Raw genomic sequence first — 57,671 nt, 5'->3', positions numbered from 1 at the left:
GCGCGGCGGCTGGCGGGATCGAGCTGATACTGATCCAGGCATCGGCGCCAGGATCGCGTGATGGCCAGGTCAGCAACGGGACTGTGGCTGGCGACAGTGCCCTGCACAGCTTGCAGCACTTGTTGTGCATGGGCGTTGATCAAAGCCGGCTTCATTGTTCTTGTACTCCGCTACGGTCAGGACACGGGTCTATTCGCAGCTTATATGAAAAGACTGCAACGAGCGTTTTTTGCGCCGCGTGACACTCTGTCATCCGCCATTCCCGAATTCGTGACATGAAACCTGATCAAGACCCGGGAAATACCGCACCAGCCGCTCTGCAACAAGGGTTTCGTGAACATGGCCCCGTCCTTGCTCCAGGTCAACTCGTTACCAAAACAACAAGATCGGGAGAGGCTCCATGAACATCGCTGTCGAAACACCCCTGCAAACGCCAACTGCCCAGCTCGCGGCTTGGGTCGAAAACCTCGGCGAGTGTCTCGCCCAACGTGATGTGGATGGCGCGTTGCAATTGTTTGCCGAGGAGTGTCACTGGCGGGACCTGCTACTTTTCAGCTGGAACCTGGTGACCTTGGAAGGCAAGCCTGCCATCCGGGATATGCTCGAAACGCGCCTCGAGCAGACTCGTCCCGGGCGATGGAAGCTGGAAGGTGAGGCAACGCTGAGCAACGGTGTGCTCGAAGGCTGGATCAGCCTGGAAACCGACGCGGCGCGAGGTAAAGGCTACGTGCGCCTGAAGGACGGCTTGTGCTGGACGCTGCTGACGACCATGCGTGAGCTCAAGGGTTATGAAGAACCCAGCGGCCGCCGTCGCCCAATGGGGGCCAGTCATGGTCACGCCCATGCCGACAAACGCAACTGGCTGGAGCGCCGTCGTGATGAAGAAGCCGCGCTCGGCATCACCACCCAACCGTACTGCCTGATCGTGGGCGGCGGCCAGGGCGGGTTGGGGCTCGCAGCACGGCTCAAGCGAATGGGCGTGCCAACCCTGATCGTCGACAAGGCCGAACGGCCTGGCGATCAGTGGCGCGGTCGCTACAAGTCGCTGTGTTTGCACGACCCTGTCTGGTACGACCACATGCCCTACCTGCCCTTCCCCGATCACTGGCCGGTCTTCACCCCGAAAGACCAGATTGGCGGCTGGCTGGAAATGTACACCAAAGTCATGGAGCTCAATTATTGGCCGCGCACAGAATGCGTGAGCGCCAGCTTTGACGAACAAAGTGGCACCTGGAAGGTTGAAGTGCGGCGCGATGGCGAGCGTCTGACTTTGCAGCCGACCCAGTTGATCCTCGCCACCGGCATGTCTGGGGTACCCAATGTGCCCAGTTATCCAGGTGCCGAGGCTTTCAATGGCCAGCAGCATCATTCCAGCCGCCATCCCGGCGGAGACGCCTGGCGCGGCAAGCGCGCGGTGGTCATCGGTGCGAACAATTCGGCTCACGACATCTGCGCCGACCTGGTGGAGAACGGCGCCGAGGTGACCATGGTGCAGCGCTCCAGCACCCACATCGTGCGTTCCGACAGTTTGATGGACCTCGTCTTCGGCGGGCTCTACTCCGAAGACGCCGTGGAATCGGGTTTGACCACGGACAAGGCTGACATGCTGTTCGCCTCGATCCCCTACAAGGTCATGCCAAGCTTTCATCAACCCATCTTTGATGCGATCAAGGAGCGTGACAAGGACTTCTACGAGCGCTTGGCCAAGGCCGGCTTCATGCTCGATTTCGGCGACGACGAGTCCGGTCTTTTCATGAAGTACGTACGCCGTGGTTCTGGTTACTACATCGACGTCGGCGCCTCTGAACTGATCGCCAACGGCACGATCAAGCTCAAGAGCGCGCCTGGCCTGGGTGTCGAACGCATCGAAGCGGATGCCGTCGTGCTCAACGATGGCAGCCGGCTACCGGCCGATCTGATCGTCTACGCCACGGGCTATGGTTCAATGAATGGTTGGGCGGCGAAGCTGATTTCCCAGGAAGTCGCTGACAAGGTCGGTCGTTGCTGGGGCTTGGGTTCCGGAACCACGAATGATCCTGGCCCCTACGAGGGCGAACTGCGGAACATGTGGAAGCCAACCCAGCAGGAAAACCTCTGGTTCCACGGCGGCAACCTGCATCAATCACGGCACTATTCGCTGTATCTGGCGCTGCAGCTGAAGGCGCGCTTCGAAGGGATCAACACATCCGTGTACCGCCTTGCCAAGAGTCACCATACCGGCTGAGTCAAATGGCGCCCAGCCTTGGCTGGGCGCCTCTGCCTTCCCCTCAGTGGGGTCTTCTCCTTCTCCATCCCTCGCCATCGAGTCGTGCGTATAATGCGTTTCCTTTCAATCGCTTAAGCTGTCCAATGAAAAAACTGCTTGCCATCGTAGCGCTGTCGCTCTCGATCATTACCCCCGCCTTTTCCAGTCCTCCATCGACCTTCTCCGAAGCCAAGGTCATCGCAAAGCAGAAGATCTACCTCGACCAGGCGAACAGCGCCATGGGCGAGCTGTATTGCGGTTGCAAATGGACGTGGGTGGGTAAGTCGGGTGGTCGTATCGACGCCGAGTCATGCGGCCTGAAGGCCAGGAAACAAGAGAATCGTGCGCAACGGACTGAGTGGGAACACATCGTTCCCGCCTGGACGTTCGGTAACCAACGCCAATGCTGGAAGAACGGCGGGCGCGAGCACTGTGTGGACGATGATCCTGTGTTTCGGGCAATGGAAGCAGACCTGTTCAACCTGTACCCATCGGTTGGAGAGGTGAACGGCGACCGGAGTAATTTCAACTACGGCATGGCCGCCGGGATAGCGCCGCAGTACGGCCAATGCAAGACGCGGGTGGATTTCGACCAACAGGCTGCGGAACCGCGTGACGAGGTTAAAGGGCTGGTTGCCCGAACAACCTTTTACATGTTCGACAGATACAAACTGAGCATGTCACGTCAGCAGCAACAGCTACTGATGGCTTGGGACAAGCAGTACCCGGTATCGTCCTGGGAAATAGAGCGGGATCGACGCATTGCAGCGATCATGGGGCACTCCAATCCATTCGTAACGGGCGAGCGTCGATGGTCGCAAGGATACAAGGCAGTGGGTGATGGGGTGGTTAGCGCCATTCCTGCTAATCCTCCGCGAACAGCAGCCCAGCCAACCTTGGCCAGCGCGACCGGCGCAGGCTTGATCATTGGCAACCGAAATAGCCAGGTCTACCACCTCTCCATCGGATGCCCTGGCTATGCTCAGGTGTCCGCGAAAAATCAGGTCTCCTTCACGTCAGAATCTGAAGCTCAGGCGGCGGGATATCGAAAGGCAGGCAACTGCAAATAGGGGGTTTGCCGCCCCCCGGCAACGTCAAGAGAACGGCCTTTCCAGCAAAGGCCGTTCCGACCACTGATCATTTATATTCGTGCTTTTCCCGTACTTCCGATATGCGGTCATAACTTTCGCGTTCCTCCGAGTCCTAACAAGCTGATCGTCGATGGAATATTGGCGTGCGCTGCGGTTTAGCCTGTTACGGAGATAAGTTAATGATATTCAACGTACAAAATTTTGGCGCGAAAGGCGATGGAAGTACCAACGACACAGCGGCGATACAGAGTGCCATTGATGCGGCAGCTGCTGCAGGTGGCGGTCAGGTGTATATGCCAGCCGGAACCTACATCGTTTCCGCAGGCACGGAACCCTCAGACGGTTGCCTGATGCTCAAGAGCAACGTCTACCTGTACGGCGACGGCATGGGCGTCACCAACGTCAAGGTGGCCGACGGCTCCGACACCAAGATCACGGGTGTTATCCGCTCCGCCTATGGTGAGGAAACCCACGATTTCGGGGTCAGTAATCTCACCATCGACGGCAACCGCGACAACACCACGGGCAAGGTCGACGGTTGGTTCAACGGCTACATTCCCGGCGAAGAAGGCTACGATTCCAACGTCACCCTCGACAGCGTCGAGATCAAGGATTGCTCCGGGTACGGTTTCGACCCCCACGAGCAGACCGTCAACATGGTCATCAAGAACAGCGTGTCCCATGGCAACGGCCTGGACGGCTTCGTCGCTGACTTCCTGAGCGACAGCACCTTTGAAAACAACATCGCCTACGACAACGACCGCCACGGTTTCAACGTCGTTACCAGCACCCACGACTTCACCCTGACCAATAACATTGCCTACGACAACGGCGGCAATGGCATCGTGGTGCAGCGCGGCAGCGAGGACATCCCCTCCCCGAGCAATATCACCATTACCGGTGGCGAGGTGTACGGCAACGGCGCCGAAGGGGTGCTGATCAAGCTGTCCAGCGAGGTGACGGTCACTGGCGTCGATATCCACGACAACGCCAGCGCCGGGGTGCGCATCTACGGCAGCAACCACGTCGAGATCATCGACAACACGCTCAACAACAACTCCCTGGGCAACCCCGTTCCGGAAATCATCATCCAGTCCTACGACGACACCCTGGGCGTGTCCGGCAAGTACTTCAACGGCAGTGACAATACGATCCAGGGCAACATCATCAGCGGCAGCGACCTGTCGACCTACGGCGTCGCAGAGCGCAATGAAAACGGCACCGATCGCAACGCCATCGTCGGCAACACCATCAGCCACACCAGCAAAGGCGCGACGCTTGTCTATGGCGACGGCAGCTACGCCAGTGCCACGGTGCCGATGACCACTGTGCAAGGCACGGCTGGCAACGACACCCTGCTGGGCAGCGCCGCCAGCGAGATCTTCTTCGGCGCAGCCGGTAACGACACCATCAACGGTGGCGCCGGTAGCGACATTCTGGTGGGCGGTGCGGGCATCGACAAACTCACGGGCGGTACCGGCGCCGATACCTTCCGTTTCGCCGCGCAGTCCGACAGTTACCGCAACGCCACCGCAAGCTTCGATGACACGATCACCGACTTCGACGTTACCCAGGACAAGATCGACCTCGCCGGCCTCGGTTTCACCGGCCTGGGCAATGGCCGTGGCGGCACCTTGCAGGTCAGCTACAACGCCAGCAATGACCGTACCTACATCAAGGACTACGACGCCGACGCCAGCGGCAATCGCTTCGAGCTGATTCTCTCGGGCAACCTCGCCAGCACCCTGACCGCCAGCAATTTCATCTTCAATCGCGTGGTCACCGGCACCAGCGCCAGTGACGCGTTGTCGGGCAGCGATTCGGCCGACACCTTGCTTGGCCTGGCAGGCAACGACAGCCTGGCTGGTGGCGCGGGCGATGACAAGCTTGACGGCGGCGCCGGCATGGACAGCCTTTCCGGTGGTGCCGGGGCGGACACTTTTGTGTTCTCCAGCCGCATGGACAGTTATCGCAACTACAACACCGGCGGCGCCAACCTCAGCGACGTGATCACCGATTTCGATATCAGCGCCGACAAGATCGACCTCTCGGCCATTGGTTTTACCGGCCTGGGCGATGGCAAGAACAACACCGTGTACCTGGCGCTCAACAGTACCGGCACCAAGACCTACATCAAGTCGCTGGCCGCCGACGCCGATGGTAACCGTTTCGAAGTGACGCTCACTGGCAACTACCTGGACAAGCTGACCAGCGCCAACTTTGTCTTCGCCACGGCGTCTACGACCAACCAGGCGCCGGTGCTGGCTACCCCCCTGCTCGATCAGAACGCCACGGAAAGCACCCCGTTCAGCTACGTGGTGCCGGCCACCAGCTTCACCGATCCGGATAACGACAGCCTCAGCTACATCGCCAAACTGGCCGATGGCAGCGCCCTGCCCGCCTGGCTGACGTTCGATGCAGCGACGCGTACGTTCAGCGGAACACCGAGCGATACCGCATCGGGCACTTACTCTATCCAGGTCACCGCGACGGATGGCAGCAACGCCACGGTCAGCGACAGCTTTACCCTTGCGGTGCAGGATGTGCCGGCCTCTTCCACGCAGATCAACGGCACGCCGAACAATGACACCCTGACCGGCACCGCTGCCAATGAACAACTGTTCGGTGGCGCCGGCAACGACACGCTCAATGGCGGCGCGGGCAACGATATCCTGGTGGGTGGCGCGGGGGCGGACAAGCTCACCGGCGGCGCGGGTGCCGATGTGTTCCGCTACACCTCGTCACTCGACAGCTACCGCACCAGTTCCGCCAGCGTCAGCGACCAGATCCTCGATTTCGACGTGACCGCCGACAAGATCGATGTGGCGGCGCTTGGCTACACGGCCCTGGGCAACGGTCTGAATGGCACCCTGCAACTGACCTACAGCGCGTCGACCAACCGCACTTACCTCAAGGACCTCACCGTCGACGCCAACGGCAACCGCTTCGAAGTGTCGATGGCGGGCAACCTGGTGAGCAGTCTGACGGCGAGTCATTTTGTCTTCGCCGGCCAGAACACCTCGAGCAATGTCGCGCCGGTGGTGGCCATTCCCCTGCTCGACCAGAACGCCACCGAAAGCACACCATTCAGTTACACGGTGGCCCGTGACAGCTTCACCGACGCCAACCAGGATGCATTGGTCTATACCGCGACCCTGGCCGACGGCAGCGCCCTGCCTGCCTGGCTGAGTTTCAACGCCACCAGCCTTTCGTTCAGCGGCACGCCGCTGAGCACGGCGTCCGGCAATTACAACGTCCTGGTCAAGGCCACCGATCCATCGGGCGCCTCGGTCAGCGACAGCTTCGCCCTGGCGGTGGCCGATGCGCCGGCTACTACCATCGCCGGCACCAACAATGCCGAAACCCTCAACGGCACGGCGGGCGCGGACCTGATCCTTGGCCTGGGAGGCAATGACACCATCAAGGCCGGCACCGGCGCGGACATCCTTGACGGTGGCGCTGGGCGCGACTCGCTGTACGGAGGCGATGGCGCCGACACCTTCCGCTACACCAACGTGCTCGACAGCTACCGTGACTACGACACCGGCGGCATCACCGCCACCGACACCCTGTATGACTTCACCGTGGGCGTCGACAAGATCGATGTGTCGGGCCTTGGCTTTCTCGGTCTCGGCGACGGCAGCAATGGCACGCTGTACATGACCCTTAACGCCGCTGGCGACAAGACCTACGTCAAGTCCGCCGCAGCGGATGCCGACGGCAACCGCTTCGAGATTGCCCTCAATGGCAATTGCCTCAACACCCTGACCGCCAGCGACTTCGTGTTCGGCGAGCGCGCGCAACAGGACATCCTCTACCTGCCCACCCTCGGTCAATCCAATGCGCGCCTGTTGCGCATGACCGAGGACGACGATCAGTCCGGCACCTCGATGCTGGTCAAGGACCTGGACCGCTACACGCCTTATGACGTGCGCAGCCAGTTTACCGATGCCGATGGCAACGGCATCGACATCGCGGTAGGTGGCAGCACGGTCAACGGCCTGTCGACCTTGGGCGTAGAGGAGCTCAAGTTGTGCTGGTGGTTGACCGACACCGACCAACCCGGACCCGCGCTGTTGCGTGCCGTCGCGTTGCTGGGGGACCAACTTAGCGAACTGCAATCGATCGATAACGTCAGCATGGGCATCATTTGGGGACAGGGCGAAGAAGCCGCCCAGGAGATCGGCCGCGCCACCGACAAAACCGCGGCAGCCGCGGCCTACAAGGCCGCAACCCTGAAGGTGTTTGACTACCTGCATACCCAGTTCGGCAGTTTCAGCGTGTACATGATGGAAACCGGCCACTACCAGGAGGATGCGGCGCGCGCCCGTGGTTATGCGCCAGAGAAGATTGCCGCCATCGTCGAGGGCGTCGGCTACGTTCGCGCAGTCCAGGAACAAATCGCCGCCGAGCGTGCCGACGTCAAGCTGGCGGTGGACTACACCGACCTGCCTTTGCGTTATGAAGTCGATCCGCTGGTGTATCCCGACGACGTCTGGCACCTGCATGAGGAATCGGCGGAAATCGTCGGCCAGCGCCTGGCCGACTACATCGCCGGTGACCTTGGCTTCCAGGGCAACCCCAGCGACAACAATAGTGTTCAGGCGATTTTCGACAACGCTCAAAACCAGGGCGGGATGATCTCCGGTACTGACCAGGCCGATACCCTGGTGGGCAGCTCAGGCAACGACACCCTGGATGGCGACCTGGGTGCCGACACCATGACCGGTGGCGACGGCAATGACATCTATGTGGTCGATAACGCATCCGACAGCGTGGTTGAGACCAACACCTCACCCGCGCAGATCGATACGGTACAGGCCTCGGTCAGTTGGACCTTGGGCGCCAATCTGGAAAATCTGGTGCTTACCGGTGTGTCGGAGATCGACGGTAACGGTAATGAGCTGCGTAACTTCATCACCGGCAATGCCGCCGCCAACATGCTCAATGGTGGCGCAGGGGCCGACAGCATGAGTGGCGGCGACGGCAACGACACCTACTATGTCGACAACGTCGACGACAGCGTGATCGAGACCCAAGGCAATCCGGTGCCAGGAGGGATCGACAGCGTGCACAGCAGTTTGGCGGCCTACACCCTCAGTGCCAATGTCGAAAACCTGTATATCGATAGCACCGGCGCCGCCAACGGTACGGGCAATGCGTTGGACAACACACTGTTCGCCGCAGCGGGCAACAATGTGCTGGACGGGCGCGAGGGTAATGACACCGTGTCTTTCGAACGCGCCCTGTCCGGTGTCACCGTCACGCTCTCGACGTCAGCGCAGCAAAACACCGTGGGTTCCGGGCTCGACACCCTGAAGTTCTTCGAAAACCTGACGGGCAGTGCCTATGCCGACAGTCTGTCGGGCAACAGCGCGGCGAACGTACTCAACGGCGGTGCGGGCAACGATACGTTGGTGGGCGGTTCCGGCGATGATCGCTTGATCGGCGGAGCAGGCACCGACACGCTCACCGGTGGCACGGGTGCGGACACCTACGCATTTGGTTCGCTGTCGGACATGGGTATTGGGGATTTGCGCGATGTGATCAATGGCTTCAAGACCACTGAGGGCGATCACCTGGATTTCACCGGCCTGGACGCCAACCCGTTGACCGCCACTGTCGATGCCTTCACCTTCATCGGCAGCAACGCGTTCGACCCTGCCAACGCCACCGGCCAGCTGCGCTTTGCCGATGGCATTCTCTACGGCAGCGTCAACGCCGACGCCACTCCGGAGTTCGAGTTCGCACTGGTGGGGGTCAAGGAGCTGCACGCCAGCGACTTCACCGCTTGAGTCAACACCTGTAGGCGCGAGCCCGCTCGCGAAGCGGTGGTACATTCAGCAGGGATGCTGACCGACCCGCCGCCATCGCGGGCAAGCCCGCTCCCACAGGTGGTTTGCCAGGCCCACAAATCCAAGGACAACCACAAATCAGAATGTGGGAGCGGGCTTGCCCGCGATGACGGCGGCACATCCAACAGGGATGCAAGCTGACCCACCGCCATCGCGGGCAAGCCCGCTCCCACAGGTGGTTTGTCGTGCCCACAAATCCAAGTTCGGCCACCAATCAAAATGTAGGAGCGGGCTTGCCCGCGATGACGGCGGTACATCCCACAGGGATGCAAGCTGACCCACCGCTTTCGCGAGCAGGCTCGCTCCCACAGGTGATCTGCCGTGCCCAAAATCCGAGGACGGCCACAGATCAAAATGTGGGAGCGAGCCTGCTCGCGAAAGCGATGGCACATCCAGCATGGATGCGAGCTGAACCACCGCCTTCGCGGGCAAGCCCGCTCCCACAGAGATTTGCAGCGTTCAAACATATCGAGGACAGGCACAGAACATTGCTCAGAACAGGTTTTGCACCTGCTCCAGGACTGCCCGGTTCATCTGGCCGGTGTGGGTGTGCAGGCTTACATAGCTTTGCAGCATGTCTAGCTTGGTATTGAGCAAATCCCGTCGTGCCTGGAACACCCGCTGCTGGGCATCGAGAATATCCACCGTGGACCGCACGCCACCCTGGAAACCTTTTTGAGTGGAGATCAGCGCCCGCTGATTGGACTCCACCGCCCGCTGCATGGCCTTGCTCTTGGCAAATCCGGCCACCACCCCCAGGTAGTCGGCCTCGATATCCTCGGCCAATTGTTGGCGCTGTACATCATAATCGGACTGGGCGCCGGCCACCTGGGCCTCGGCCTTGGCCACCGACGCACGCACCGCACCGCCGCTATACAACGGGATATCCAGTTGAACCCCCACGTAATAGGCATCCTGTCGCGGGTCTTGCTCCTGATACTGACGGTTTTCCCGGCGACTGAGCTGGCTGGTCAGCGACAAGGTCGGATAATGCCCGGCGCGTTGGCTGTCGGCCTGTGCCTCGGCGACGTTCACCGCCGCCAGCCGCGCTGCCAGCTCGGGGTTGGCTTCACGGGCAATGTCCGTCCAGTACGACAGATCCCGTTCCGGCGGAATCGGCGTGCCAGCGGGCAGCGCTTCGTCCATCGCCTGGATGTCATCGATGGCGACACTGGCGCGACCGGACAATGCCCGCAACGCCGCCACCCGACGAGCCTGGGCCTCGGCCTCCTGGGCGTCGACCAGGTCGAGCCGGGCCTGGGCTTCATCAGCATCGGTGATCGCGCCCTGCCCGCCCTGGTAGAGTTTTTTGCTCTGCGTCACCAACCCGTTGATGGCGGCCTTTTGCTGGGCGATCAACTTGATCTCGTTCTCGGCCCGGGCAACGTCGAAGTATCCTTTGGCAACCCGGTCGTACAGTGTCTGGCCGGCAACGTCGAACAATTGGGTACCCAATTGCCCACGCGCCTTGCCCTCCTGATACGCCGCCCAGCGCCCCTTGTCGTACAGCGGTTGCTGCGCCGCCAGGGTGACATTGTTCGACTGGTAATCGTTACTGTTGACGTAACTGCTGTCATCGCCGCCATCGGTACGACCGCCGTAGCCGTAGCGCGAGGTCAGCGACACTTGCGGATAGAGGCCACCGCGGCCAATCGCCTCTTCATGGGTCGACGCCTCAAAGGCATGGGCGGCCGATTGCACAGTCGGGTCGTTGACGCGCGAGGCATCGTACGCGGCGGTCAGGCTCAGTGCCTCCTGGGACGCCCAGACGGGACTGAGCGCTCCCCAACCGGTACACAGACTCAACAACAGGCGGGCGCTATAACGGAACCGTACGGTCATGCTCATTCCTCTTTGAAGGCTGCGAGCAAGCGTTCGCGCAAGGGCTTCATCAGGTAGTTCATCAAGGTGCGCTCACCCGTGACCACCGTGACGTCGGCCAGCATGCCCGGGCGCACCAGCAGGCCGGCGGTTTGTAGCGACACTACGGTGTCTGAGGGAATTTCCACCTTGGCGGAAAAGTACGGCTGGTGGGTTTGTTCATCGATCAACTGATCGGCCGACACCGTCGTCACCGTGCCGGTGATCGTCGGAGTGTCCACCCGTTGCAGCGCCGTGAAATGCACGTGCACCGGCAGCCCCGGACGCAATTTATTGGCCATCAACGGCTCGAAACGCGCGGTGATCGCCATCGGCGCATCCAGCGGCACCACCTGCATCAGGGTTTGACCGGCCTGCGCAACGCCGCCGACCGTATGAATGCTCACGTCCATCACCTGCCCGGACACCGGTGCCCGGATCGCACCGTTGTCGACTTCGAACTCAAAGGCCTGGATCTGATCGGCATAGCCTGACGCCTCGGCCGAGACTTCACTGAGCTGGATTTCGGCATCGCGACGAAATTCCTGCTGCGCCTGCAAGGCCTTGAGCCGACTTTCATTGATCGCCTGGCGTGTCCGGCCGATATCGCCCACCCCGGAAGCAATCTGCCCGGCCATCTGTGCTGCATTGCGCTCGGCCTCGAACAGCTTGTTGCGTGCCACATAGCCCTCGCGAGCCAGCTCACGCAGGCCTTCGAGCTCCTGCTGCTGGAAGCGCATCTGCGTATCGTAGTTGCGCTTGACGCCTTCGTAGCCGAGCAATTGCTGCTGCAAGGCCGCGGCTTCGTGTTCGATGATTTGCAGGCGACTGCCCAGTTCTGCGCGACGGGTCTCAAACAGCTGGCTCTGCAAGGCCATGGCGGCCTTGACCCGGGGCTCTTCAGCGTGGTCCAGCAGTTCGGCGGGCCATTGGATGCCGGTAGTGCCCAGGCGCTCGGCAATCAACCGCGCCTCGACGCTGCGAGCGTTGAGCAACTTGCCCCGGGTCACGTCCAGTTGTGACCGCGCTTGCACCGTGTTCAGCTGCACCAGCAACTGTCCCTGGCTGACGCGGTCACCATCGCTGACCAGCAGTTTTTCCACAACGCCACCCACCAACGACTGGACCGCTTTGCGTTCGCCTGCCACGACCACCGTGCCGCTGCCCACGACTCCCTGGTCGAGCGGCGCCAGGCAGGCCCATAGCAGGAAACCGCCAAGCGCCAGGACCAGGAAACCCACGCCATAGCGCGCCACGCTTCCCGCGTCGGTATTGGCACCCGCCGGCGCCGGGTTCGCGCGCAGGATCGGTCGCTGCTCGCTGTACACCTGTGTGCCCGGAGTCAGATCATGCATCTTCGCCAGCCTCCTTTACCGCTGCCGGCCTTGGCGCCGCTATCAATGCCTTGAGCACCCGATCCCGTGGACCGAAGGCTTGCTGGGTGCCGTCCTTGAGCACCAGGATGTGATCGACCACCGCCAGTACATTGGGTCGATGGGTTATCAGTACCACGGTGCTCCCGGCCGCCTTGAGCGCACGAATGGCCTGGACCAGCGCCAGCTCTCCGGCTTCATCGAGATTGGAGTTCGGCTCATCGAGCACTATCAGCGACGGCAGCCCATACAGTGCGCGGGCCAGCCCTAGGCGCTGCTTTTGTCCGCCGGACAAGCCAAGCCCGCCGGGGCCCAGCGGCGTGTCGTAACCTTTGGGGAATTTCAGGATCATCTCGTGAATGCCGGCATGACGTCCGGCCGCGATGATCTTGTCGGCGTCCTGCTCACCGAAGCGGGCAATGTTATCGGCCACGCTGCCGTCGAACAATTCAATGTCCTGTGGCAGGTATCCGAGGTAGGGGCCCAAGGCGTCGTGAGACCATTGACTGATCTCGGCGTCGTCCAGGCGCACCGATCCGCCCATCGCCGGCCAGATCCCGACCAGCGCCCTGGCCAGCGTTGATTTGCCACTGGCGCTGGGGCCGACGACAGCGAGCACTTCGCCGCTGGCCAGGCTGAAATTGATCCCGCGCAGGATCGGTTGCGAGGCACCGGGCGGGCCAACGTACACCTGCTCCAGACGTACTGCGCCGGTGGGTGGCGGCAAAGGCATGCGCAGGCGCTCGCGCGGGTGTTGGGCGAGCAGCAGGCTCAGGCGCTGGTAACTCTGACGGCCAGCGGTGAATTGCTTCCACGAGCCGATGGCGATTTCCACTGGGGCCAAGGCGCGCCCCAACAGCAGCGACATGGCGATCATCATGCCCGCCGACAACTGGCCTTCGAGCACCAGCAATGCGCCCAGGCCCAGGGCCAGCGACTGTCCGGAGATGCGCACGAAACGTGTCAGCGAAGTGATCCGCGCGCTTCGGTCGCTGGCATGGGCCTGGGCGGCAACGATGCGCTGCTGCAGCAGGCTCCAGCGCTGGCGCAATGGCCCGAGCATGCCCAGGGCCTGGATGACTTCGGCATTCTGGAAGGAGCTGTTCAGGTAAATCGAGGACTGCACGCCGAGCCGATTGGCTTCGCCCAGAGGCGTTCGAGTCGCCAATTCGCCCCACAGGGCCAGACCGATCAGCACCAGGGCCAGCACCACCGTCAGCACGCCGAACCAGGGGTGGATAATGAACGCTACCAGCACAAAAATCGGCAACCAGGGCGCATCGAGCAACGCAATCAGGCCCTGGCCGGTGATCAATTGCCGTAGCGTCGCCAAATCGATGAGCACCTGCGCCGGGTTGGCGTTGTGTTCGCGAAGACTGCGGGCGAAGGCCGCGTCGAAAATCCGCTCACCCAAGGCATCGTCAAGCCCCGCGCCCATGCGAATCATCACCACACCGCGAACCCACTCGATCAGGGCGCTGAACATCAACAGGCCCAGGGCGATGAAGGTGAGCATGAACAACGTGGTTTCGTTGCGACTGGTGAGTACCCGGTCGTACACCTGCATCATGTAGAGCGACGGCACCAGCACCAGCAGGTTGATCACACCACTGAACAGCGCCAACGACCAGAACACCCGGCGGTAGCTTAATAAAGCGGCATCGATGTCGTGCCGTGGATCGAGAAGAGAACCCAATAGAATGTCGCTCGTAAAAGAATGAGTCGGTCCGGGACGCAATCCATCGCGAGCGTGAGCCCAAGGGGCGAAACACTAAATGCAGCCTGACGTGCCGCCATCAGAGACGAATCTCGTCGCTGTAGGCGCCAACAACTGACAACGTGGCTTCGGGATAGTGCCGGTCATGCACTTCGGGCTTTCAACTGGGTGACGGGCGGGTATGTTGCACATCGGCACGGGCGCTTGTTGTTGGCGTACAGGTCCATTGCTGCGGTAGCGGCGGCTTAGGGTTTCGCTTCACCCCACTACCAGAACGAAGGCATTGCTCCGTGGGTCGCCTGCGATCAAAAGCAAAGCGAGGCGGCCTTAAAGCCGACCTGACTTTGACGGGTGCACCTGGATCCCCTGTAGGAGCCAGCCTGCTGGCGATTGATCGTTCCCACGCGCAGCAAAGGAATGCCGCCAGGGACGCTCCGCGTTCCGCTGACGACGCCTTAATTGAGCCTTGCGCAACGGTGATGCGAAGCGTCACAGGAAGCCCTGTGTGAAATTGGTTGCCTGCGTACATATCCATTGCTGCGGTTACGGCCACTTATGGTTTCGCTTTTACAGCGACTCCCTTTTTCAAACGCCAAAAAGGAAGCAAAAGGCTTTGCCCCACCACTTGGTGCCTCGCTGGGGCTCGGCATGCCCTCTCTCCGGCATTGCTCCGTGGGTCGCCGCGATGGGCCATCCATGGCCCAGCGCGGCTAAACCGGCGTCCTGCCGGTTTCCCCACTGCGCAATGCCTGCGTTCGTGGAGTGGGTCCCGGACGGATCACTGGCCAACACATTCCACATCCTCGCCGAAGCTGTGCCCCTGTCATCAATAGCCAAGTAGCTGTCGTCAAATGCGAAGCACCCCTCAATCGCAGGTCTTCTAATGGAGGTACAAACTCTGGCAATTGCGCCGACGGATGTGACCGTGGCCTCTGAGTCATGAGTTGCCTGGTCCGCCTGGCAGGAGAATAACAAGATGAAATTGGTGAAAAGTCTTCTGGCCGCCATCCCCCTCATGGGGCTGGTCATCGATGCCCACGCCTATGTATCGAGCCAGGAAGCCGCCCGGCTGGGCACCAGCCTGACGGGAGTGGGTGCCGAGCAAGCCGGCAATGCCGACGGTTCCATTCCACCCTACAGCGGTGGCCTGACCACGGCCCCCTCCAGTTTCAAGGCCGGCGACAGCATGCGCCCGGACCCCTTTGCCCACGAAAAACCGCTGCTGGTAATCAACGGCAAGAACGTCGATGCGTACACAAGCATGCTGACCGCCACCACTGTCGCGTTGGCCAAGCGCTACCCTGGCTTTCGAGTCGATGTGTATCCGACCCACCGCACTGCATCGTTGCCACAGGCGGTGCTCGACAACAGTCGCAAGAATGCCACCAACGCCAGGTCCCTCGAGGGCGGAACCGCCATCGACAATGTGATGCCCGGCGTGCCGTTCCCGATCCCGCAGTCCGGCGCCGAAGCGATGTGGAATTTCCTGTTGCGCTACCAGGGCGTCAACATCCATTCCAAGTACGACTCCTGGACCGTCGACACGGCGGGCGTGCCGAGCCTGGCGGTCACCGGCGAGGCGTACGTGTCCTTCCCGATCTACGAGAACATGTCGAAGCCGTTCAGCAGCTCGGACATTTATTATCAGTTGAAACTGTCCTACACAGGGCCTGCGCGCCGAGCCGGCGAGTCGATCATGCTCAAGAACGCCACCAATGCCACGGAGTTTCCTGGCCGCGCCTGGCAGTACATGCCGGCCCAGCGCCGGGTCAAGCAGATTTCGATCCTGGCCTACGACACGCCCAATCCCGGCACCGCCCGTGCGTTGGAGCTCTATGACTGGACGCTGGTCGGCAAACGGGAAATGATCGTGCCGTACAACACTTACAAACTCACCTACGCCCGCGAAGCCAAATCGCTGACCACCCCCAACTTCATTGCCCCGGATTACGTGCGCTGGGAAAAACACCGGGTCTACGTCGTCGAGGGCAATCTCAAGCCCGGTGCCAAGCACATCTACCAGAAGCGCCGCTTTTACCTGGATGAAGATACCTGGGCCGCGGTGGCCTCCGATCAGTACGACACCGATGGCCAGCTGTATCGGGGCTCCTTCGCCTTCTTCAGCCAGAGCTATGACCAGCAGGTCCCCGATGCCACCCCGTTCATGACGTACGACCTGTCGCGTGGCACCTACAACATCAATGGCGTGGTCGGCCCCCATGGCGGCATCCGCTACATTGAGCCGCTATCGACGGCGCAGTGGGCGCCAGAGTCCATGGCGGTGAGCGGTATTCGCTAGGAGCCGCGATGGACACCGATCAAAAGGGGACGGTCAATTTCATCCAGTAGGCATTACCTTCCGCGCGGTTGCGAACCTGGGTTTCCTGCTCCCACTTGGCGGTCAGAAACCAGCCTTTATCGCTCGTATATTTCACCGACGGGCCAATCGCTATCGCCCTGCCTTTGTTGTCCTTGACCCGTTCACCGTCTTGTCGGTCATCGGTGGTCTGTTGAACGATGTAACCGCCCACGCCCACCACCCAGCCATTCCCCAGGCCCCAACCCACTGCGTAATCGGCATGCAGTTCCGAGCCGGAACGGTAGTCGGTCGCGGGGTTGCGGCGGTTGAAGTCATACATGATTTTCGCGTCGACGTTCAGGCCATTGGGGTCGACGTAAGACACCGCCACCACGGGTTCGACCACCCAGTAATTGCGCCCGAGGTTGGCCAGGTCGCCGCGGTCGTATTCACCGGACGGCGCGATGAAATCCACGGCGACAATACTGTGTAGCTTCTCACTGTGATGAAAGCCGAGCGCCGGCCCGAAGATGATGTCGCCCAATCCCTGTTTGCTTTGGGACTGGCCATTGAGCTCAACCTTGAGGTCTACCAACGGCACGATGGCGTGGAAAGCCAGGTTGCCACCGAGCACCTGCTGCTCGGTGACCCAGATCAGTCGTGGCGCAATGGAGTTGGCCCGCACGCGGAAGTCCACAGGCACTTTGTCACCCCGATTGTCGCGTAGCGAGTCGGCTTCGTAGTGGCCGACATAGAACTGCGAATACAAGCCCGGCGGTGGCATGGCACCGGACATGTAGTTTTCCGCCCCCATCGGGTAGGAAGATCCACCGTTTTCGGTGGCCAGCGCCCCGCCACTGACCACCGCCAGCAGGCTCACTGCGGCACGGCACAGGCAATTGCCACGCTTGTTACGCGGTACGGCTTTCATAGGTTGATGACCCTTTTGTTGTTTTTATAGTCAGCCGAAACCCTGCCGACCTTCGGGAGGTCAGCAGCGTCCGGCGTTGTGTGTTGCGGGTAAACTCAGATGCGTTTGAACAACGCTGAGCGAGTGCTTTCGCTGGCGCCATCGGCGGCGCTGTAGAAGCGCTCCATGAAGATGTCGCGCTCGAACAGCCGCCCTTGCATCAGGCAAGTAATGGCCGAATCGATCATCACCAGTGGCCCGCACAGGTAGGCTTTACGCGTACTGAAGCGGCCCTCGAAATGCTCCTTCGCGGCGTCATGCACGTAGCCTTTGAACCCCGTCCAATCGACATCGTCCTCTGCCTGGCTGAGCGCGGGTACGTAGGTGAAATTGGCGTAGTCGCGCTGCAATGCCTCGAACAGTTCCTGGTTGTAGAGCTCCGCGCGATTGCGCGCCCCCTGGAACAGCACGATCTGGCGCGTATCCCCTGCCTCCAGCAGATCGAGAATCATCGATTGAGGGCTGGATAATCCCGAGCCGCCCGCGATGAATATCAAGTCTCCGCTTTGCGAGGTGCGCACGAAAAACTGCCCGTACGGCCCGGACAATTCCACCCTGTCTCCGACCTTCAGTTCATCGTGAATCCTGCCGGTGACCCGCCCGCCCTCGACCCGGCGCACGTGCAGTTCCACTTCATCGGCGCGACTTGGCGGGTTGGCCAGCGAAAACGCACGAGTGCCTTCGATGCCGGGCAATTGCAGGTTGATGTACTGCCCGGCCTGGAAGGCCATGGGTCGATCGAGCTTGAGGTGCACGCCCTTGATGGTCGGCGACAAGTCCACCAGCGCACTGACCACTGCGCGGAAGTCCTCGACCGGGTGCCCGAGAAAATCCGGGTCGGCGTCGATATCCGCTTCGATCACCATGTCGCTTTGCGGAATGGCGCAACACGCCAGGACCTTGCCTTCGTCACGCTCGATATCCATCAGTGCAAAGGAAGACGCCGCTCCCAGATCCGCTTCGCCTTCAAGGACCTGGATTTTGCAGGTGGCGCAGGTGCCATGTCCGCAGGCGAAGGGCAGCCAGACGCCCTGGCGCAACGCTGCCTGGAGGATGGTCTGGCCCTCCTCCACTTCGATTGTTTCGCCCGTAGGCTCGATGGTTACTTGGTAGCTCATCACCGTGTCCTCAGTTGAAGGTGCCGGCAATGCCGTTCAAGCCCGGAGTAGCGAGGTGCAGCAGGCTTTTATGGTCGATGCCGTTATCGATCAGGCTTGCCGCATTGTCGGGTTTGAACGGTTGATCGTTCAGGCGCCATAGCGCCTGGCTGAAATCCACGCGACTGGCATCCGGGTGCTGGGAAATCGAGGGCTTGACCACTTGCTCGATGAAGTCCGCGAATGGCATTGCCGGTGGCAGCGGGAAAGTGAACGGGGCGCAAAACATCAGGTGTTTCTCCCAGCACAGGTACACCAGTTGCAGGCCGTGGAAGTTTTCCTGGCGATCCAGGGGTTGGGCCTCATAGGCTCCGATGGAGGTCACGGGCATGATTTTGTCCTTCCTGTCAGGTGGGTTTGAAGCGGACCAGCAGGCCCGCTTCGGCGCAGGGCGTCAGCCGGTCTTGAGCAGATCCGGGTCGACGGGATTGGCCGGCGCGCTGTGACGATCATTGGGGTGCCAGTCCTGCCAGCGCCGATGCTCGGTGGAGCCCAGGTATTCCAAGTTGTCCTGGCCGGGGTTGATGTTGTAGTAGTCGCGCACCACCGACTCGACATCCGCGCCACCGCAGTTGCCTTGCAGAATCTGATGCACCGGTAGCCAGGCCTGGATGTACTTGGTCGGCTCGTACTGGAAAATGTCGCAGCAGCCCTGGGAACAGAAGTGATAACGCTCGCCTTCGTGCTCGGCGCTGCGATGACTGAGTGTGGTCTGGTCATCCGGCTCGCCAAACGACAGCGGGATCTGGCAGATCTGGCACAACATCGGCAGGGTCGGGTTGTAGAAACGCTCGCCCTTCTCCTGGAGCGCGCGCCAGTGCTCAAACCGTGGGCGGTAGATCTTGTCGAAGGTGTCCGGGTACTTGGACGAGAGCCAGTCCAGTTCTTCGTCGGTCGGCATCCAGGTATGGAAGTTGGTCGCCTGGCTGTACTGGTAGAAGATCGACCAGGCCTGGTGGCTGACGTGATCCTTGGCGATATTGGCTTCTTCGACATGCTTGGGCGGGCGAATGCCGTAGCGCTCCAGGTCCTTGAACAATGCCCCGCCCGCCTCTTCGAAATACACACCCCAGGCTTCGGACCAGGACATCACCTTGTTGGGCAGCATGTAGTCCATCATCATCCCGACCAGGGTCAGCAAGCGGTAACCACGCCAGAACCACTTGTCGATCCAGCGCTGAATGATCGGCACATTGTCTTCGTGTTGCTCGAGCAAAAACTTGATGACCTCAAGGCCCAGGGTCATGTGGCGGGCCTCATCCGATTGTGCGGAGAAGCCGAAGGTCACGGTGGCCATGTCGCCGTTGAACGCGGCGCCGGACATGAAAGGAACGAACAGCAGATTGGTCAGCACGTACTCGAACGAAAACGAGATGGCCGTGAGGAACTCGAACGGCCCCGCGGTCCGCGCGTCCTCGAAGAACGACTTGGGCACCGAGAGGAACCACACGCGGTCATGCATATGGGCGAAATCATGCAAACCGTTGAAGTGCTTGTTGTAGTGACTCATTGCGTGAATCTGGGTCTGCACATGGCGCAGTTCGTCGATGGCCTGCATCTGGCAGGCAATTCGTGCACCGGCACCGCTGAACTGTCGGCCAACCCGGGCGAATCCTTGATAGGCCTGATATTCCAGCGGTGTCACAGCGGACAGGAACAACTTCAGCGCGTTGACATAGCGGGCGTCCGACAGGGTGGTATGCCCATTGTTTTGCGAGAAGGCGTCGAAGATCGCGTAGAGTTTTTTCTCTTTCTCGGCCTGGTATTTCCAGTAGGTATCCATGGTCAGGCGGAACGGATCTTCCCACTTGTCCCAATCGGTGATCTTGATGCCTTCGAAACGTTCGTGCGGGTAGATGTCCTCGTGGGTCTGGTAGCTGGGTTCCCAGTCGAGGTCACGGGTCATGCAGCGGTATTTTTCTTTGGCATTAAGGCGTTTTTTCACGGCCATGATGGCGCTCCCGTATTCTTGTAATGGATCAACCCCCGGCTTGAAACCGGCGGTCAGTTGTTCCAGTGGAGGGAGAAGCTGTCGTCCTCTTCCACGACGTTGCCGCCGAGGGTGATGACGTACATGAGCATTTCCTGGATGTCCCAGGGGCTGCCGGTCAGTTGCTCGACTGTCTCGCGATGGATATCCAGGCGGCCCCTGGCCTCGATGCGGATCATCGACGGCTGGTGCTGAATCTCGGCATGGGGGTTGTCCTGGACGATCGCGTCGACAATCGAGCGCGCGTAGTCGGTGTCCTGCAGGTTGATGTAGACGAGGGAAGTCATGGACGCGCTCCTGTCAGGCCGATTTTCTTCAGGCGTGCGCTGAACTCGGTGCACACGGTATCCAGCGCGGACGTATCGAGAGTCAGGGCCGCCAAGGGCTCGAGTGCCTCCACGCAACGGGCACTCCAATGATCGACCCAGCTTTGCACCAGATCCTTGTTGGCAGCGCTTTCGTTGATCACGGTCTTGAGCAGCCCGTCGACCCAACGTTGGCTTTCGGCGAACCACAGGCGCATGAACTCGGTGAGCATGCCGACCTGGCCGGCACCATTGGCCGAGAGTTGCTCGTCGAGCTTGTGGAACAGCAGCGGGTACACCAGGCCATCGCTGACCAGGTTTTGCGCCAGGGTCAATTCGAACCAGTCGCGAACCACCAGGGTGTCTTCGACGTAGCGGCGAAGCCCTTGCCATGCCGGGTCGCCGAGCCACTGTTGCTTGGCCTCGGCCAGCAGCAACACGTCGCCGTCATCGAGCATCAGGCCGATCCGCGAGAGGTACTGGGCGATGCCCAGGCGATCCATGGCCTGGAACATGTGCATTTGCGTGACGCTCGTGCCGAACCCGTCGGCGGCGATGCTGCTGTTGTTCATGTTGGCGCCCATCTCGGCGTGCCGAAGCGGCAACAACAGCCTGCTGATCAACTGCACATTGGGCGCGGACAGCCCGGCAAGCATGTCGCGCTTTTCGCAGAACGCGTAATCATGCTCGGCATTTTCCTGCATCTTGGCACGGGCCTGGACGTAGGCGCCGTAGTAGTACTGGCGAGGATCGCTGACGGCATACCAGTCAGCCATCACCACCGCAGTGCGGGTGGCATCATTGAGCAGTTTGTCCGGTTGCCACAACGGCCGGTAATGAAAATTGGTCGCCGACTCCAGGTCGAAACTCGCTTCCTGATATCGGCTCGCTACCTTGTCGCCAAAGCGGCGACGGGTGTGGCTGAAGGTGTTGCGGATCGTCTCGACGGTCGTCGTCTTGATCTCGACACTCATGGTGTGGACTCCTGTAATTATTGTTGGGGGGCCTGGTCACCTGCGGCGCCACGGGTTTCGCCGTAGCGCCACTTGTGCGCATCGGCGTCGAGGGCCTGGGACATCTGCGCGTCCATGTGCTGGACGTGGTGGGTTTCACAAAATTGCCTGAATGCCTGATGCGGCATGACAAGCTCGACATACAGGTCGGGAAAGCCGATGGCGAAATCGAACTCGACAAAGGCAGCGTCTGGCTCACTGCGTACACGGACGTAGCGCGGCATTTGATCGAAGGTGCTGCCAGGTGGGTTCATGCTCGGGATCTCCCTTGTTGTCATGCAGGGATACAGAGCAACATGAGTGCCAGCGCTGCAGCTGGCATCTGGAATAACTTTTAACCCCAATAAAAACAGTTGGTTACGTTAGAGCCTGAAGCGTTTATCGTTGCGGGCGTGGCACTCACCGGGCTGTACCGGCCTTGACGTATTGATGATTTGATCAATCCCGGGCAGAGGGTTCGAGCAAATGAGGAATCAGCGATGCGAAGACTGGAGTCACCCGGATGGCTTGTGAGGTAGAACCTCAAACCCCATGCTCAGCTGCTTAATATCCATTTGACTTTCAAGTGAAATTCGGGACGTTCTATATAGGAAATTTCAACACAGTACCTGACACGGTCCCTCGGTCACGCCCCAGCCTGGGTGCAGGGAGCCCTGTTATCCCCACAAACAAAAAGACATAGGGGTGTTGTTTTCATGAGTATGAAATACCGGGCCTCCGAGCATTCCGCACAGCTCAAGGACCTGACCGACCGCGTGCATTTCCTCGGCAGCGAAGGAAAAATCTGGCTCGATGAGCAACGCATGATGCTGATGCAGGTTTCGGCGATGGCGTCGTTTCGTCGGGAGCTGATCGAGATGATCGGCGCAGAACGTGCAAAGGGCTTTTTCCTTCGCCTGGGCTACCAGTCCGGGCTCAAGGATGCGCAGCTGGCCCGAAAGCTGCGACCCAATGCCAGTGACATCGATATGTTCCTGATCGGACCGCAACTGCACTCGCTCAAGGGCATGGTCAAGGTGCATCCGTTGAAGATGGACATCGATATCGAGGCCGGAACCTTTTATGCCGACATCGAGTGGATAGACTCTTTCGAGGTGGAAAACCATCAGAGTGAACAACTGCATTCCGATCAGCCGATTTGCTGGATGCTCCTGGGCTATGCAATCAGCTATTCGTCGTTCTTCATCGGCCGGCAGATCATTTACAAGGAGGTCAGCTGCCGGGGATGCGGGGACACGATGTGTCGGATTATCGGCAAGCCCGCCGAGGAATGGGAGGATGCCGACACGTTCATGCGCTACTTCCAGAGTGATTCAATCATCGATGAATTGCACACCCTGCAGATACAAGTCGAGAACATGAACCAGCGCCTGCAACTGGGTGCAGGCCAGTTTTACGGCATCGGCCGGTCTGCGATCTACCGCAAGACCTGCGACCTGATCGACAAAGTCGCCCCAGGCAAGGCTTCGGTCTTGCTGTTGGGTGAAACCGGTGTCGGCAAGGAAGTCATCGCTCGCAGTCTGCATCTGCGCAGCGAGCGCGCTGGAGGCCCTTTCATAGCCCTCAATTGCGCGGCCATTTCGCCAGACCTGATTGAAGCGGAGCTGTTTGGCGTCGAAAAAGGCGCTTACACCGGCGCTCAACAAGCGCGTATGGGTCGCTTCGAGCGCGCCCATGGCGGCACCTTGTTTCTTGATGAAATCATCGAACTGACGCCTCGTGCCCAAGCCAGCCTGCTACGGGTTTTGCAAGAGGGCGAGCTGGAACGGGTGGGCGATAACCAGACGCGCACTGTCGATGTGCGCGTCATCGGCGCAACGCATGAGGATCTCGCGCAGGCGGTGAAGGAAGGACGTTTTCGTGCCGACCTTTACTACCGATTGAACGTCTACCCGGTGCGGGTGCCCGCGTTGCGCGAGCGTCGCGAAGACATCCCGCTGTTGATTGAGCACTTCCTTGAGAAACTGCATCAGAGCTACCAGAAAAAAACCCTCGGCCTGTCCGATCGCGCCAGCGAGGCCTGCTTGCGTTATGACTGGCCAGGCAATATCCGCGAACTGCAAAATCTCATCGAGCGCGGTGTGATCATCACGGACAGCAATCAGAGCATTTCCGTTGAGGCACTATTCCCGCACCAGTCCGACGAGGCCTATAGTATTGGCCTGTCGAGCGAAGGTGCTTTGATCAGCCAGAAGCTGGCGCCCCCCGATGAGTGGGTGGGCCGCCTGCTCGATCTTGGCGTGAGCCTTGAAGCCATGGAAGAGCAACTCCTGCAAGGAGCCATGGAGCGCGCCGGGCAGAACGTTTCGGAAGCGGCGCGCCTGCTCGGAATGACGCGACCGGCACTGGCTTACCGGCTGAAAAAGAAACCGGATTGAGGCCTGGTAATGCCGCTGATTTCATTGGGGAGATGGAACACCATGGCACTGATCGATATTTTTGACGTGAATATCCCAGACAGCCAATTGGCACGCGAGGTGACTCAACTCATTCGTGACACTGAAAGCCAATTGCTGTTTTCCCATTCCACACGTGTGTACTTCTGGGGAGCCCTGACAGGCAAACGCAAGGGTCTGGTCTATGACCCGGAACTGCTCTACGCAGCATCGATGTTCCATGATATTGGCCTGACTTCAAAGTACCGGGAAAGCCAGCTTCGCTTCGAAGTGGATGGTGCCAATGCCGCGCGAGACTTCCTGCGCGGCCATGGCATCGCCGAGACAGATTTGGAAAAGGTCTGGAATGCCATCGCGCTCCATACGACACCGGGCATTCCAGAACACATGCATGCTGAGATTGCCCTGCTGCAGGCTGGTGCGGGGATGGATGTGGCAGGACGCGGCTTTGAACAGTTCACCCAGGAACAACGTGACGTCGTGACCGCCGCCTATCCTCGGGATCCCGACTTCGCTCACAAGATGATCGACGAATTTTATCAGGGCCTGAAACATCGCCCCGCCACTACGTTCGGCACCTTCAACGATGATTTCCTTGCCTTCAAGGATCCGGGCTTCAAGCGCACGGATCTGTGCAGCATCATCTTGTGTTCCCATTGGGAGCATGGTTAATCAGGCGAGACCCGAACCCTGTTCGACAGGGTCTCGCCAAAAACAACAAAAGGATGCGAACGGCAGCGAGTGGCTACTCAGAAGCGATGATGCAGATTAGGCATTTGGACTTCTCGTTCAATGACCTCTCCAGCGGCCAACAAGCGTTGTTCGCGGTAGCTGTCGGCGACCAACTGAACTCCTGTCGGGAGACCATCGACCACGCCTGTTGGTACATTCAGACCAGGTAGACAGAGTGCCGCCACGGTGATCAGCGGACTCTGGTCCACCAACACGCGCTTCATGTCTTCTGTCGTACCAAGGTCTTCCCCCCACATCATGGGTAAGCGAGCGGAAGTCGGCATGAGAATGAGGGGGTAGCGGATCATGAATTCATTCCACTGGCGACGCAGTTGATCTCGACGTGCGATGGCGAGCGCATAGCCTTCAAGATCCATCTCAGGGGCGCCCGCCAGCATGTTTGCAACTGAGTGCTCAATGACGCCATCACCGATCGCCTTCACACCGGCAAACATCCCCATTCGCGCTTCCGTCATGACAATCGATTGCCAGATTTCAACGCCTTCGGCCAAGCCTGGTGGCGTGGCGGGCTCAAGTATATATCCAGCGGCTTCGAGTAACCGGGCGGCCTTGCTCAATGCCATTTTGATCGCAGGCGCCAAAGAGCTTCCTGGAATTTCATCGACCAGGGCGACACGCACCGGCGCGCCATCGTCGGGGTAGTCCATTTGCGCAGGCACCCACATGGGGTCACGACGATCAGCCCTCGACATGGCGGCGAGCCCGAGGCGCACGTCGCGTATCCGTCGGGCGAGCGGACCTTGGGCTGACATGGTTTGCAGTCCCAGCAGGCGCAGGCCGGTCGAGGGATGAAATGCCGGTATCCGCCCCGGCGTGGCGCGCAACCCGACAAGGCCGTTAACATATGCCGGGTAGCGAATGGAACCGGCAATGTCAGTGCCGTGTGCCAACGGGCACATGCCTGCGGCCACCGACACCCCCGCTCCACCACTGGACCCTCCAGAGGTCACCCTGTCATCCCAAGGGTTGAGTGTGCGCCCGTGCAACGGATTTTCAGTGAACCAGCGAAAGGAGAACGGCGGTGTATTGGTGCGGCCGACGTTGATCGCCCCGGCCTTTCGCAAATTGCTGACAACGGTACTGTCAGCCGGCGCGATGCGTTCAGCGAAGGCAGGCACGCCATTGGTTGTGGCTTCACCTTCAACGTCGACATTCAACTTGATGGTCACGGGAACCCCGTGTAGCGGCCCCAGATGTTCGTCTCGGCGCACTTGTCCGTCAGCGTCAGCAGCGGCCTGCATCGCCCGTTGTCGATCGGCAAAGACGATGGCATTAAGGCGGGGATTAACGGCATCAATGCGTTCATGGCAGCTTTTGACAGCTTCCCGGCTCGAAATTGTACCCAGGCGGATGTGTGCCGCCATGTCAGCTGCATCCCATTGCCAGATCTGAGCCGGCAGTCCGGCAGCAGGCGTTACATCTTCATCTTGCGTCGGGTTGGTCATCAACGGGCGCTCCTTTGAGGTTGTCTGATTGAAATGTTGGCTCAGTCATCTGCTCACTCACCGGCAACACTCCTCCCGACATGGCATGAATGTCAGAAAAAGGGTTGGGGAAGTGGCAGGTGACGGCGAGGTAATCAACGTGCGACGCGTAGCCGGATTCAAACCGGTTGAGTGGAACCCTGCGCCTTGAGTTTTACGTTTCGGTGACGCACAAAACACATGGCCAGTGCAGCCAGGCAGCCCGGTATGGCGAATACGATGAAGTTCAATTGCAGTGGCAACTGGATGTTCACCAGGACACCCCCAAGGATGGGACCACTGATGGCCCCGCTGCGACCGATACCGGATATCCAGCCCAATGCTGTGGTGCGAATACCCATCGGAAAGAATTGCGCCACGCAGGAGTAGGCGAGGATTTGAGTGCCAATCGTGGTGGCACCGGCAATGAAAATCAGTGCATACAAAATCGCAGTCGGGCTGTTGAAGCCCAAAAGGCTGATCGATGCGGCTGCCAGCAGGAAAAATACGATCAAGACCCGGCGCAGCCCCAGGCGGTCGCCAATCCAGCCGCCACCAACGGCACCGAATATTGCACCGACGTTCATCAGTAACAAAAAGCTCAGGCTCGAACCCAATCCATAACCGGCACTGATCATCAGTTTCGGTAACCAGGAGTTTAGTGCATAGATCATCAGCAAACAGCAGAAGAACACCAGGCACAACAGCACGGTGCTGATGCCCCGACCTTCACGAAACAGCTGAACGAGCGGCGCGCCCTGGGCCTTGAGAGCTGGCACGACAAACGCATCACCGGGCAAGGACACAAAGGCTGGCTGGATACGATGCAAGACCTCCCTGGCCTTCGCTTCATGGCCCTGGCGAATCATGAATCCGACCGACTCCGGCAGATAGCGCAGGATGAATGGCAACACAACCAATGGAACAGCGGCAACATAGAACACTGACTGCCAGCCTAAACCAGGCAATAAAACGATGCCCAGGCCAGAGGAAAGGATGCCCCCAACGGAATAGCCACTGAACATGATTGCGACCAGCGTCCCGCGGATCTTCTTGGGCGCATACTCACTCATCAACGCGACCACGTTTGGCATGACGCCTCCGATGCCCAGCCCGGCCAGAAACCGGCACAGACCAAACTCGGTGAGATCGCGTGCAAAGCCATTGAGCAAGGTGAAGCCGCTGAACAGGGTCACGCAGATGGCAATGATCAGCTTTCGCCCAACCCGATCGGAAAGCGAGCCAAAGATGATAGCCCCTAGCATGGCTCCGAACAGTGCATAGCTACCCAGCGCTCCTGCTTGCAACGGGGTCAGCCCCCAGTCGCTCATCAACGCCGGAAGGACGACACCGTATATCACCAGATCGTAGCCGTCGAAGATAATGATCAACGCACACCAGAACAGCACGCGCCAATGAAAGGTATTGAATTGCGCTTGGTCGATGACCTCATTGATGTCAATTTTCCGCATGGCACTCAACTCTTTTTGTTGTAGTAAGGGATTGAACAGTCACCCTGTTTTTTTCCCTGGCAATACAATCCTAGGGCTGGGCGCATGCAGTCCCTATCCACTGCTCGCAGTCCGTTATCCGTTTTTTACAGACGTCTTTCGAGATGAATACAACGCGTAACCGATGCAGCGATACAGCGGTGGCGCCAGTGAGCCTGGCTACTGGCGACGCTTGAGGGTGTCAGTCGGCAACTCGCCAAACTGTTTGCGATAAATCTCGGAAAACCGGCCCAAGTGCAGGAAGCCGTAATCCATCGCAAGTTCGGTGACGTTGCGATAGCCACACGTCGCGTCGCTGAGGCACGCATGGATTCGCTCCAGCCTCTTCTGTCGGATGTAACGATTAGGTGTAAGCCCCACTGTGCGCTCAAACAGGCCATACAGTGATCGGGGACTCATGTGCGCCTTGCGGGCCAGTTCTTCACTGCTGAAGTCTTCCTTTAGATTTTGCTTAATGTAGTCGGCAATCTGTTCAAACGTGGTTATGGATGAATTCCACTCCGGGCGAGTCAGATTCGTGCGCAAATGCACCAGCAGCTTTGTCGCGACAATCTGCATGTAGTTGTCCTGGATCCGGGGCATCTGCTCGGACGCTTCCGCCTCCGTGCAAATCATGCGCAACAGATCGAAGAAGCCGTTGAGCTCGTTCATTCGATAGCAGGATTCGACAAACCGCAGCCCCTCACCCGGCGTCAGCCAGCGCTGATCGCGGCAAATCGACTCCATTACCGTCAAAGGAATCTTGAGGATGAATTTTTCGCAATCAGCCGAACCGGTCAGATCGACGCGATCATCAGGGTTGATGATCAACATTTCTCCGGCGCTCAAGTAGTGCTCCTGCTTGTGGTTGCGCCACAGACAATGCCCGCGTAACAGGATCTGCAAATGGTAAAAGCTTTCCAGCGCAGGCGACGTTACCCGAACATCGGAGCCATAGCTGATGCGACACAAATCAAGGTTGGCGAACTTACGGTGCAGCAGGCTCGATACGAGCGCCTGTGATCGAGAGAGATGAATGCGGTGGGCGCCCAAATGTTCATTCACATAACCTGAAACCTCATAAGGGTCAGCCAGGTTGAACACTGCACTTTGTTGGTTTGACAGTAACTGTTCCATCACTCAGTACTCTAATCGTCGGCCAGATACACCGATGTTGCGACTACACGGCGTCACTCAAGACACCGTATCGATGAAGTTCCACCACCCTCCCGATGGCGTCAAGGATCATTGCGATCCCCAAGCGCACCATCCGCCCAACGGCGGCATGCACCGGACGACGCCCTCCGGGCAGCGAGATGCCTTATACACGCTTTGCTGCTTGCCCCGATCGAATGCAGCGCAAATTCGTAGAAACAGGATAACCCTCTGCAGAAACTGGATACTGCCCTCAACGTGCCGGGCTTAATTTCAACTTACCCATAACATGAGCATTGGAGATAACGAAAAGACTTCGCGTAGCAACCGACTGCATTCAGCTGTTATTACAAAAAAAGCATCGATATGTTCTGCCGCCTTCAACAAGAACAGCACTCCGTGTTTTGCCTGCAACTCAACCATACGTCTCAATAAAAACAACGATATGGCGCCAAGAAGATGAATACCAAACATACTCCCGCACGTCCCACGAATAGACACCCAATTGGTTTTATGGGTCTTTTCTTATTGTCTTGCTTATTTCCGCTGGCTGCGTCCGCAGGATTTGTTGAAGACTCCAAAGCTACACTTGAATTGCGCAACTACTACTTCAATCAGGATTATCGCAGCGGTACGGCTGCGCCCTCGAAACAAGAAGAGTGGGGCCAGGGTTTTATTCTGAACTATGCGTCCGGCTTCACCGAGGGGCCGATTGGATTTGGTCTGGATGCCCTGGGCATGCTCGGCATACGCCTGGATTCCGGCAAAGGCACACACTACAACCCCAATAGTACGAACCAGGCCGGGTTCGTATTCCCCACCGACAGTGATGGCCGTGCCGTAGATGACTTCAGCAGCCTCGGTCTGACAGCCAAAATACGCGTCGCCAGGACGGAGGCTAAGCTCGGCACACTGCGCCCAAGAATGCCAGTGCTGGTTTTCAACGACGGTCGTCTGTTACCCGAAACCTTTGAAGGCATACAGGTCACGTCACAAGACTTTGAGAACATTACCCTCACCGCTGGCAAAGTGGAAAAGGTAAAAAGCCGCACCTCGTCCAACAACGAAAACCTGGCCATTTCCGGTGCAGGTGGCGCCTCCGGAAAGCGCAGTAACAAGTTCTACTTCACAGGTATCGACTACACGTTCAGTCCAGATTTATTACTCCAGTACTATTACGGTGGCCTCGAAGATTTTTACCAACAGCATTTCCTGGGGATGGTGCATAACCTCGCTTTACCCGTCGGAACTCTCAAGAGCGATCTTCGTTTCTTCGACAGCAGCCCGGATGGCCGCAATGGCAGCCAGGCAGGACGGCAGGAGGGATACCGTAGTACCGGCTACAACAATAACGGCAAAGTCGACAATCGCGCGCTCGCAGGCATGTTCACCTACTCAGCGGGGCCTCACTCCCTGGGCCTCGGCTACCAGACGCTCAGTGGCTCCAGTGACTTTCCTTTCGTCAACCAGGGTGATGGTTCAGCGACGTATCTGATCACGGACAGACAAACCGGTGCCCGTTTCCAGCGTGCCGGTGAAGATACCTGGGTCGCGCAGTACGGATTCAATTTCGCAAGTGTCGCCATCCCCGGCCTTACCACCCTGATAACCTATCAACGAGGGGATAACGTCAAGACTGCTACAGGCGATCAACACGAGTGGGAGCGGGATATTCATTTCAACTACGCCTTCCAGGCGCCGGCGCTTAAAGGCTTGAGCCTGTCACTGCGTAACGCAACACTGCGCAGCACCGTCCCTAATCAACGGGATATCGATGAGAACCGGGTGTACATCACCTACACCCGGGAATTGTTCTGATCAGACCTTCTCCTTCAACGAGCCGTCGCCGGGAGCACTTTGCGCTCACTGCCGTTTTACCTCTTCAAAAGATCCCGTGCGCACCTCGCCGCTGCGCACGTAGCGGCTGATCAACACGCCGCGAGGTGTACTTTTCGAGTGTTCAAGCGTGAAGGCCGCGGATTGTGCATTGTCATCGAACAGGCGCTTGCCTGACCCGAGGACAACCGGAAAAGTCATCAGCCGAAGCTCGTCCACCAACCCTGCTGTCAGCAGTTGGCGCACCAGGTCGGCGCTGCCCTGCGTCAACAGCTGGGCACCGTCCTGTTGCTTGAGCGCGCAAACTGCGTCGGCAAGGTTGCCCTGCAACGCATGACTGTTGTGCCAATCGAGCGTATCGGGATGATGGGTGGCCACATGCTTGGGCACGGCGTTGAACAGGTCGGCGATGTAGTTGTGCGCCTCGGCGTTTATCCGCGGCCAGTACGCCGCAAATATGTCGTAGGTACGACGCCCCAGCAGCAACTCGAATGGTTGTGAGAACAGATCCCGTACAGCCTGGCCAGAAGCCTCGTCCGAATAAGGCACTATCCAGCCACCGAAGCGAAATTCGCCGCTGGTGTCTTCATCAGGCCCGCCGGGTGCTTGAATGACGCCATCGAGGCTGATGAAAGCGGCAACGATAAGCTTGCGCATGCTCTTCTCCTGATTCGCCTTCGTGAAAGTTCCTGCCAGGGAACATCGAACCAGATGCATTCCCTGAATCCTGGTCGAATGGACCTCTGCGAAATCGACAGCAGTTGCTCGACGCGCTCCGGCGACATACTGTTTTACCCCAGGTCAAAGTCATCACAACGAACGATGGGGTCCATCACGTGAGCAAAACGTCTTATGTTCCGCCCAAGGTCTGGAAAAACAATGCGCCCTCTGGCGGCGAGTTTGCCAATATCAACCGCCCTGTTGCAGGCGCCACCCATGACAAGACACTGCCGACAGGCAAGCATCCGTTGCAACTGTATTCGCTGGCGACGCCCAATGGCGTAAAAGTGACGATCATGCTCGAAGAGCTATTGGCGCTTGGGCATACCGGCGCCGAATACGACGCCTGGCTGATCCGCATCAGCGAGGGCGAACAGTTTTCCAGTGGCTTTGTCGAGATCAACCCGAACTCGAAGATCCCGGCGCTGCTGGATCGCAGCGTCGAGCCGCCGCTGCGCGTGTTCGAATCCGGTTCGATCCTGCTCTACCTGGCGGAAAAGTTCGGCGCCTTCCTGCCCACCGATCTCGCGGGACGCACCGAAACCCTGAACTGGCTGTTCTGGCAAATGGGTTCGGCACCCTATCTGGGCGGCGGCTTCGGGCACTTCTACGCCTACGCGCCGGAGAAGCTCGAATACCCGATCAACCGCTTCACGATGGAGACCAAGCGGCAGCTGGATGTCCTCGACCGTCGACTTGCGCAAAGCCCCTACCTGGCCGGTGACCGCTACACCATCGCCGACATCGCGGTCTGGCCCTGGTACGGCCAGTTGGTGCGCAACAACGTGTATTCGGCTGCCGAATTTCTATCGGCCCACCAATACACCCACGTGCAAAGATGGGCGCAAGAAATCGCCAATCGACCGGCGGTCATCCGCGGCCAGCGCGTCAACCGGACGTGGGGGGATGAGGCGAGCCAGGTGCCTGAACGGCATCAGGCTGCTGATCTGGGCTGATCTGGGCTGAAGGTCGACATACGTCCGGCGTTTACAGCGCCGGGCGACAAGCACGGCGCCCGTCACCTGCCTTTCCAGCCCGCCAGCTATTGCTCGGGGTGCATCATGAGATAGTTGTCGACTGCATCCCCTACCGTGGGGAAAAACGCCGATTCGCCAAACCTTGCGAAAAGCCCGAAGCGCTTGAGTTTGTCCTTGACCGGGTCCTTCATCTCTGCCACGCACAACTTGATGCCCGCCGCGTGCAGGGTGTCGTCGAGCTCTGCCAACATGTCGGCCGAGGTCACGTCGACACTGGTGACCGGCTCCGCCGCCACGACCAACCAGCGCACCGGCGTGGGCGAGGCCGCCACGGCGTTCAGCACGCGTTCGTTGAACAGTTCGGCGTTGGCGAAAAACAATGGCGCATCCCATCGAAACAGGACCAGGCCGGGGATCAGGTGCGCGTTCGGATAACGCTGGATGTCGTGGTAGCCCTTGACCCCCTCGGCTTGCCCCAGCACTGCGGAGTACGGCCGCCAGCCATCCCACAGGAACTCGATAACGGCGATCACGATAGCCAGGGCGATACCCTCGATCGCCCCGAACACGGCGACGCCAATGGTGCAGGCGATCGACAGCCAGAACTCCCAGCGCTGGATACGATAAATGCGTCGCAGGTCGGCGACTTCGATCAAGCCGATGGCCGAGGCGATCACCACGGCTGCCAGTGCGCTGTTGGGCAGGTTTTCCAGCAGGTTCGGCGCCACCATCAACAGCACGGCCACCGCCAGTGCGCCGACCACGCCGGTCAACTGGGTCTTGGCGCCGGCGGCTTCGGCCACGGGCGTGCGTGAAGAACTGCTGCTGATGGGAAAACCCTGGAAAAACCCTGCTGCCAGATTGGCAAAACCGAGTCCCGCCATCTCCTGGTTCGGGTTCACATAGGTACGGGTTCGCGCCGCGTAGACCCGCGAGAGCACACTGGTGTCGGCAAACGAGACGAGGGCGACGGCGCAACCGCCGATAATCACCGGGACCAGGTCGTCGCGGGTGATCCAGGGGATCGCGAACGCTGGTAAACCTTGGGGAAGCGCACCGAGGACCGCCACACCTGCGCCCTTGGCCAGGCCCAGCACACCCACGGCGATGGTCGCGCCTGCCACGGCGATGAGGATGCCCGGGATCCGCTTGTGTCCTTTGAGCAGCAGGATTACCGCCAGGGTGGCGGCTCCTACCATGAAGGTGGTCCAGTTGGTCTTGCCATCCATTATCCCGCTGGCGATGGCCCACAGGTTTCGGAACGGACCGTCTGACTCGATCGAAAAGCCGAAAAGTTTCGGCAATTGACTGATCAATACCGTCACGGCGATCCCGTTCATATAGCCGTAGCGGATCGGCTTGGACAACAGCTCGGTAATGAACCCCAGGCGCGCGATGCCGGCCAGGATGCACACGGCGCCCGACACGATCGCCATCATGCTCGCCAGGGCAACGGCGCGATGAGGGTCGCCGCCCGACAGTGGCACGACGACCGCAAGGATCACGGCCGCCAGCGAGGAATCCGGCCCCAGCACCAGGATCCGGCTGGGGCCGAACAGTGCATAAGCGATGAGCGGAACGATGGTCGCGTACAGGCCATAGATGCCGGGCACGCCTGACGCCACGGCGTAGGCGATGCCGACGGGCACCAGCATGGTGGTGAGCACCAGGCCGGCCATGATGTCGTGGCGCAACCAGGCCATCTGGTACTTGCGCAGCGTAACAAGCCCGGGGAGCCAACGGCTCCAGCCGTTGCCGTCGCCGCTATCGCGAGGTGCAATCCGACCGGGTTCCGGGGTGGGCGGCGAAGTATCCGATTGGCTCATGGGTCTAAGGCCTTTAGTGTCCGGCATAGCGCCGCGGCAGGTGCCCCTCAGAATTTTTCAGGAATTCGCCGCAGCGGATAATCCGGTTCGCGATAGCCGCCAGGCTTCTGCCGCTTGGGTAACACCACCTTCTCGCGTGCGACGTCCTCATAGGGAACACGGCTGAGCAAATCAGAAATGATGTTCAGGCGCGCGCGGCGCTTGTCGTTGGAGTTGGCGACCAACCAGGGGGCGTGCTCGGTATCGGTCGCCTGGAACATGTCGTCACGCGCCCGCGAGTAGTCATACCAGCGGCTGTAGGATTTGAGATCCATGGGGGTGAGCTTCCAGATTTTGCGCCCATCCTTGATACGCTCTTCCAGCCGACGGGTCTGTTCCTCAGGACTGACTTCCAGCCAATACTTAAGCAAAATAATGCCTGAATCGACAATCGCCCGCTCCACGTTGGGCACCGTTTTCAGAAACCCGTCAACCTGCTCCTTAGTGCAGAACCCCATCACCCGCTCCACGCCCGCACGGTTGTACCAACTGCGATCGAAGATCACCACCTCGCCGGCCGCAGGCAGGTGCGGCAGGTAGCGCTGGACATACATCTGGCTTTTTTCCCGATCAGTCGGTGCTGGCAGCGCCACCACGCGAAACACCCGCGGGCTCACACGCTCGGTCAGTGCCTTGATGGTCCCGCCCTTGCCCGCGCCGTCGCGCCCCTCGAAGACAATGCAGATCTTGATGCCCTTGGCCTTTACCCATTCCTGCAATTTGACCAACTCGACATGCAGCAGGCGCAGTTGCTCAAGGTAATCGCTGTTCTTCAGCTTCAGGCTTTTTGCGGGATAACCCTTAGCGGCTTTCTTTTTGTCCTTTGCCATGACCAAGACCTCAGGAAAACAGGTTGTCGACAGGTAAGCAGTGTGATTGCTGGCTGCTCAGCCACCGAGTGCAATGATCGCGACGATCAGCACGGCACCGGTGACCGCCATCGCAACGCCGCCAACCCAAGGTTTTGCGCCGGCATAGCGCGCCAGTATCCAACCGGCGAGGAACAGCACCACCAGCCCGACCAGGTTGGACAGGCGAACGGCAAGCGCTGTCTGGTCGAGCAACAGAAACGGCACCACGAGGGGAAATGTCGATGCCACCACCAACAGGAACACCCCGATCGCGCCCCAGATGTCGTCCCAGGTAAGGCGTGGCTGCACCGACGTGTTGGCAAATTTGACCAGGCGCAGACGCAGCGACTCCAGCTCTTCGGGACCGGCCGCCGCGACCAGGCGCGGTGGCAGTGCATCGGCAATCAGCGCTTGCCCGGTCGCCGCATCCGCACCACCGCTCAAGGTGGCAAACAGCGTACGTTTACGCGTGCGCTCGATCAGGCTGCGCAGTAAATACATTACTGCGTCGGCGAGGCCCCAGGCCAGGTTGCACCCCAGCGCTGCGAACATCATCGTGCGTTCCGCTTCCTGGCCAGATGTTGCCACGCTGATGGTTCCGGTAAAGGTCATTGCCATGAGCAGGCCAAAGATCACTTCCGTCACGCGATCGACCGGATCAAGTACCCGTGCCCGCTTTTGCTCTGCTGTGCCTTGCATGCAGTCATCCTCGCACGGCCGCGTCTACGTGGGGCCCTTTGAGGCAGACCGAGGCAGCGGTCTTTTATCACTGGGCGGTTTCAACAAATTTTCAGTGTAGTTTGAAAAGCGTGTTTCGCTGGCGATTCAGACTGCACCGTCGCACCGCGACGCCTCGGCACCGACTAAGCTTTACCATTGAACCTGATTGCCCATGGAGATGTGCGTGAGCAGCGCTCCCCTGTCCGAACTCGATGCCGCCCTGCCCGGTCTGGTGCGCAAGATCCGCGTGCTGGATGCCCTGGCCTGGCCGGAGGGGGTCGAGGAAGATTTCCTGGCCCGTTGGCGCGCGGGACAAGCGCAACTGCCCAGGGTCGAGTTGCGCCCGCGTGATCACGGCGCCGACATTCGTGCGCTCGAAGCCTTTATCGGCCGCTGCGATGAGGGGCATCCCGCTGGGCGCCACCTGGCCATGACCGCGCGCAGCTATGCCACGGCCGGGCACATGCTCGGTGCCATAGGCACGCCCGCCTTTACCCAGTATTCGTCAGCCTTGTATCGACGTCCGGACTTCTACTATCCGAGCCTGAACCTGAGCATGCTGGACGCGGCCCACTTCTTCCTCAAGACCACCGACGCCCTTCTGGGCGGAGCGCGGATTCCTCCGAGCCCCGCTGAGATCCCGGCCGAGGCCTTCGCCGCCTGGATGCAACCGGAACTGGATCGTTTCTTCGGCCCGGGCCGGATCACGGTGGTGCTCGACCCGACCCTGGCCGCCAAGGCCATCGCCGGGGCGAGCCGTATTCGCCTGCGGGCCAGTGCGCTGTTTTCGCAACTGGACAAGAACCAGCTATTGCAGCACGAGGCTTTCGTGCATGTCGCGACGGCACAGAACGGAGCGCTGCAACCGAACCTCAAGAGTCTTGGCCTGGGAGCACCGCGTACCACCCAGACCCAGGAAGGTATCGCCACCCTCGCCGAGCTGTTCACCGGCAGCATGGACATCAACCGCCTGCGTCGCCTCGCCTTGCGTGTGCTCGCGGTGCAACAGGCGCTCGATGGCGCCGATTTCATCCAGGTGTTCGAAGGTTTTCTCGCTGCCGGCCAGACCCAGGAGGAATCCTTCCGCTCGACCCAGCGGGTGTTTCGCGGCGCAAGTCTGCACGGCGGTTCGGCGTTCACCAAGGATGCGGCGTACCTGACCGGTTTGCTTGGCGTGCACACCCTGCTGCGCATCGCAATCCGCGACAACCGACCGGAACTGGTCGGCTATCTGTTCGCCGGGCGCCTGAGCCTGGGGGACACCGTGCGCCTGGCCCCGCTCTTCGAGTCCGGCTGGCTCCAGGGGCCAGTCCATCTGCCGGCCTGGGCCTCCGATCTACGGTTGCTCGCCGCCAACCTCGCCTTCTCTGCTTTCATCTCGCGGATAAAGCTGGATGTGCTGGACCTGGACGTGCTCATGGCCTTCGCCGATGCGCATGAAGCCGATGCCAGTGCCTAGGAAGGCAGGACCTGTAGGAGCGAGCATGCTCGCGAGAAACCTGAGGGCACTGCGGGGTATCAGACTCCCCACGTCATCGTAATTGAGCCGTGCGCAACGGTGATGCGGGGCGTCATAGGAAGCTAAGTGAGGTTTATTGTCGGAGTGCATATCCATTGCTGCGGTAACGGCCACTTATGGTTTCGCCCTTACGGCGACTCCCTTTTTCAAACGCCAAAAAGGAAGCAAAAGGCTTTGCCCCACCACTCGGTGCCTCGCTTAGGCTCGGCATGCCAGAACGAAGGCATTGCTCCGTGGGTCGCCGCGATGGGCCATCCCTGGCCCAGCGCGGCTAAACCGGCGTCCTGCCGGTTTACTCACTGCGCAATGCCTGCGTTCGGCCATCGTGGTTAACGGGGCGCTCGCGATCAACAGCAAAGCGAGGCGGCCTTAAAGCCGACCTGACTGTTACGGGTGAACCTGGATCCCCATGTAGGAGCGAGCATGCTCCGGGCGGCGTTCCGACGATGGTCGTTAACGACGCTGGGCACCTGATACCCCGCGGCGCTCTCAGGTTTTTCGCGAGCATGCTCGCTCCTACAGTAAGGGCGAAACCTTAGTGGCCGTTGCCGCGTAAATGGATATACATTGAAAACCGAGCATACGCGTCATTGCCTCAATGCTCTTTGACTTTCCTGATATGCAGGATGATCCAGACAAGAATCCCGATCGCAAGGGGCGCCATGGCCAACATGGCCTCGCGCGGGGTCAGCGCCACGCCGAGCAGGTGCAGCCCCGAGTAACCCAGCTTGAGCAGGCTCAGCAGGTAGTAGCTGATGGCAATGATCGAAAGACCTTCCACTGCTCGCTGGATCTTGATCTGGGCATCGGCGCGGGCGTTCAGGCTGTTGAGAATTTCCGAGTTCTGCTCTTCCATCTCCACCTGGACCCGTGCCTGCAACAGGTCGCCCAGATTGGCCACGCTTTCAGCCAGATGCTCGAGTCGCTGCTCGGTAGCCGTGCAATACCTGACGGTGGGTTTGAAGCGACGCTCGATAAACACGCCAAGGCGCTGGCAATCACCGACATGACTTTCTCGCAGTTCACCCAGGCGTTCGAACACCAATTGCGCATAGGCCTGGGTGGCACTGAAGCGGTGGCGCGTTTTCGCCGTCGTGCTGACCACCTGGGCAGAAAGGTTGGAGATATCCGCCAGCAGGGCTTTGGCATGACTGCCGGCAGGGTCTGCATTGCGTTCGGAGAGGGTGACCAGGGTCTTGTCGAACACATCGAGCTGGGCGCTCAAGTCCTTGGCCATGGTCAAGGACAACGAGGCTATCATCCGGTAAGTCTCGATTTCCAGGAGGCGGCGAATCATCCGCCCCTGGCGGTAGGCATTCAGGCGCCGGTTGATGAATAACAAGTGGTTACTGCCATCCTCGCTGATCCGGAAATCACTCCAGACCACGGCATCGCCTCCCCCCACGCAGGAACCGCACGGGTCCTTGAAACCGTAGCGCGAGAGTTCCAGCTGCGCTTCACCACGCACAACGATCTGTACCGAATTGATCAGGGTCGGCAAATACGCCTGGATTTTTCGCGCCAGTACATCGGGCAGCGCCGTCCAGGACAACTCATCGCCCGAGGACGTGACCACCAGGGTCAAGGTGAAAAACTCGGTATGACGCTCCCACTTCAGCGCGTGGCCATCAAGCTGGGTAATGCCTTGGGCAGCCTTGAGATCGAGGGAGGCAAGGCAGCAGTCTTGAAGAAAGGTATTGCACACCTGCTCGCTGCCGAGGAAAGCCAGGTGAAACACATGGGCCGGCTCATCGAAATACAGTGACGGGCGTGCGTGCAGTTCGTTGTGCAGGCTTTGTCGTAACGGGTGCATAGGGTGTGGCCATCTTGGAGTTGTTTTTGGCGCCTGCGATAAATGCCTGGGCTTACAGGGCGTTATCGACTGCTATTGTCAGTGGGACAGGCCGACGCCCGCACGAGTCACCGATTTTCGCGCGTTCTGTGCGAGCGGGTTGCGGAACGCAAGTGCGCACCAAGATGTCTTTTGTACTAGACACCAAGGTGTCGCAACCCCTTTAGATTCAGAGGTGGTCTTGATGAACAATATTATCTACATCGTCGGTGCCGTCGTGATCGTCCTGGTGATTCTGTCATTTGTCGGTCTTGTCTAGTCCAGGTCCTTCGGCGTACCTGAGCAGGCTGAAGATGGCGTGCGGCGTGGAGACCGCTCGCGAAAGGAGATGTTGATGCCCGGAAGCAAGCAACCGCCCATGGTTGAGGGCGATGACGGACCTGTTTTTGTAAGAAACGTGCGCGCTGGCGCTGTCTTCCGGCTCACCGTGAGTTTCATGCTGGTGGTGGTCCTGGCGTTCATCGCTGTCGAGGGTTGGCGAATGTGGCGCGATTACCGGTCAACCTTCGACTCTGCCCGCGATTCGGTGACGAACCTGGCGCGCGCTACTGCGCAGCACGCCGAAGATGCCATTCGGCAAGTGGATGTACTGACCGGCACCCTCGGTGAACGGGTGGAAGGCGACGGACTACAGAACATCAATGTCCCGCGCATTCATAAGCTGTTGGCCCAGCAATCGAAAATCATGCCGCAACTGCACGGCCTGTTCATCTACGGCGCGGACGGCCAATGGATCGTCACCGATAAGGAAACCACGCCGGAACCCGCCAACAACGCCGACCGCGATTACTTCCAGTATCACCGCACGCACGAGGATAAGAACGTGCGCATCGGCGAGGTGGTGAAGAGCAGATCCACCAACGACTTGATCATCCCCATCTCTCGTCGCTTGAACAATCTGGATGGAAGCTTCGCCGGCGTGCTTCTTGGAACGATCAAGGTCAGCTACTTCGTCGACTACTACGGCGACTTCAAGATCGATGACAAGGGTGCATTGGTGCTGGCCATGCGCAACGGGACCATCCTGGTACGGCGTCCCTTCATTGAATCCGTGGTGGGTAAGAGCCTGGCGGACAGCGAGATTTTCAAGCGTTATCTTCCCAATGCCAGCCAAGGCATCGCCGAAGTCAAGGCCGTCGTGGACGACACCGAACGCCTGTACGGCTACCGCGCATTGACCACCTATCCCCTGGTGGTGGAAGCCGGACTTTCCCGTGACTCCATCATCGCCCCCTGGCGCCGTGATCTACTGAAAACCGGGTGGGTGCTGGTGGTTCTGATCGGGGTGCTCGCGGTGTTCGGACTCATCGTCTTGAGTCAGTTGCGCCAGAGAATGGTGACGGAAAGAAAATTGCGCCGTGCACACCAGGCCATGCGCGACATGGCGCTGACCGACAGCCTGACGGGCCTGGGCAATCGCAGACGCCTGGATACTGCGTTGCCAGAGCAGATTCGCCTGGCTGCGCGCCAAGGGTCCACGCTTTCATTGATCATGCTCGATGTCGATTACTTCAAGCGCTACAACGACAGCTATGGGCACGCTGCCGGCGATGATTGCCTGGGCGCCGTAGGGACGGCGATCCAGCAGGCGGTCAAGCGACCGGGGGATCTGGCCGTCAGATACGGTGGAGAGGAGTTCACGGTGCTGCTCCCCAACACCGATAGCGCTGGCGCAGCACAGGTTGCCGAAGAAATTCTGCAAGCCATTCGAGCACTGCACATAGAGCATTGTGCGCATCCCCTGGGAAAGGTCACGGCCAGCGCGGGGATCACCACTGCCCGCCCGAGTTTTGAAAGCGTGACGCCGGCCAGCTTGATCAAAGCCGCTGATGCCCTGCTCTATGTGGCAAAACAACAAGGACGAAATCGTTGGTGCTGCGCCAACGAGCCGAGCGCAAGTCAGCCACTGTAAGCACCCGCTTTGTCCTCAAAATCCTGTACAACAAACTGGAGGGACCTTGAGTCTCACCCAGTCTGCTACGCTTTTCATTCTCCGGATGGATTCGGGCAATCATTGCCAAAAGGCTGTTTCGCCGGCCACTCGAGGGGATGGAATGTGAAAGGCCAATTACTGGGGGTCGCTGCAACGATCATCATCATCGGTTCTACTGTCTATGGATTCAACAACTGGAAAGCGCAGCAGAGTCAGCGCCAGGAAGCGGTATGTGCGTTAGCGCGCCAGCACCTCAAGGATCTTGAAGTACAGGCTCGGGCCCTGGCCGCCGGGTTGTCGGTCGAGGCTTATGCCGAGGCCGAAAAAGCCGAGGCTGGCAAACTGGTTTCGGCACTGGATACTGCAAAGAACGAAGCCGAGGTTGACGCGGTGATCGATCAGCACTCTGCCGCCATCGAAGCGCAGATCCATGCTGAAGACGCGGAGGTCAAGTCTCGGGGTGAGCAGAAGTTCCTCGGTCAGGAACGCAAGGAACAGCGCATCACCACCGACATGAAACAGGAAATCCAACGGGCCGAGAAGGCCGTCGCCGATGACTGTCAATAGTCTGGCCCGTGCCTTTCCCTACACCTGCGAGAGCAAAATCTTGCAGTGTAGATTTTTTAAATGCGTATGCTTCTCAAAGTGACTAACGCGTTCTAGACTCCACTACTTGCAGGTTTATTCAAGCTCCGCGTCCCTGACATAACGCCAATAAAAACCAGGAAGATACAGCCTTGAAAACTTCTACTATCAGCGTTGTGGGGAGTCTGCTGGTCTCGGGCGCGGTTTCGGCTACAGGAATTGCTCCTATCCTCGATCTGGATTTCACCAGAACAGCCATCGAAACCCTGAAAAAGCATGGGATCGACGACGCGTGCATCATTGCCGCCCCACACCCGGGAACGTTCACTTACTGCCGGGAAGGCTCTTCGACACTTTGGCAGTACCAGACCCTGGACCTGGTACAACAGGACAGGCTGCTCAATGAAGGAACACGGGCCTCGACCGAACATGGGCAAATCACTGTCGTGCAGGACGATAGCGCTGCCTGCGATATAGAACACCCGGTAGCGAAAGGTGAAACGACAACCTTTGCCGCCCTGGTCCTCAGCCTGGCAAGCCTGTTCCTGTTGATCGGTTTTCGCTATACCTATCTGGCAATCATGCAGGGACGCTATCAGCCGGTGGCCTATTCGGATCCGCGCCTGCAACGCTTGATCAGCCCCCTGACAGCGCACCCCTCGACCATCAAGGCACTGAGGTCCTTCGGAATCGCCGCCGCGTTGGCCCTGGTCTACTGCTGCTATCTCGGGTTCTGAACCAGGAACCCGCCAACGATCTGGCCGGTCCCTGAACGGTCGATCCCATGGATGATCCGCTACAGCCTTTCCTCCACCACCGGCGGCTCCCGTACCCACTGCCAGAACAGCTGGTAACCGACCGCCAGCACCACCGGGCCGATGAACAAGCCAAGGATGCCGCCGGTAACCATTCCGCCCAGGGCTCCGATCAATATCACCGGCATCGGCACGTCGACACCGCGCCCCAGCAACAAGGGCTTGAGCACGTTGTCCACCAGGCCCGCGACGAAGACGTAGATGGCAAAGACGATGGTCGCGGTGCTGGCGCCTTCGGTGGCGAAAACATAGGCAATGACGGGCACTGTGACCAGCGTTGCCGGCAACTGCATGATGCCCAGCAGAAACACCGCCAATGCCAGCAGCCCGGCACCGGGAACGCCCTTGAAGACAAATCCTAACCCTACCAGCAGCATCTGGATGAACGCGATACCCACCACCCCAAGCGCCACGGCGCGGATGGTTGCGGTACACAAGGCCGCTATCTGGGGGCCTCTTGCCGGTCCGCTGATTCGCGAGGCGATCTGTACCGATGCGCGGCTACCCGCTTCGCCGTAGGCCATGAAGATCCCGGCAATGATCAGCGCGAAGATAAACATCAGAAAACCCATGCCGACGCCAGCCAGCTTGCCCAGCAACGACAGGCTGAAACCTTTGATTTGCGGTATGTATTTCGCCGTCAGGCCAGGCAGGTCGGTGGCCGCCTGCAGCCACAGCGCCGACAATGGTTTGCCCACCAATGGCCATGTGGCGACGGAATCGGCGGGAGGCGGAATGCGGATACCTTCATCGCGGACCACGGTCATGGCGTTTTCGACCGAATCGGCAATGGAGGTGCCCAACAGGTAGATCGGCACCATGAGAATGACGATGGCCACCAGCACGATCAGCGTCGCAATGCGCCCGTCTTTTCGCCCCAGCGGGCCCCGGAGCCGTTCTTGCAACGGGTAAAGCGTGATCGCCAGGATGATTGACCACAGCATCAGGTCGCGAAACGGACGGAAAATTTCGAAGCAGAACAGCACCAGTACGACAATCAGTCCGGCGCGGATCAAGGTGTCGAGCAGCCCGCGGGACAAGGCCTTCTCTGACAGCGGCATGGGTACCATGGACGTCTCCTGGCTAGTATTCGGTTAGCCCAGCATAGACGCTGATTTCGAGGTTTGAGGGGGCAATGCGTTTCCGTGTAGGCGCCAGGCTTGCCGGCGGAAAACGATAACGCGGTGCAACAGAGTTCCCATGGATCGTTCCCACGCGCCGCAAAGGAATGCCGCCAGGGACGCTCCGCGTTCCGCTGACGATGCAGGATGCATTCCTTTGCGGCGCGCGGGAACGATCAGGTACGCAGCACCGCTGGCTCCTGCACCGATGTTCAAGGAAAATGGCGGAAGGTAGCCGGAGTCGAACCTGCCCGGGAACGGATGCCGTCCCCAACCGGGTTTGAAGCCCGGCCGCGCCACCGGGCGCGATTACCTTCCTTTGAACGAACCCCGGATCAATCTTTCGGCCTGCGTGCCAGGGCATTGTCCGGGCGGATCTGGCGTCGATCGCCCACGCGGCGGGTCAGGCCGAGTCGGTCGAAGTACTCAAGGATCTGGATACTGCGCTTGCGCCCCAGGCCCACCGCATCACGAAAGGCCGATACCTCGATGACCGGGTTGTCATCGGCCAGTTGCAACAGCATAGCCGCCAGGCGACGGATCATCGTGTCGGTGTAGAACAGATCACGCACCACCGGATGCAACAGGCCCAGGCGCGCCATTTTGCGCAGCAGTGCGCGCACAGTGGCTTCGTCGTATCCCAGATCGCGCAGCCACGGTGGGTTGAACCCTGCGGTATCGAACCGCGGCTGCAATTGCAGCCATAACGCTTGCTCCTCGTCGCTCAGGCGTACCTCATGCCCCGGCAGGTGCAGCCACGGCCCACTGGCCGCGATGCGTCCGGTGGCCAGCAATTGCTCGAGCAGGCTGATGAATACCGGGCGATCCAGGGCGCTGCTGGCGAATCGGCGCAGGCGATCGCGATCCGGGCCCATGTGGTCCGGTTCCTGTTCATGGAAGCGCGCCAGGTGCTGCTGCAATTGATCCTGCAATGCCTGCCACCGGCTGGCGCTAAACAAGACCGGCGCCTGGCGGGTTTCAATCAGGCGTATGTCGCCGGGCAGCACCCAGGTAGCGCGCGGGCGGTTGAACTGGCGTTCAAGCTGTTGTGGATCGAGCCCGCTGTCGCTGTTGGCCAGTAACGCCGGCAGCGCGTCTTCCAGGCGAGTGCTTGCGGCCAATGCCGTCAGCTGCGCCAATCGCTCGGGGCTACGACGGTGGCGGCTGGGCGCGAAGGGATCGAGAACCCTGCCGCCGCCGAGAGTGCGCTGAGCGCTCTGGTCACGCAGGATCAACCGGTCGCCGAGCACCGCTTGCACCGGCGCATTCACCAGCAGTTGCGCGAACATCCGTTGTCCCGGCGCCAGGCTGTCACCCTCCAGCAAGGCCACCCGCCCGGTGACGTCCCGTGTTCCCAGGTGCACGTGCACCGCTTCGAAGTGTTCGAAGGCACGCGGTTCAGCGGATAACAGCTGCAGGTCGATGTCCAGGCGCTGGGTCGGTGCGTGCAACCACGGCGCCGACAACCACTGGCCGCGGTGGATTTGTGACAACGCCAGGCGTTCGGCATTCAAGTTCAAGGCGACCCGCTGCCCGGCGACCGCCACGTTGGCCGCCTGATTCTGCGCGTGCAGGCCACGAACCCGCACGGTTTTGCCGAGGGGGCCGAGCACCAGGGAGTCGCCCACCGTAACCTGGCCGGACAGCGCGGTGCCGGTCACCACGATGCCCGCACCGGGGACACTGAACGCGCGATCGATGGCCAGGCGAAAACCGCCGTCCTGACTGCGCTGCAGCACTTCGGACTGGGCCTTGAGCAACGCTTGGCGCAGGCTCTGTACCCCCTCCAGGGTCACGCTCGACAACGCAATCAACTGCGCCTCGGCGTACGGGCCGGGCGCCAGCAATGTTGCAATCTGCTCGCGCACAGCCTGCACCCTGGACGGCTCGACCCGGTCGCATTTGGTGATCGCGACAATGGCGCGGGGAATACCCAGTAATTCGACAATGGCCAGGTGCTCCTGGGTCTGGGGCATCACGCCATCGTCGGCGGCCACCACCAGCAGCACCAGGTCGATGCCGTGGGCACCGGCGAGCATGTTATGGGTGAAGCGCTCATGCCCCGGCACATCGATAAAACCGGTCAGGGCCGCACCGGGCTCCAGTGCGGCGTAAAGATAGCCCAGGTCGATGGTCATGCCGCGTTCGCGTTCCTCGCGGCGCCGATCACCGGCCTGCCCGGTCAGTGCCTCGAGCAATGCCGTCTTGCCGTGGTCGATGTGCCCCGCCGTGCCGACGATCACCCTGCCCGGCCCTCCACCTGCAGTTGCTCAAGCTGCGCCAGCCACGCCGGTTCGTCATCCAGTTGGCGCACGTCGAGCCACAGCGCGTCGTCATCGATACGCCCCAGCACCGGTATCGGCAAGGCTCGAAGGGCTTGTTCCAGATTCAATAGCGCGCGCCCGCGCTGACGCTTGGAAGTATTGGCGCGCAGGCATAACGCGGCACTCGGCAAGCGTGCCACCGGCTGGCTGCCACTGCCGATCATCCCCAGCGCAGGCACCGCGCTGACACTCCAGCCCGCGCCCAACCGCGTGGCCAGCGACGGTTGCAGGCGCTCGGCCTGGGCCAGGATGTCGGTTTGCGCACGGGTTAGCAGGCGCAGGCTGGGCAGTCGCTCGGCCAGGCGGTCCGGGTTGCGGTACAGACCCAGCACCGCTTCGAGGGCGGCCAGGGTCAGTTTGTCGACCCGCAGCGCCCGTTTCAGCGGGTTCTTCTTGATCCGTGCAATCAGGTCCTTGCGGCCGACAATCAACCCGGCCTGGGGACCGCCGAGTAATTTGTCGCCGCTGAACGTGACGATGTCCGCGCCATCAAGCAGGGCCTGGCGCACCGTCGGTTCGGCCGGCAAGCCCCAGCGGGTCAGGTCCAGCAGGCTGCCGCTGCCAAGGTCTTCAAGCAGTGGCAAGCCATGTTGATGGGCCAGGCGCGCCAGCTCGACGGTCGGCACCCGGGTGGTGAACCCCTCGATACTGTAGTTGCTCGCATGTACCCGCATGATCAAGCCGCTACGCGCGCCGATCGCGGCTTCATAGTCGCGGGCATGGGTGCGGTTGGTGGTGCCGACTTCAACCAGCTTGACCCCGGCGCGCGCCATGATGTCGGGGATGCGAAAGGCGCCGCCGATTTCGATCAGTTCGCCCCTGGAGATGATGCCTTCCTTGCGCGCACCCAGGCTGTTGAGGGTGAGCAGCACCGCGGCGGCATTGTTGTTGACCACGGTCACCGCTTCGGCACCGGTCAGCTCGCGGATCAGGCCCTCGATCAGATCGTCGCGGTCGCCGCGTTTACCGCTGTGCAGGTCGAACTCCAGGTTCAAAGGATAGCGCGCAGCCATTTGCACGGCGTCGATCGCTTCCTGCGGTAACAAGGCGCGCCCCAGATTGGTGTGCAGGACCGTGCCAGTGAGGTTGAACACCCGACGCACCTGACTGCGGTGCTGGCTGGCCAGACGCTCGCCCGCCCTGCCCGCCAGTACTTGCGGGGTGAGTTCGACCGCGTCGAGTTGCCCTGCCAGGACCGGTTGGCGCAAATCGTCGAGCAACTGGCGCAGGCTGGCGAGCAAGGCGTCGCGCCCATAGCGTTCGGCCAGCGGCTGGCAGGCCGGATGGCGCAGCAGGCTGTCGATGGAAGGCAGTCGCAAGGCTTGGCGGGTGGATCTGGCAGACATCAGGCGCTCCGGCAAACGTTGACCGCCTGAGTGTAGACGTTCGCTTCAATCGCCCCCGGGTGCCAGCAGCAGGTTGGGCGCAGGGCGCGCAAACCCCTCCTGTTCCAGGCGCATGTCGAGCATCAGGCTGCTCAGGTCCGCGGACAGCGCTTCGCCCTCGGCGTCGCATTCCAGGTACAGCTGCTTCAGATAACTGCGACAACCGGGGCAGGTTTCGGCGCGTAACGGTGCCTTGTCCGCGGCGTGACGGTCGGTGTCGAGGCTGACGTATTGCAGGCCTTTGCTCTGCTCGCAATACACACACTTGACCCGCACTACATGCCATTCACAGGCACACAGCGAGCACACCAGATAGCGCAAGCCGTTGTACTTGCCGCGATGGCGGATCACCCCAGCCATGGCCGGTGAGCCACACGCCGGGCACTGGTTAAGACTGTTGCCGGGTTTCAAGGTGAGATCGGGGGTACTCAGCAGCCAATGGCTCCACGCGACTTGCAACGCAGCCCCCAGAAATGGCACCAGCGCCGCCGGCAGCAAGGCGAACTGTCCGCTGACCAAGGCTATCGCCCACGCCTTGCGCTGCCCGACGTTGGCCTCACGCAAGGTTGCCACGGCGTTTTCCACCGCCGGTTGCGCCGGTGGCTGATAGCGCTGCAACAGCGCTTGCAGGTACGCCAGCCACGCATCCTCGCGCACCAGGCTGTCGGCGGAGAACGGTGGCAGGCCGTGATCCAGGCACTGCCTGACGCGTTGCGGGTCCGGCTGTGCCGCCTCGGGTGGATCGTCCATCAGACGTTGCTGCACGTTGCACAACCCCGCCACCAGACGCAGGTAATCGGCCAACGGATGGCCGTCGGCAAGGCGCTCCAGGCGCGATGCACGCAAGGCAAACAGGTTCGGCGGTGGCAGGTGCAGAAACGGCGGCGATGTCGCCGCCGCTTCGATTTGTCCCGGCTCCAGGATCGTGGCCAAGTGGTTATCCTTTTCTGTTCAGCGGCGGATCGGGACGCTCATCCCGGGTCACTTCACGGTACCAGAGCTCATGGTGTTTCTTTGCCCAGGCGCGGCTGACCCAACCATGCAGCATGGCGCTGACCGATCCCTTGATCCAGATGCCGGCGTAGATGTGCACGATGATGCTCAGGATCAGCACGAAACCGGCCAACGCATGCAGCAGCATTGCCCAGCGAATGCTGGTGATGCCGAAATAGGCGCTGAAGTAGGCGCGCCAGATCACCAGCCCGCTGAACAACAGCACCAGCATGCACAGCAGTAAAGTCCAGAACAGCAGCTTTTGCCCGGGATTGTATTTGCCGATGGCAGGCACGCCCTCCTCTTCATTTTTCATCACCCGGTCGATGCGCCGCAGCCACAATCGATCATTGGCGATAAAGATATTGGCGCGCCAGAAACTCAGGACCAGGCCGAAGAAAAACACGAACATCAGCACGCCCATGAACGGGTGCAGGATGCGCGTCCACGGCCCGCCACCGAACAGGTTGCTCAACCAGAACAGCGCCGGATGGAACAGCGCCAGGCCCGATAACCCGGCCATCAGGAACAGAATCGCCACCAGCCAGTGGTTGGTGCGCTGGTTGCTGGTGTAGCGCAGGATCTGTTTGCGGATCATGGCCTGTCCTCCCGCTTCGGATCATAGGTATGCACCGATGGATCGACTTCATGCACCGCAGGATCGCTCGACGGCGGCCGTTCATCTTCCTCGACCACCTGTGGCCCGACGCGCACGTAATGGAAGAACCCGGCCAGCACCGCCGCGCCCATGGCCAGCAGCGCCAGGGGCTTGCTGAGCCCCTTCCACAGGCTCACCAACGGGCTGATGACCGGATCGCTCGGCAGTCCGGCGTACAGCCTGGGGGTGTCGGCGTGGTGCAGCACATACATCACGTGCGTGCCGCCAACGCCCGCGGGGTCGTACAGGCCGGCGTTGTCGAAGCCACGACTCTTGAGGTCGACGATGCGCTCGGCGGCATGTTCCTTCATGTCCTGCTTGGAGCCGAACACGATGGCGCCGGTCGGACAGGTTTTCACACAGGCCGGTTCCAGCCCCACCGCCACCCGATCCGAGCACAAGGTGCACTTGTAGGCCTTGTGGTCCTTCTGCGAGATGCGCGGAATGTTGAACGGACAACCGGTGATGCAGTAGCCACAGCCGATGCAGTGATCCTGGTTGAAGTCGACGATGCCGTTGGCGTGCTTGATGATCGCCCCGGGACTGGGGCACGCCGCCAGGCAACCGGGTTCGGCGCAATGCATGCAGCCGTCCTTGCGGATCAGCCATTCCAGGTTGCCGGCGTCGGTTTCGTGCTCGGTGAAACGCATCAGGGTCCAGGTTTCTGCCGTCAGGTCCTGCGGGTTGTCGTAGGTGCCGAGGTTGTGCCCGACCTCGTCGCGCAGCTCGTTCCATTCCGAGCAGGCGACCTGGCAGGCCTTGCAGCCAATGCACTTGGTGGTGTCGATCAGCTTGGCGACTTCCTCCAGGTTGCGTACCGATGGCGGCACAGTAGTGGTGGCCGAGCGGGCAATGATGTCTTGGCTGGCCATTTAGACTTTCTCCACGTTGACCAGGAATGACTTGGATTCCGGGGTCTGGGTGTTGCCATCGCCGAGGAACGGCACCAGGGTATTGGTCAGGTAGCCGTGGCGCGTGAGCCCGGTGAATCCCCAGTGCAACGGGATACCGATCTGGTGCACGATCTGATTGTTGACCTGCAACGGACGAATCCGCTTGGTCACCACCGCCACCGCCTCGATAAAGCCTCGCTTGCTGCTGACCCGCACACGGTCGCCAGCGACGATGCCGAGTTCCCTGGCCAGCACTTCGCCGATTTCGACGAACTGTTCGGGCTGGGCAATGGCGTTGAGCTTGCAGTGCTTGCTCCAGAAGTGGAAATGCTCGGTCAGCCGGTAGCTGGTGGCGGCGTAGGGGTAATCCTTGGCCACACCCAGTGTGTCCCATACCGAATCAAAGATCCGTGCCGCCGGATTGCTGGTGGCTTTCTTGTTCTGTGGGTGCAGTGGGTTGATGCCGATCGGCGTCTCGAATGGCTCGTAGTGCTCGGGGAATGGCCCCTCGTTCATCTTGTCGACGGCGAAGAACCGCGCCACGCCTTCGGGGTTCATGATGAACGGATTCATGCCCGCCTCCGGCGCCACGTCAGCTTTGTAGTCCGGCACATCGGTACCGGCCCAGGCCTTGCCGTTCCACCACACCAGGCGCTTTTTATCGTCCCAGGGCTTGCCTTGCGGGTCGGCCGAGGCGCGGTTGTAGAGAATCCGCCGGTTTGCCGGCCAGGCCCAGGCCCAACCCTGGTGCTGGTGCATGCCGTACGGGTCGTTGTTATCGCGGCGGGCCATCTGGTTGCCCGTTTCGGTCCAGCTGCCACAGAAAATCCAGCACCCGGACGCCGTACCACCGTCGTCCTTGAGCTGGCCAAAACCGGCCAGTTGCGCGTTGCCCTTGATAAGCGCCCCCGTGGCGTCGGTAAAGTCGGTGACAGCGTAACCGTTGATCTCCTTGGCCAGTTCTTCCGGTGACGGTTCGTCAGGCACCTTGTACGGCCACGACAGTTTCAGCAACGGGTCGGGATAGGCGCCGCCTTCAGCCTGATAGCGCTGGCGCAGGCGCAGGAACAACTCGCTCATGATACGAATGTCGGTGTACGCCTCCCCAGGGCCATCGGCGCCCTTCCAGTGCCATTGCAACCAGCGACTGCTGTTGACCAGCGAGCCGTCTTCCTCGGCAAAACAGGTGGTGGGCAGGCGAATCACTTCGGTCTGGATCGCGGAGCTGTCCACGTCGTTATAGGGCCCGACCTTTTGCCAGAACTCCGAGGTTTCGGTGGCCAGCGGGTCCATCACCACCAGCCATTTGAGCTTGGCCAGTGCGGCCATGACGCGGTTCTTGTCCGGCAACGCGGCAATGGGGTTGAAACCCTGGCACATGTAACCGTTGACCTTGCCTTGGCCCATCAGGTCGAACACCTTGAGGATGTCGTAGTTGGGAATGTCCAGTTTCGGCAGATAATCAAAGGCCCAGTTGTTTTCCAGGGTGGCATTGGCCCCGTACCAGGCTTTCATCAGGCTGACGTGGAATTTACTGTAGTTCTGCCAATAGGACAGTTGACCAGGCCGTAACGGTTTTTGCGTGCGCTTGAGGATATAGGCGTTGTAGTCCTGCTCGCCGTCGCCTGGCAGCGTGAGGTAGCCCGGCAGCGAATTGGACAGCAGGCCGAGGTCGGTCAGCCCCTGGATATTGGAGTGCCCCCGCAAGGCATTCACCCCACCGCCCGGCATGCCGACGTTGCCCAGCAACAGTTGCACCATCGCCGCGCTGCGGATGATCTGCGCGCCAATCGAGTGCTGGGTCCAACCCAGTGCATAGAGGATGGTCATGGTCTTGCCCGGTTGCGAGCAAGTGGCGATTTCCTCCCAGATTTTCTGCATGGCATCGACCGGCATGCCGCAAATCTGGCTCGCCAGTTCGATGTTGTAGCGGCTGTAATGCTGCTTCATCAGTTGATAGACGCAGCGCGGGTCCTGCAGGGTCGGGTCGGTCTTGACGAAGCCGTCTTCGCCCAGGTCATAGCCCCAGCCGGATTTGTCGGCGTACACACGCTTGGCCGCGTCATAACCGCTGAAAATCCCGTCCTCGAAGCCGTACCCGGGTTTGACCAGGAACGACACGTCGGTGTAGTTGCGCACGTACTCGTGCTGGATCTTGTCCTCGGTCAGCAGGTAATTGATCAGCCCGCCCATGAAGGCGATGTCGGTGCCAGTGCGGATCGGCGCGTAATAGTCGGCCACGGAGGCCGTGCGGGTGAATCGCGGGTCGACCACGATCAACCGAGCCTTGTTGTGCGCCTTGGCTTCGGTCACCCACTTGAAACCACAGGGGTGCGCCTCCGCTGCGTTGCCGCCCATTACCAGAACCAGATTCGCGTTGGCGATATCGGTCCAGTGGTTGGTCATGGCACCACGGCCGTACGTCGGGGCAAGACTTGCCACCGTCGGGCCGTGTCAGACACGCGCCTGGTTATCGAACCCCAGCATGCCGAGACTGCGAACCACCTTATGGGTGATGTAGCCCGCTTCGTTGGACGCCGCCGATGCCGCGAGGAATCCGGTGGTCAGCCAGCGGTTGACCGTCTGCCCCTGGGCGTTCTTCTCGATGAAGTTAGCGTCGCGGTCAGCCTTCATCAGGTCGGCGATGCGATCAAGCGCTTCATCCCAGGAGATTCGCGTCCACTCGCTGCTGCCGGGCTTACGCACCTGCGGATATTGCAGGCGGCTGGGACTATGGATGAAGTCCAGCAGGCCTGCGCCTTTGGGGCACAGGGTGCCGCGGTTCACCGGATGGTCGGCGTCACCTTCGATGTGGATGATATTTTGCGCGACATTCTTGGCCGCATCGCCCTGGCTGTACATGATCACCCCGCAACCGACCGAGCAATACGGGCAGGTGTTACGGGTTTCATGGGTGTGGGCAAGCTTGAAATGGCGCACTTGCTCGGCGAAAGCGGCAGTCGGGGCCATGCCCAACGCGCCCAGGCTCGAGCCTGCAAGGCCGATACCGGCGACCTTGAAGAACTGACGACGGCTGAGGTCCATCGTGCACTCCTTAACAGGTGGAAATCCGGTACGTTGCCGGATTTTTCTGGACAATCACGGTGGCGGCAGTCTCGCTACCGACACCTGAAACTGTAGACAATGGGTAGGCGTCTTGTGTGAAAACCGACCGTCGGGCAACCATCGATATCCTTGCTCGCACCCACAGGGGCTTGGCGATTATCATGGTTGCCATTCCAACCCAGCGTTTACGAGACTGCGCATGACTTTCGATTTTGATCAGGTGTTCGACCGCCACGGCACTGGTAGCACCAAGTGGAGCCGTTACCCGGCCGACGTGCTGCCGATGTGGGTCGCCGACATGGATTTCGCCGCGCCGCCGATGATCATCCAGGCCCTGCAAAAGCGCCTGGAACACCCGTTGCTCGGCTACAGCGTGGCCAAGGACGATTTGCGCGAGGCCATCGTTGCCGATTTGTGGAACAAGTACGCCTGGCGCGTCGAGCCGCAAGAGCTGATCTTCCTGCCGGGCGTCGAGTCGGGCTTCAACATGGCGCTCAAGGCGCTGGTACAGCCGGCACAGAATGTAGTGGTGCAGGTTCCCAACTACCCGCCCCTGCGTCACGCAGCGGGTCATTGGGGCCTGAACAAGGTCGAGCTGAGCTTCGACCCGCAACCCGACGGCACCTACGCCACGCCATTGGCGACCTTGAATGAGTCCCTGCAAGGCGGCGGTGCGCTGCTCCTGAGCAACCCGCACAACCCGTTGGGCAAAGCCTTCGCTCGGGATGAACTGCAGGCTATTGCCGACATCTGCCTGGCCAACGAAGCCTGGATCATCTCCGACGAGATCCACGCCGAACTGTGCTTCGACGGTCGCCAACACCTGCCCATGGCGTCCCTGAGCCCGCAAATAGCCCAGCGCACCATCACGCTGATGTCGGCCAGCAAGGCCTACAACATCGCCGGCCTGAAAACCTCGTTCATGATCATCCAGGACCGCCACCTGCGCGAGAAGGTCAATCATGCCCGTTGCGGCATGGTCGACAGCGTCAACCCGCTGGGCATGGAAGCGACCCGCGTCGCCTACAGCGAAGCCGCCCCCTGGCTGGTCGCGCTGAAGGACTACCTGCAGGGCAACCGCGATTACCTGGTCGACGCCGTGCGCAGCCGTTTGCCGGGCATTACGATGAATGTGCCGCAAAGCACCTACCTGGCCTGGCTCGACTGCTCGGCCCTGGGGCTGGACAACCCGCAACAGTTTTTCCTCGAACAGGCCATGGTCGGCTTGAGCCCGGGCCTGGATTTCGGCGATGGCTGCCAACAGTTCGTGCGCCTGAACTTCGGCTGCCCGCGGTCGTTGCTGGAGGAAGGGATTGCTCGGATGGAGCGCAGTTTGCGTCACCGTAACGGCTGATCCCGATTTGCCCGCGAAAAACGATATCGCGGTGCAACAGACACGCCGGCAAGCCTGGCTCGCCTGTAGGAGTCAGGCTTGCCGGCGAAGACGATCGCAAGGCGCTGGTCGGGCCGGTGAATAGGCTGGCTGAAGATCTGTCGACGTTCCGGGGCAAGCTTGGGTTGAACTGAGTCTTGTAGCGTCTGGACGGACGTCTTCGCTGGCAAGCCAGCTCCTACAGGTGATCGCATTCCCCTGTAGGAGCTGGCTTGCCAGCGAAGCTTTTATGGTCCTACAGAATGCGGTAGAGCAACCGCTCGATGCGCACCCGGCTTACCCGCTTGAGAAACTTCGCCACCCCCGCCGGGTAATCCGGCAGGGTTTGCAGGTCCTGGTAGCGCTCGATGCGCCGGGTGTGCTCGAAGATCTGTGCAAGCTCGGTGCGGCGGGGTTCGAGCAATTCGTTTTGCGGATCATCGATCAGCAAGGCGTTTTCCAGATCGAGACGAAACGCCCGCGGATTTAGGTTGTTGCCGGTCAGCAAGGTGTAGCGCTGATCGACCCACATGCCCTTGAGGTGGTAGGTGTTGTCGCCGTCCTTCCACAAGTGCAGGTTCAACTGGCCGCTGTCGATGTTGCGCTGATGCCGCTTGGCAAAGCGGCGCAAGCTGATTTCGTAGAGATACGGCAGCGCCGAGATCACCTTGAACGGCTCGCTCGGCGGGATGTAGAAGTCGTTGGCGGTCTTGTCTCCGACCACGATGTCGATCTTCACCCCCCTGGCCAGCGCCCGGTTGATTTCCCGGGTCACCGCCAAGGGCAGGTTGAAGTACGGCGTGCAGATGGTCAGCTGCTGCCGGGCGCTGCCGATCAGCTCGCCAATCACCCGGCTCAACGGATTGTTCTTGCCTACGCCCAGCAGCGGGCTGACCGACAGGCCATCTTTGTCCGTGGTGCCCTGGGTCGTGTCGTAGGCCGCGTGCTTGAGACGGCTGCGCAGGTCGCCGATGTCGTTGCGCAGGCTGCGGGTGGTCGGCAGGTTTGGCAGGTCCAGGCGATGCACCGCCTTTGAAGCCACCAGGCCGTGCTGTACCAGGTGATGCATCGAGTCGGCCAGCGCGCGATTGTGCAGCAGGTGGTAACGGTCGTACCGGTACTTGTCGAACTTGTGCAGGTAGACGTTGTTCAGGCTCGCACCGCTGTAGATCACGCAGTCATCGATGACAAAACCCTTCAAGTGCAACACGCCAAACAGCTCGCGGGTTTGCACGGGCACGCCGTACACCGGCACGACGCTTTGGTGGGTGCGGGTCATTTCCTGATACCAGGCCGAGTTGCCCGGCTGCTTGCCGGCACCGATCAGCCCGCGCTGGGCGCGCAGCCAGTCAACGACCACCGCCACTTCCAGTTCCGGCCGTGCCAGCTTGGCCGCGTGCAAGGCGTCGAGAATTTCCTGGCCGGCCTCGTCCTGTTGCAGGTACAGCGCAACGATATAGATGCGCTGGGTGGCGCTGGCGATTTTTTCCAGCAGGCAACGGCGGAACTCGGCGGCGCCAGAGAGGATGGTGACGGCATCGGCGGTCAGCGGGAAACTGCGCAGTTTGGGCAGCAGGGGGCGTTTGAAAAGCGACGGCATAGGGCTCGCAATGGGTCGAATCCGAAGAACCCGAGAGCTTACACCATCGTTCGGTTCGGGTCTTGCGATGAGGCTCATACCCTATAGAAGATCGCAGCCTTCGGCAGCTCCTACAGAGATCAGTGTAGGAGCTGCCGAAGGCTGCGATCTTTTGATCTCAGAAACAGGTTGACCATGGAGAACGATCGTTCTACTGTATCCACATGAACAAGATAACCAGCAACGACACACGCGACATCATTCTGGATGTCACCGAAAAGTTGATCTACAAAAGTGGCATTGCCGCCACGGGCATGGATCTCCTGGTGAAAACCGCCGGCGTCTCCAGAAAAAGTATCTATCGCTACTTCGCCAGCAAGGAGGAGCTGACCGTCGCTGCCCTGCAACGCCGGGATGAACGCTGGATGCAGTGGTACAGAAGCGAAGTCGGACAGGCCCAGACGCCAGCCGAACGCCTGCTCAACCTGTTCACCGTACTCACGTCCTGGTTTGCCAGCGAAGGTTTTCGCGGCTGCGCATTCATCAACACCAGCGGTGAAACCGGCGATCCGCAGGACCCGGTGCGCCTGGTCGCCAGGGACCACAAACAGAAGCTGCTCGACTACGTGTGCGAGCTGTGTACCGAATATGGCGCTGAAGATCCGCAGATGCTGGCCAAACAGCTGCTGATCCTGATTGACGGAGCCATTACCGTCGCGCTTGTCATGGGTGACCACAGGGCTGCCGATAATGCGCAATGCATGGCGCGGAAGTTATTGGACCTGTAATAACTTGATCAAGACCGACAACTTGTTTGAACTTTAATTTAATAGGGAGACATGAAATGTCTAACGCCGAAGTTCGTCCGCCATTGCCGCCGTTCACCCGTGAATCGGCCATTGAAAAAGTTCGCCTGGCCGAAGATGGCTGGAACTCCCGCGACCCGGAGCGCGTTTCGCTGGCCTACACCCTGGACACGAAATGGCGAAACCGCGCCGAGTTCGCCTACAACCGCGAAGAAGCCAAGGGCTTTCTGACGCGCAAATGGGCCAAGGAACTGGATTATCGCCTGATCAAGGAGCTTTGGGCGTTTACCGATAACCGCATCGCCGTGCGATATGCCTATGAATGGCACGACGATTCGGGCAATTGGTTCCGCTCCTATGGCAACGAAAACTGGGAGTTCAACGAAGACGGCCTGATGGCGCGGCGCTTCGCCTGCATCAACGACATGCCGATCAAGGAAAGCGAGCGCAAGTTCCACTGGCCGCTGGGGCGTCGTCCTGACGACCATCCGAGCCTGTCGGACCTCGGCCTGTAACCCGGCACTGATCGTTCCCACGCAGAGTGGACTGACCCCGAAATGTTGGACGATCGTAAATCTATACCTGAACAGATCGAGCCCTGTATTCAACAGGGCTCAGTCCGTTTAGCTTCAGTTTGATGCGTTGGTGATTGTAATAGTGGATGTAGTC

Annotated in this window: 43 protein-coding genes, 1 tRNA gene and 1 pseudogene (1 of these 45 running past the window's edge); 16 read left to right on the top strand and 29 right to left on the bottom strand. The window is 60.3% G+C overall.

The features are described 5' to 3' along the window. Positions 1-155, bottom strand: the 5' portion of a protein-coding gene (locus CGA21_RS06965) for a sigma-54-dependent Fis family transcriptional regulator (protein WP_110754864.1). It extends 1,741 nt beyond the left edge of the window; the window shows 155 of its 1,896 coding nt (coding positions 1-155); its start codon is at positions 153-155; its stop codon lies beyond the left edge, outside the window. Positions 156-400: 245 nt separating this feature from the next. On the opposite strand from CGA21_RS06965, the gene CGA21_RS06960 reads away from it, so the two are divergent. From CGA21_RS06960 to CGA21_RS06950, 3 genes are all read left to right on the top strand, one after another. Then, the gene (locus CGA21_RS06960) at positions 401-2,224 is read left to right on the top strand and encodes an NAD(P)/FAD-dependent oxidoreductase (protein ID WP_188263849.1); all 1,824 of its coding nucleotides are present in this window, start codon (positions 401-403) and stop codon (positions 2,222-2,224) included. Positions 2,225-2,349: 125 nt separating this feature from the next. Further along, positions 2,350-3,315, top strand: coding sequence for an endonuclease (locus CGA21_RS06955; RefSeq protein WP_110754866.1), 966 nt, complete (start codon positions 2,350-2,352; stop codon positions 3,313-3,315). 200 nt (positions 3,316-3,515) lie between these two features. Further along, positions 3,516-9,131, top strand: coding sequence for a putative Ig domain-containing protein (locus CGA21_RS06950; protein ID WP_188263848.1), 5,616 nt, complete (start codon positions 3,516-3,518; stop codon positions 9,129-9,131). Between the two features lie 552 nt (positions 9,132-9,683). Here CGA21_RS06950 and CGA21_RS06945 read toward each other — a convergent pair. The 3 genes from CGA21_RS06945 to CGA21_RS06935 are packed head-to-tail and all read right to left on the bottom strand — an operon-like array spanning position 9,684 to position 14,120. Next, a complete protein-coding gene (locus CGA21_RS06945; protein WP_188263847.1) occupies positions 9,684-11,033 on the bottom strand; it encodes a TolC family outer membrane protein in 1,350 nt (449 codons plus the stop codon). 2 nt (positions 11,034-11,035) lie between these two features. Continuing rightward, the gene (locus tag CGA21_RS06940) at positions 11,036-12,406 is read right to left on the bottom strand and encodes an HlyD family type I secretion periplasmic adaptor subunit (protein ID WP_188263846.1); all 1,371 of its coding nucleotides are present in this window, start codon (positions 12,404-12,406) and stop codon (positions 11,036-11,038) included. Then, entirely contained in the window at positions 12,399-14,120 is a 1,722-nt protein-coding gene (locus tag CGA21_RS06935; protein ID WP_110754871.1) for a type I secretion system permease/ATPase, read from the bottom strand. The genes CGA21_RS06940 and CGA21_RS06935 overlap by 8 nt, the downstream gene beginning before the upstream one ends. Positions 14,121-15,117: 997 nt before the next feature. Here CGA21_RS06935 and CGA21_RS06930 point away from each other — a divergent pair. Beyond that, the gene (locus CGA21_RS06930; protein ID WP_188263845.1) at positions 15,118-16,440 is read left to right on the top strand and encodes a DUF1329 domain-containing protein; all 1,323 of its coding nucleotides are present in this window, start codon (positions 15,118-15,120) and stop codon (positions 16,438-16,440) included. Positions 16,441-16,459: 19 nt separating this feature from the next. Here CGA21_RS06930 and CGA21_RS06925 read toward each other — a convergent pair whose 3' ends face one another. From CGA21_RS06925 to CGA21_RS06895, 7 genes are all read right to left on the bottom strand, one after another. Next, positions 16,460-17,371 carry a transporter gene (locus CGA21_RS06925; RefSeq protein WP_188263844.1) on the bottom strand — a complete coding sequence of 304 codons (912 nt, stop codon included), beginning with the start codon at positions 17,369-17,371 and terminating at the stop codon, positions 16,460-16,462. 95 nt (positions 17,372-17,466) lie between these two features. Next, positions 17,467-18,528: an NADH:ubiquinone reductase (Na(+)-transporting) subunit F gene (locus tag CGA21_RS06920; RefSeq protein WP_188263843.1), complete on the bottom strand. Its 1,062-nt coding sequence runs from the start codon at positions 18,526-18,528 to the stop codon at positions 17,467-17,469. Between the two features lie 10 nt (positions 18,529-18,538). Further along, the gene (locus CGA21_RS06915; RefSeq protein ID WP_188263842.1) at positions 18,539-18,898 is read right to left on the bottom strand and encodes a phenol hydroxylase subunit P4; all 360 of its coding nucleotides are present in this window, start codon (positions 18,896-18,898) and stop codon (positions 18,539-18,541) included. Positions 18,899-18,961: 63 nt separating this feature from the next. Further along, on the bottom strand, positions 18,962-20,518 hold the full coding sequence (locus tag CGA21_RS06910) for an aromatic/alkene/methane monooxygenase hydroxylase/oxygenase subunit alpha (RefSeq protein WP_110754876.1): 1,557 nt from the start codon (positions 20,516-20,518) through the stop codon (positions 18,962-18,964). Between the two features lie 53 nt (positions 20,519-20,571). After that, positions 20,572-20,844, bottom strand: a complete 273-nt coding sequence (locus CGA21_RS06905) for an MmoB/DmpM family protein (RefSeq protein ID WP_020800814.1) — start codon at positions 20,842-20,844, stop codon at positions 20,572-20,574. Continuing rightward, on the bottom strand, positions 20,841-21,836 hold the full coding sequence (locus CGA21_RS06900) for an aromatic/alkene monooxygenase hydroxylase subunit beta (protein ID WP_188263841.1): 996 nt from the start codon (positions 21,834-21,836) through the stop codon (positions 20,841-20,843). Before CGA21_RS06900 ends, CGA21_RS06905 begins: the two co-directional genes overlap by 4 nt. 17 nt (positions 21,837-21,853) lie before the next feature. Then, positions 21,854-22,129, bottom strand: a complete 276-nt coding sequence (locus CGA21_RS06895) for a phenol hydroxylase subunit (RefSeq protein WP_110754878.1) — start codon at positions 22,127-22,129, stop codon at positions 21,854-21,856. A gap of 441 nt (positions 22,130-22,570) precedes the next feature. Between CGA21_RS06895 and CGA21_RS06890 the strand changes: the two genes are divergently transcribed. Both CGA21_RS06890 and CGA21_RS06885 read left to right on the top strand, forming a co-directional pair. Then, positions 22,571-24,253, top strand: coding sequence for a sigma-54-dependent Fis family transcriptional regulator (locus CGA21_RS06890; RefSeq protein ID WP_188263840.1), 1,683 nt, complete (start codon positions 22,571-22,573; stop codon positions 24,251-24,253). Positions 24,254-24,295: 42 nt separating this feature from the next. Next, positions 24,296-24,943 carry an HD domain-containing protein gene (locus tag CGA21_RS06885; RefSeq protein ID WP_188263839.1) on the top strand — a complete coding sequence of 216 codons (648 nt, stop codon included), beginning with the start codon at positions 24,296-24,298 and terminating at the stop codon, positions 24,941-24,943. Between the two features lie 77 nt (positions 24,944-25,020). Here the strand turns inward: CGA21_RS06885 and CGA21_RS06880 are convergent, their stop codons facing one another. The 3 genes from CGA21_RS06880 to CGA21_RS06870 form a co-directional block, all read right to left on the bottom strand. Further along, positions 25,021-26,469 carry an amidase gene (locus CGA21_RS06880; protein ID WP_188263838.1) on the bottom strand — a complete coding sequence of 483 codons (1,449 nt, stop codon included), beginning with the start codon at positions 26,467-26,469 and terminating at the stop codon, positions 25,021-25,023. Between the two features lie 158 nt (positions 26,470-26,627). Then, positions 26,628-27,959 carry an MFS transporter gene (locus tag CGA21_RS06875; protein ID WP_188263837.1) on the bottom strand — a complete coding sequence of 444 codons (1,332 nt, stop codon included), beginning with the start codon at positions 27,957-27,959 and terminating at the stop codon, positions 26,628-26,630. Between the two features lie 198 nt (positions 27,960-28,157). Then, the gene (locus CGA21_RS06870; protein ID WP_317451685.1) at positions 28,158-29,117 is read right to left on the bottom strand and encodes an AraC family transcriptional regulator; all 960 of its coding nucleotides are present in this window, start codon (positions 29,115-29,117) and stop codon (positions 28,158-28,160) included. Between the two features lie 528 nt (positions 29,118-29,645). Between CGA21_RS06870 and CGA21_RS06865 the strand changes: the two genes are divergently transcribed. Next, on the top strand, positions 29,646-30,950 hold the full coding sequence (locus CGA21_RS06865; RefSeq protein WP_188263945.1) for an OprD family porin: 1,305 nt from the start codon (positions 29,646-29,648) through the stop codon (positions 30,948-30,950). 45 nt (positions 30,951-30,995) lie between these two features. On the opposite strand, the gene CGA21_RS06860 is transcribed toward CGA21_RS06865, so the two are convergent. Continuing rightward, a complete protein-coding gene (locus CGA21_RS06860) occupies positions 30,996-31,625 on the bottom strand; it encodes a dihydrofolate reductase family protein (protein ID WP_188263944.1) in 630 nt (209 codons plus the stop codon). A gap of 179 nt (positions 31,626-31,804) precedes the next feature. Between CGA21_RS06860 and yghU the strand changes: the two genes are divergently transcribed. Beyond that, complete coding sequence (gene yghU / locus CGA21_RS06855) at positions 31,805-32,644, top strand: glutathione-dependent disulfide-bond oxidoreductase (RefSeq protein WP_110754881.1); 840 nt, start codon at positions 31,805-31,807, stop codon at positions 32,642-32,644. Between the two features lie 86 nt (positions 32,645-32,730). Here yghU and CGA21_RS06850 read toward each other — a convergent pair whose 3' ends face one another. The 3 genes from CGA21_RS06850 to CGA21_RS06840 are packed head-to-tail and all read right to left on the bottom strand — an operon-like array spanning position 32,731 to position 36,080. Then, a complete protein-coding gene (locus tag CGA21_RS06850) occupies positions 32,731-34,491 on the bottom strand; it encodes a SulP family inorganic anion transporter (protein WP_110754882.1) in 1,761 nt (586 codons plus the stop codon). A 47-nt stretch (positions 34,492-34,538) separates the two neighbouring features. Further along, positions 34,539-35,360: a polyphosphate kinase 2 gene (gene ppk2, locus CGA21_RS06845; protein ID WP_110754883.1), complete on the bottom strand. Its 822-nt coding sequence runs from the start codon at positions 35,358-35,360 to the stop codon at positions 34,539-34,541. A gap of 57 nt (positions 35,361-35,417) precedes the next feature. Continuing rightward, positions 35,418-36,080 (bottom strand): hypothetical protein, encoded by a 663-nt coding sequence (locus CGA21_RS06840; RefSeq protein WP_188263835.1) that lies wholly within the window; start codon positions 36,078-36,080, stop codon positions 35,418-35,420. Between the two features lie 205 nt (positions 36,081-36,285). Between CGA21_RS06840 and CGA21_RS06835 the strand changes: the two genes are divergently transcribed. Next, positions 36,286-37,560: a flavohemoglobin expression-modulating QEGLA motif protein gene (locus tag CGA21_RS06835; RefSeq protein ID WP_110754901.1), complete on the top strand. Its 1,275-nt coding sequence runs from the start codon at positions 36,286-36,288 to the stop codon at positions 37,558-37,560. Positions 37,561-38,215: 655 nt separating this feature from the next. On the opposite strand, the gene CGA21_RS06830 is transcribed toward CGA21_RS06835, so the two are convergent. Continuing rightward, positions 38,216-39,433 (bottom strand): DUF3422 domain-containing protein, encoded by a 1,218-nt coding sequence (locus CGA21_RS06830; protein WP_188263834.1) that lies wholly within the window; start codon positions 39,431-39,433, stop codon positions 38,216-38,218. Positions 39,434-39,806: 373 nt separating this feature from the next. On the opposite strand from CGA21_RS06830, the gene CGA21_RS06825 reads away from it, so the two are divergent. The 3 genes from CGA21_RS06825 (at position 39,807) to CGA21_RS06815 (ending at position 42,727) form a co-directional block, all read left to right on the top strand. Continuing rightward, on the top strand, positions 39,807-41,384 hold the full coding sequence (locus CGA21_RS06825) for a sensor domain-containing diguanylate cyclase (RefSeq protein WP_110754886.1): 1,578 nt from the start codon (positions 39,807-39,809) through the stop codon (positions 41,382-41,384). A gap of 144 nt (positions 41,385-41,528) precedes the next feature. After that, on the top strand, positions 41,529-41,972 hold the full coding sequence (locus tag CGA21_RS06820; RefSeq protein WP_110754887.1) for a hypothetical protein: 444 nt from the start codon (positions 41,529-41,531) through the stop codon (positions 41,970-41,972). A 170-nt stretch (positions 41,973-42,142) separates the two neighbouring features. After that, the gene (locus CGA21_RS06815) at positions 42,143-42,727 is read left to right on the top strand and encodes a hypothetical protein (protein ID WP_110754888.1); all 585 of its coding nucleotides are present in this window, start codon (positions 42,143-42,145) and stop codon (positions 42,725-42,727) included. 59 nt (positions 42,728-42,786) lie between these two features. Here CGA21_RS06815 and CGA21_RS06810 read toward each other — a convergent pair whose 3' ends face one another. From CGA21_RS06810 to fdnG, 8 genes are all read right to left on the bottom strand, one after another. Continuing rightward, complete coding sequence (locus CGA21_RS06810) at positions 42,787-43,875, bottom strand: AI-2E family transporter (protein ID WP_188263833.1); 1,089 nt, start codon at positions 43,873-43,875, stop codon at positions 42,787-42,789. Between the two features lie 273 nt (positions 43,876-44,148). Next, positions 44,149-44,244 (bottom strand) — tRNA-Sec (locus CGA21_RS06805). A gap of 17 nt (positions 44,245-44,261) precedes the next feature. Further along, positions 44,262-46,169: a selenocysteine-specific translation elongation factor gene (gene selB, locus CGA21_RS06800; RefSeq protein WP_188263832.1), complete on the bottom strand. Its 1,908-nt coding sequence runs from the start codon at positions 46,167-46,169 to the stop codon at positions 44,262-44,264. Then, positions 46,166-47,596 (bottom strand): L-seryl-tRNA(Sec) selenium transferase, encoded by a 1,431-nt coding sequence (gene selA / locus CGA21_RS06795; protein WP_188263831.1) that lies wholly within the window; start codon positions 47,594-47,596, stop codon positions 46,166-46,168. Before selA ends, selB begins: the two co-directional genes overlap by 4 nt. A gap of 45 nt (positions 47,597-47,641) precedes the next feature. After that, positions 47,642-48,568 (bottom strand): formate dehydrogenase accessory protein FdhE, encoded by a 927-nt coding sequence (fdhE, locus tag CGA21_RS06790; RefSeq protein WP_110754892.1) that lies wholly within the window; start codon positions 48,566-48,568, stop codon positions 47,642-47,644. Positions 48,569-48,572: 4 nt separating this feature from the next. Beyond that, positions 48,573-49,226, bottom strand: coding sequence for a formate dehydrogenase subunit gamma (locus CGA21_RS06785; protein ID WP_020799205.1), 654 nt, complete (start codon positions 49,224-49,226; stop codon positions 48,573-48,575). Further along, on the bottom strand, positions 49,223-50,158 hold the full coding sequence (fdxH, locus tag CGA21_RS06780) for a formate dehydrogenase subunit beta (RefSeq protein ID WP_110754894.1): 936 nt from the start codon (positions 50,156-50,158) through the stop codon (positions 49,223-49,225). The genes CGA21_RS06785 and fdxH overlap by 4 nt, the downstream gene beginning before the upstream one ends. After that, positions 50,159-53,224 (bottom strand): formate dehydrogenase-N subunit alpha, encoded by a 3,066-nt coding sequence (fdnG, locus tag CGA21_RS06775; RefSeq protein WP_146235766.1) that lies wholly within the window; start codon positions 53,222-53,224, stop codon positions 50,159-50,161. It lies immediately after the preceding gene. A 220-nt stretch (positions 53,225-53,444) separates the two neighbouring features. Between fdnG and CGA21_RS06770 the strand changes: the two genes are divergently transcribed. Further along, positions 53,445-54,599 (top strand): MalY/PatB family protein, encoded by a 1,155-nt coding sequence (locus tag CGA21_RS06770; RefSeq protein WP_188263830.1) that lies wholly within the window; start codon positions 53,445-53,447, stop codon positions 54,597-54,599. An 86-nt stretch (positions 54,600-54,685) separates the two neighbouring features. Then, positions 54,686-54,772: pseudogene (locus CGA21_RS06765) on the top strand (EfeM/EfeO family lipoprotein); the annotation flags it as partial. A gap of 101 nt (positions 54,773-54,873) precedes the next feature. Here CGA21_RS06765 and pssA read toward each other — a convergent pair. Next, complete coding sequence (pssA, locus tag CGA21_RS06760; RefSeq protein WP_020799199.1) at positions 54,874-56,217, bottom strand: CDP-diacylglycerol--serine O-phosphatidyltransferase; 1,344 nt, start codon at positions 56,215-56,217, stop codon at positions 54,874-54,876. A 203-nt stretch (positions 56,218-56,420) separates the two neighbouring features. Between pssA and CGA21_RS06755 the strand changes: the two genes are divergently transcribed. Together CGA21_RS06755 and CGA21_RS06750 are read left to right on the top strand one after the other, a co-directional pair. Next, complete coding sequence (locus CGA21_RS06755) at positions 56,421-56,984, top strand: TetR/AcrR family transcriptional regulator (protein WP_188263829.1); 564 nt, start codon at positions 56,421-56,423, stop codon at positions 56,982-56,984. A gap of 56 nt (positions 56,985-57,040) precedes the next feature. Then, positions 57,041-57,517 carry a DUF1348 family protein gene (locus CGA21_RS06750; RefSeq protein WP_020799197.1) on the top strand — a complete coding sequence of 159 codons (477 nt, stop codon included), beginning with the start codon at positions 57,041-57,043 and terminating at the stop codon, positions 57,515-57,517. Between the two features lie 61 nt (positions 57,518-57,578). Here the strand turns inward: CGA21_RS06750 and CGA21_RS06745 are convergent. Next, positions 57,579-57,671 (bottom strand): IS3 family transposase (locus CGA21_RS06745; RefSeq protein ID WP_188263828.1); only part of this gene is annotated, 93 nt, incomplete at its 5' end.

Origin of the sequence: Pseudomonas sp. PSB11, assembly GCF_014596605.1 — a bacterium.
Classification (GTDB): domain Bacteria; phylum Pseudomonadota; class Gammaproteobacteria; order Pseudomonadales; family Pseudomonadaceae; genus Aquipseudomonas; species Aquipseudomonas umsongensis.
This window is presented reverse-complemented; position numbering and strand designations above follow the sequence as displayed.

What these genes read in the sequence shown, in the direction of transcription:
- CGA21_RS06750 (WP_020799197.1), top strand. Translation starts at nt 57,041, where the DNA reads ATGTCTAACGCCGAAGTTCGTCCGCCATTGCCGCCGTTCACCCGTGAA.
- CGA21_RS06875 (WP_188263837.1), bottom strand. Translation starts at nt 27,959, where the DNA reads ATGCGGAAAATTGACATCAATGAGGTCATCGACCAAGCGCAATTCAAT.
- CGA21_RS06770 (WP_188263830.1), top strand. Translation starts at nt 53,445, where the DNA reads ATGACTTTCGATTTTGATCAGGTGTTCGACCGCCACGGCACTGGTAGC.
- CGA21_RS06945 (WP_188263847.1), bottom strand. Translation starts at nt 11,033, where the DNA reads ATGACCGTACGGTTCCGTTATAGCGCCCGCCTGTTGTTGAGTCTGTGT.
- CGA21_RS06830 (WP_188263834.1), bottom strand. Translation starts at nt 39,433, where the DNA reads ATGCACCCGTTACGACAAAGCCTGCACAACGAACTGCACGCACGCCCG.
- CGA21_RS06925 (WP_188263844.1), bottom strand. Translation starts at nt 17,371, where the DNA reads ATGAAAGCCGTACCGCGTAACAAGCGTGGCAATTGCCTGTGCCGTGCC.
- CGA21_RS06915 (WP_188263842.1), bottom strand. Translation starts at nt 18,898, where the DNA reads ATGCCCGTGACCTCCATCGGAGCCTATGAGGCCCAACCCCTGGATCGC.
- CGA21_RS06955 (WP_110754866.1), top strand. Translation starts at nt 2,350, where the DNA reads ATGAAAAAACTGCTTGCCATCGTAGCGCTGTCGCTCTCGATCATTACC.
- CGA21_RS06865 (WP_188263945.1), top strand. Translation starts at nt 29,646, where the DNA reads ATGGGTCTTTTCTTATTGTCTTGCTTATTTCCGCTGGCTGCGTCCGCA.
- pssA (WP_020799199.1), bottom strand. Translation starts at nt 56,217, where the DNA reads ATGCCGTCGCTTTTCAAACGCCCCCTGCTGCCCAAACTGCGCAGTTTC.
- CGA21_RS06810 (WP_188263833.1), bottom strand. Translation starts at nt 43,875, where the DNA reads ATGGTACCCATGCCGCTGTCAGAGAAGGCCTTGTCCCGCGGGCTGCTC.
- CGA21_RS06950 (WP_188263848.1), top strand. Translation starts at nt 3,516, where the DNA reads ATGATATTCAACGTACAAAATTTTGGCGCGAAAGGCGATGGAAGTACC.
- CGA21_RS06930 (WP_188263845.1), top strand. Translation starts at nt 15,118, where the DNA reads ATGAAATTGGTGAAAAGTCTTCTGGCCGCCATCCCCCTCATGGGGCTG.
- CGA21_RS06900 (WP_188263841.1), bottom strand. Translation starts at nt 21,836, where the DNA reads ATGAGTGTCGAGATCAAGACGACGACCGTCGAGACGATCCGCAACACC.
- fdxH (WP_110754894.1), bottom strand. Translation starts at nt 50,158, where the DNA reads ATGGCCAGCCAAGACATCATTGCCCGCTCGGCCACCACTACTGTGCCG.
- CGA21_RS06825 (WP_110754886.1), top strand. Translation starts at nt 39,807, where the DNA reads ATGCCCGGAAGCAAGCAACCGCCCATGGTTGAGGGCGATGACGGACCT.
- selA (WP_188263831.1), bottom strand. Translation starts at nt 47,596, where the DNA reads ATGTCTGCCAGATCCACCCGCCAAGCCTTGCGACTGCCTTCCATCGAC.
- CGA21_RS06960 (WP_188263849.1), top strand. Translation starts at nt 401, where the DNA reads ATGAACATCGCTGTCGAAACACCCCTGCAAACGCCAACTGCCCAGCTC.
- CGA21_RS06890 (WP_188263840.1), top strand. Translation starts at nt 22,571, where the DNA reads ATGAGTATGAAATACCGGGCCTCCGAGCATTCCGCACAGCTCAAGGAC.
- ppk2 (WP_110754883.1), bottom strand. Translation starts at nt 35,360, where the DNA reads ATGGCAAAGGACAAAAAGAAAGCCGCTAAGGGTTATCCCGCAAAAAGC.
- CGA21_RS06885 (WP_188263839.1), top strand. Translation starts at nt 24,296, where the DNA reads ATGGCACTGATCGATATTTTTGACGTGAATATCCCAGACAGCCAATTG.
- CGA21_RS06860 (WP_188263944.1), bottom strand. Translation starts at nt 31,625, where the DNA reads ATGCGCAAGCTTATCGTTGCCGCTTTCATCAGCCTCGATGGCGTCATT.
- CGA21_RS06880 (WP_188263838.1), bottom strand. Translation starts at nt 26,469, where the DNA reads ATGACCAACCCGACGCAAGATGAAGATGTAACGCCTGCTGCCGGACTG.
- CGA21_RS06785 (WP_020799205.1), bottom strand. Translation starts at nt 49,226, where the DNA reads ATGATCCGCAAACAGATCCTGCGCTACACCAGCAACCAGCGCACCAAC.
- CGA21_RS06905 (WP_020800814.1), bottom strand. Translation starts at nt 20,844, where the DNA reads ATGACTTCCCTCGTCTACATCAACCTGCAGGACACCGACTACGCGCGC.
- CGA21_RS06840 (WP_188263835.1), bottom strand. Translation starts at nt 36,080, where the DNA reads ATGCAAGGCACAGCAGAGCAAAAGCGGGCACGGGTACTTGATCCGGTC.
- CGA21_RS06755 (WP_188263829.1), top strand. Translation starts at nt 56,421, where the DNA reads ATGAACAAGATAACCAGCAACGACACACGCGACATCATTCTGGATGTC.
- CGA21_RS06920 (WP_188263843.1), bottom strand. Translation starts at nt 18,528, where the DNA reads ATGAGCTACCAAGTAACCATCGAGCCTACGGGCGAAACAATCGAAGTG.
- CGA21_RS06850 (WP_110754882.1), bottom strand. Translation starts at nt 34,491, where the DNA reads ATGAGCCAATCGGATACTTCGCCGCCCACCCCGGAACCCGGTCGGATT.
- CGA21_RS06910 (WP_110754876.1), bottom strand. Translation starts at nt 20,518, where the DNA reads ATGGCCGTGAAAAAACGCCTTAATGCCAAAGAAAAATACCGCTGCATG.
- CGA21_RS06940 (WP_188263846.1), bottom strand. Translation starts at nt 12,406, where the DNA reads ATGCATGATCTGACTCCGGGCACACAGGTGTACAGCGAGCAGCGACCG.
- CGA21_RS06895 (WP_110754878.1), bottom strand. Translation starts at nt 22,129, where the DNA reads ATGAACCCACCTGGCAGCACCTTCGATCAAATGCCGCGCTACGTCCGT.